Annotated in this window: 43 protein-coding genes (1 of these 43 running past the window's edge); 24 read left to right on the forward strand and 19 right to left on the reverse strand. The window is 72.0% G+C overall.

Annotated elements, in window-relative coordinates; genetic code table 11:
• Positions 1–372, forward strand: a 372-nt coding sequence (locus VM840_12620) for an endonuclease/exonuclease/phosphatase family protein (protein ID HVL82424.1), incomplete at its 5' end; no start/stop codon positions are given.
• 11 nt (positions 373–383) lie between these two features.
• Positions 384–668, forward strand: a complete 285-nt coding sequence (locus VM840_12625; GenBank protein HVL82425.1) for a hypothetical protein — start codon at positions 384–386, stop codon at positions 666–668.
• Positions 669–675: 7 nt separating this feature from the next.
• Here VM840_12625 and VM840_12630 read toward each other — a convergent pair whose 3' ends face one another.
• On the reverse strand, positions 676–2,217 hold the full coding sequence (locus VM840_12630; protein ID HVL82426.1) for a glycosyltransferase family 39 protein: 1,542 nt from the start codon (positions 2,215–2,217) through the stop codon (positions 676–678).
• Positions 2,218–2,322: 105 nt separating this feature from the next.
• Between VM840_12630 and VM840_12635 the strand changes: the two genes are divergently transcribed.
• Positions 2,323–3,780 carry an NAD(P)/FAD-dependent oxidoreductase gene (locus VM840_12635; GenBank protein HVL82427.1) on the forward strand — a complete coding sequence of 486 codons (1,458 nt, stop codon included), beginning with the start codon at positions 2,323–2,325 and terminating at the stop codon, positions 3,778–3,780.
• Between the two features lie 7 nt (positions 3,781–3,787).
• Here VM840_12635 and VM840_12640 read toward each other — a convergent pair whose 3' ends face one another.
• From VM840_12640 to VM840_12670, 7 genes are all read right to left on the reverse strand, one after another.
• On the reverse strand, positions 3,788–5,461 hold the full coding sequence (locus VM840_12640) for a CehA/McbA family metallohydrolase (protein ID HVL82428.1): 1,674 nt from the start codon (positions 5,459–5,461) through the stop codon (positions 3,788–3,790).
• A gap of 40 nt (positions 5,462–5,501) precedes the next feature.
• Positions 5,502–6,743, reverse strand: a complete 1,242-nt coding sequence (gene ccrA / locus VM840_12645) for a crotonyl-CoA carboxylase/reductase (protein ID HVL82429.1) — start codon at positions 6,741–6,743, stop codon at positions 5,502–5,504.
• Positions 6,744–6,797: 54 nt separating this feature from the next.
• The gene (locus VM840_12650; GenBank protein ID HVL82430.1) at positions 6,798–7,184 is read right to left on the reverse strand and encodes a hypothetical protein; all 387 of its coding nucleotides are present in this window, start codon (positions 7,182–7,184) and stop codon (positions 6,798–6,800) included.
• Entirely contained in the window at positions 7,181–8,047 is an 867-nt protein-coding gene (locus VM840_12655) for a DMT family transporter (protein HVL82431.1), read from the reverse strand. Before VM840_12655 ends, VM840_12650 begins: the two co-directional genes overlap by 4 nt.
• A gap of 44 nt (positions 8,048–8,091) precedes the next feature.
• Positions 8,092–9,885, reverse strand: coding sequence for a S8 family serine peptidase (locus VM840_12660; GenBank protein ID HVL82432.1), 1,794 nt, complete (start codon positions 9,883–9,885; stop codon positions 8,092–8,094).
• A gap of 86 nt (positions 9,886–9,971) precedes the next feature.
• Positions 9,972–11,495 carry a gamma-glutamyltransferase family protein gene (locus VM840_12665; protein ID HVL82433.1) on the reverse strand — a complete coding sequence of 508 codons (1,524 nt, stop codon included), beginning with the start codon at positions 11,493–11,495 and terminating at the stop codon, positions 9,972–9,974.
• Positions 11,492–11,734 (reverse strand): hypothetical protein, encoded by a 243-nt coding sequence (locus VM840_12670; GenBank protein HVL82434.1) that lies wholly within the window; start codon positions 11,732–11,734, stop codon positions 11,492–11,494. The genes VM840_12665 and VM840_12670 overlap by 4 nt, the downstream gene beginning before the upstream one ends.
• Positions 11,735–11,803: 69 nt before the next feature.
• Here VM840_12670 and VM840_12675 point away from each other — a divergent pair, with 69 nt between their 5' ends.
• Positions 11,804–15,013 carry an AAA family ATPase gene (locus VM840_12675; protein HVL82435.1) on the forward strand — a complete coding sequence of 1,070 codons (3,210 nt, stop codon included), beginning with the start codon at positions 11,804–11,806 and terminating at the stop codon, positions 15,011–15,013.
• Positions 15,014–15,017: 4 nt separating this feature from the next.
• Here VM840_12675 and glpX read toward each other — a convergent pair whose 3' ends face one another.
• The 6 genes from glpX to VM840_12705 all read right to left on the reverse strand — a co-directional run bounded on the left by glpX (position 15,018) and on the right by VM840_12705 (position 20,420).
• The gene (glpX, locus tag VM840_12680; protein ID HVL82436.1) at positions 15,018–16,022 is read right to left on the reverse strand and encodes a class II fructose-bisphosphatase; all 1,005 of its coding nucleotides are present in this window, start codon (positions 16,020–16,022) and stop codon (positions 15,018–15,020) included.
• A 68-nt stretch (positions 16,023–16,090) separates the two neighbouring features.
• Positions 16,091–16,357: a hypothetical protein gene (locus VM840_12685; protein ID HVL82437.1), complete on the reverse strand. Its 267-nt coding sequence runs from the start codon at positions 16,355–16,357 to the stop codon at positions 16,091–16,093.
• Positions 16,354–17,898, reverse strand: coding sequence for an acyl-CoA carboxylase subunit beta (locus VM840_12690; protein HVL82438.1), 1,545 nt, complete (start codon positions 17,896–17,898; stop codon positions 16,354–16,356). Before VM840_12690 ends, VM840_12685 begins: the two co-directional genes overlap by 4 nt.
• Before the next feature lie 62 nt (positions 17,899–17,960).
• The gene (locus VM840_12695; GenBank protein ID HVL82439.1) at positions 17,961–18,800 is read right to left on the reverse strand and encodes a class I SAM-dependent methyltransferase; all 840 of its coding nucleotides are present in this window, start codon (positions 18,798–18,800) and stop codon (positions 17,961–17,963) included.
• Complete coding sequence (gene mce / locus VM840_12700; GenBank protein ID HVL82440.1) at positions 18,787–19,194, reverse strand: methylmalonyl-CoA epimerase; 408 nt, start codon at positions 19,192–19,194, stop codon at positions 18,787–18,789. The genes VM840_12695 and mce overlap by 14 nt, the downstream gene beginning before the upstream one ends.
• Positions 19,195–19,496: 302 nt before the next feature.
• A complete protein-coding gene (locus VM840_12705) occupies positions 19,497–20,420 on the reverse strand; it encodes a type IV toxin-antitoxin system AbiEi family antitoxin domain-containing protein (GenBank protein HVL82441.1) in 924 nt (307 codons plus the stop codon).
• Positions 20,421–20,774: 354 nt separating this feature from the next.
• Between VM840_12705 and VM840_12710 the strand changes: the two genes are divergently transcribed.
• From VM840_12710 to VM840_12720, 3 genes are read left to right on the forward strand one after another with little or no spacing between them, the layout of a single operon-like run.
• A complete protein-coding gene (locus tag VM840_12710) occupies positions 20,775–21,953 on the forward strand; it encodes an acetyl-CoA C-acetyltransferase (GenBank protein ID HVL82442.1) in 1,179 nt (392 codons plus the stop codon).
• A 38-nt stretch (positions 21,954–21,991) separates the two neighbouring features.
• Entirely contained in the window at positions 21,992–22,363 is a 372-nt protein-coding gene (locus VM840_12715) for a hypothetical protein (GenBank protein HVL82443.1), read from the forward strand.
• Between the two features lie 19 nt (positions 22,364–22,382).
• Entirely contained in the window at positions 22,383–26,120 is a 3,738-nt protein-coding gene (locus VM840_12720; protein HVL82444.1) for an adenylate/guanylate cyclase domain-containing protein, read from the forward strand.
• On the opposite strand, the gene VM840_12725 is transcribed toward VM840_12720, so the two are convergent.
• Both VM840_12725 and VM840_12730 read right to left on the reverse strand, forming a co-directional pair.
• Positions 26,110–31,557 (reverse strand): PxKF domain-containing protein, encoded by a 5,448-nt coding sequence (locus VM840_12725; protein HVL82445.1) that lies wholly within the window; start codon positions 31,555–31,557, stop codon positions 26,110–26,112. The two genes, VM840_12720 and VM840_12725, sit on opposite strands and share 11 nt — an antisense overlap.
• Before the next feature lie 177 nt (positions 31,558–31,734).
• Positions 31,735–32,970: a hypothetical protein gene (locus tag VM840_12730; protein ID HVL82446.1), complete on the reverse strand. Its 1,236-nt coding sequence runs from the start codon at positions 32,968–32,970 to the stop codon at positions 31,735–31,737.
• A gap of 153 nt (positions 32,971–33,123) precedes the next feature.
• Here VM840_12730 and VM840_12735 point away from each other — a divergent pair, with 153 nt between their 5' ends.
• From VM840_12735 to VM840_12795, 13 genes are all read left to right on the forward strand, one after another.
• Positions 33,124–34,263, forward strand: a complete 1,140-nt coding sequence (locus VM840_12735; protein ID HVL82447.1) for an acyl-CoA dehydrogenase family protein — start codon at positions 33,124–33,126, stop codon at positions 34,261–34,263.
• A gap of 107 nt (positions 34,264–34,370) precedes the next feature.
• The gene (locus tag VM840_12740) at positions 34,371–35,147 is read left to right on the forward strand and encodes a class I SAM-dependent methyltransferase (protein HVL82448.1); all 777 of its coding nucleotides are present in this window, start codon (positions 34,371–34,373) and stop codon (positions 35,145–35,147) included.
• A 145-nt stretch (positions 35,148–35,292) separates the two neighbouring features.
• Positions 35,293–36,522, forward strand: a complete 1,230-nt coding sequence (locus VM840_12745) for an LCP family protein (GenBank protein HVL82449.1) — start codon at positions 35,293–35,295, stop codon at positions 36,520–36,522.
• A 5-nt stretch (positions 36,523–36,527) separates the two neighbouring features.
• Positions 36,528–37,592 (forward strand): glucose-1-phosphate thymidylyltransferase, encoded by a 1,065-nt coding sequence (locus VM840_12750; GenBank protein ID HVL82450.1) that lies wholly within the window; start codon positions 36,528–36,530, stop codon positions 37,590–37,592.
• Positions 37,585–38,226 carry an HAD-IA family hydrolase gene (locus tag VM840_12755; GenBank protein HVL82451.1) on the forward strand — a complete coding sequence of 214 codons (642 nt, stop codon included), beginning with the start codon at positions 37,585–37,587 and terminating at the stop codon, positions 38,224–38,226. Before VM840_12750 ends, VM840_12755 begins: the two co-directional genes overlap by 8 nt.
• Entirely contained in the window at positions 38,223–39,230 is a 1,008-nt protein-coding gene (rfbB, locus tag VM840_12760) for a dTDP-glucose 4,6-dehydratase (protein ID HVL82452.1), read from the forward strand. The genes VM840_12755 and rfbB overlap by 4 nt, the downstream gene beginning before the upstream one ends.
• Entirely contained in the window at positions 39,230–40,072 is an 843-nt protein-coding gene (gene rfbD / locus VM840_12765) for a dTDP-4-dehydrorhamnose reductase (GenBank protein ID HVL82453.1), read from the forward strand. The genes rfbB and rfbD overlap by 1 nt, the downstream gene beginning before the upstream one ends.
• A gap of 1 nt (position 40,073) precedes the next feature.
• Positions 40,074–41,201 (forward strand): glycosyltransferase family 1 protein, encoded by a 1,128-nt coding sequence (locus VM840_12770; GenBank protein HVL82454.1) that lies wholly within the window; start codon positions 40,074–40,076, stop codon positions 41,199–41,201.
• Positions 41,201–42,310 (forward strand): glycosyltransferase family 1 protein, encoded by a 1,110-nt coding sequence (locus VM840_12775; protein ID HVL82455.1) that lies wholly within the window; start codon positions 41,201–41,203, stop codon positions 42,308–42,310. Before VM840_12770 ends, VM840_12775 begins: the two co-directional genes overlap by 1 nt.
• On the forward strand, positions 42,307–43,407 hold the full coding sequence (locus VM840_12780) for a glycosyltransferase family 1 protein (protein ID HVL82456.1): 1,101 nt from the start codon (positions 42,307–42,309) through the stop codon (positions 43,405–43,407). Before VM840_12775 ends, VM840_12780 begins: the two co-directional genes overlap by 4 nt.
• Positions 43,404–44,324: a glycosyltransferase family 2 protein gene (locus VM840_12785; protein HVL82457.1), complete on the forward strand. Its 921-nt coding sequence runs from the start codon at positions 43,404–43,406 to the stop codon at positions 44,322–44,324. The genes VM840_12780 and VM840_12785 overlap by 4 nt, the downstream gene beginning before the upstream one ends.
• A gap of 5 nt (positions 44,325–44,329) precedes the next feature.
• A complete protein-coding gene (locus VM840_12790) occupies positions 44,330–45,430 on the forward strand; it encodes an NDP-sugar synthase (protein ID HVL82458.1) in 1,101 nt (366 codons plus the stop codon).
• Between the two features lies 1 nt (position 45,431).
• A complete protein-coding gene (locus VM840_12795) occupies positions 45,432–46,385 on the forward strand; it encodes a GDP-mannose 4,6-dehydratase (protein ID HVL82459.1) in 954 nt (317 codons plus the stop codon).
• Position 46,386: 1 nt separating this feature from the next.
• On the opposite strand, the gene cofE is transcribed toward VM840_12795, so the two are convergent.
• From cofE to VM840_12810, 3 genes are read right to left on the reverse strand one after another with little or no spacing between them, the layout of a single operon-like run.
• Positions 46,387–47,094 (reverse strand): coenzyme F420-0:L-glutamate ligase, encoded by a 708-nt coding sequence (gene cofE / locus VM840_12800; GenBank protein HVL82460.1) that lies wholly within the window; start codon positions 47,092–47,094, stop codon positions 46,387–46,389.
• Positions 47,081–48,019 carry a 2-phospho-L-lactate transferase gene (gene cofD / locus VM840_12805; GenBank protein HVL82461.1) on the reverse strand — a complete coding sequence of 313 codons (939 nt, stop codon included), beginning with the start codon at positions 48,017–48,019 and terminating at the stop codon, positions 47,081–47,083. Before cofD ends, cofE begins: the two co-directional genes overlap by 14 nt.
• 19 nt (positions 48,020–48,038) lie before the next feature.
• Positions 48,039–49,055 carry a hypothetical protein gene (locus tag VM840_12810; GenBank protein ID HVL82462.1) on the reverse strand — a complete coding sequence of 339 codons (1,017 nt, stop codon included), beginning with the start codon at positions 49,053–49,055 and terminating at the stop codon, positions 48,039–48,041.
• Between the two features lie 58 nt (positions 49,056–49,113).
• On the opposite strand from VM840_12810, the gene VM840_12815 reads away from it, so the two are divergent.
• The 4 genes from VM840_12815 to VM840_12830 all read left to right on the forward strand — a co-directional run.
• Entirely contained in the window at positions 49,114–51,702 is a 2,589-nt protein-coding gene (locus tag VM840_12815) for a bifunctional FO biosynthesis protein CofGH (GenBank protein ID HVL82463.1), read from the forward strand.
• A 118-nt stretch (positions 51,703–51,820) separates the two neighbouring features.
• On the forward strand, positions 51,821–53,206 hold the full coding sequence (locus VM840_12820) for a hypothetical protein (GenBank protein ID HVL82464.1): 1,386 nt from the start codon (positions 51,821–51,823) through the stop codon (positions 53,204–53,206).
• Positions 53,207–53,209: 3 nt separating this feature from the next.
• Positions 53,210–57,379, forward strand: coding sequence for a DUF5719 family protein (locus VM840_12825; GenBank protein HVL82465.1), 4,170 nt, complete (start codon positions 53,210–53,212; stop codon positions 57,377–57,379).
• Positions 57,380–57,459: 80 nt separating this feature from the next.
• Positions 57,460–57,671: part of a L,D-transpeptidase/peptidoglycan binding protein coding region (locus VM840_12830; GenBank protein HVL82466.1), annotated on the forward strand (this coding region is incomplete at its 3' end). The annotated region continues 794 nt past the right edge of the window; the window shows 212 of its 1,006 annotated nt.

Consider the following 57,671-nt stretch of genomic DNA (forward strand, 5'->3'; position numbering starts at 1 on the left):
CGCCTGGCTCTGGGGGTCGAACGACCGCGGACCCCGCCCGGGCGGGGTCCGCGGTCGTTCGACCCCCAGAGCCAGGCGGTCACGGTCGACGCACTCCTCACCCGGATCGAGGCGGTGGACGGACCGTTGATCGTGGCGGGCGACCTCAACATCTCCGACCGGCACCGCTTCTACAGGCACCTCCGAAGGCACCTGGGCGACGCCCACCGGGACGCCGGGGCCGGGTTCGGCTTCACCTGGCGCGCCCCGCGGCCGTTCGTCCGCATCGACTACGTCCTGCGGTCCGACCACTGGGGGACAGGACGCTCCGAGACGGGGACGATCCCGGGCTCGGACCATCGCTACGTCTACGCCGACCTCGTCCTGCTGTAGGGGGTGCGGGTATGCCTCGACGCAACCGTCCACGACGCGAGGACCCGGAGCCCGTCCGCCGCGCGTACTCCACCGTCGCGATCGCCGCCCCGCCGGGTTGGCAGGCCCTGCGCCATCTCGGCGGGGAGCCGGGCCGCACGTACACGTGTCCCATGTGCCGGCTCGTCTTCCCGGCGACGATCGACCACGTCGTCGCCTGGCCCGCCGATACGCAGGGGGAACGGCGCCGGCACTGGCACCGGGCCTGCTGGGAACGCGCTCAGCGGGAGGGGATCGAGCGGTACCGCTGGGAGTAGGGGTCCCTCACGTCCGCCGGTACAGGTACGCGTAGGCCGACGTGCCACGCCTCGGCCCGGCCACGGGGGGGACCGGGCCTACGCGCGGCGTCAGGGCCGGGGAGCGATCGAAGGCGTCGCGCAGCCGGTCGCACCAACCGTGCATGAGCTGGAACCAGCGCAGCTCGTCGGGGTCGGGGACCGGCCACGGGCAGACGAGGACGACGCTCCCTCCCCGGGGCACCGCCGCGACGAGGGGAAGCACGGTGCGACGCCAGTCCGCGCTCGAGAGACGGGCGGACGCGTCGGTCCAGTCGACGACCGTCGGGTCGCCCACGCGTCCTAGGGGGGTGGCGAACGTGAGGCCCGGCCGCAGGTACCGGTACAGCACCGGGACCTGCTCGATCTGGGTGGAGACGACGAGGTCGCGTTCGCGCAGTCCGGGCGCGAGCTCGCGCGCGACCCGCTTCACGTTGCTCTTGCGATCCGGTCGGAACGATGACCCCGTCCCGGTGATGCGAGCCACCGGGTCGATCCACAGGAGCAGCACGAGCACAAGGACCGCCGCCCCGCGCAGGCCCCCGCGCTCGATCACCACCGCGGCCAGGACGACGAGCGGCCCGACGATCACCGCCGCGTAGCGTCCTGCCCAGGCCGGCGCGATCTGGGAGAAGGACCACGCCGTGAGGAGGGTCAGGCCGACCAAGACGAGCAGGAACCGCATCTGGACCCCGTCGCGTTCCTGGACGGAGAAGGCGCGGACGAGGGGGCGCGAGATGGCCAGGAGCACCAGCGCGAGCGCCTCGAGGCCCCCGAGCACGAACCCGGCCACGGACACCATCGCGTGCGGCGGTGGACGCCGTGACCACGGGGCCCCCGTATGGGCGGCCTGGTGGAGCAGGGACGGCACCCAGGGGAGGTACAGGACCGCTACCGCCGCGAGGGCCAGCCCCACCGACGCGAGGCGCTTCGGCTCCCGGCGACGCCACCCCAGGTGATAGACGGCCGCCCCGGCCGCCCCGGCGAGCAGGAAGGCCCCCCAGTTGTGCGTGTAGAGGAGGAGCGTGCCGGAGAGCGCGAACCCGACGAGCGGCAGATACCCATCGGTGAGGCAGGCGCGGGCGAGCGTCGTCGCGGCGACGAGGGCCAGCAGAGCGACGAGCGTGTACATCCGCGCCTCGGTCGAGTAGTGCCCGAGGAACGGGTTGAAGGCGGCGAGCACGGCGGCCACCCAGGCGACACGTTCGGAGAACATCGCCCTCGCGCAGAGGAATGCCGCGGGGATCGTCATCAGTCCGAGGGCCAACGAGAGGCCGCGAACCGCTGCGTCGGTAGACCCGGCGACCCCCATCCAAGCGTGCAGCAACAGGTAGTACAGGGGCGGGCTGCCATCGACCCGCAGCACCGCGGGGATCTCGGCCGGCGCGCGGGCGGCTATCCCGACGGATATCGCCTCGTCGATCCAGAACCAGGTGCGGAGTCCCTCGATCCTGAGCGCGGCTGATGCGGCGGCGAGGAGGAGGAGGCCTATGCAGGTGAGGACGGCGCGCCGCCAGGTCGCTCGGGCCACGGATCAACAGGATACGGTTCTGAAGCAGGTGAGGGTTCGGTCGCTTGGCACCTGGGCATCTACCCTGCCTCGGACCGGGTGGGGGCGTCGATCGGAGGGCTGACGATGAGCGAACAGGGGACGGGCGTCCGTCCCGAGGTCGTGGTGATCGGGGCGGGCCCAGCCGGCCTCACCGCCGCCTACCAGCTGGGAAAGGCGGGCCATACCTGCACGGTCATGGAGGCAGACGACGTGGTCGGCGGGATCAGCCGGACGGAGCACCGCGACGGATGGCGTTTCGACATCGGAGGCCATCGGTTCTTCACGAAGGTGAAGGCCGTCGAGGATCTCTGGCACGAGATCCTCCCCGACGAGGACTTCCTCCTGCGTCCGCGCATGAGTCGCATCTACTACAAGGGACGGTTCTTCGACTACCCCCTGAAGGCTTCGAACGCTCTGATCAACCTCGGCCCGATCGAGGCCGTCCGATGCCTGGCCTCCTACGCGTGGGCCCGGCTGCGCCCGCCGGCCGACCAGTCCAACTTCGAGGGCTGGACGACGGCCCGCTTCGGCTACCGGCTCTACCGGATCTTCTTCAAGACGTACACGGAGAAGGTGTGGGGGGTGCCGGCCACCGAGATACAGGCCGACTGGGCGGCCCAGCGGATCAAGAACCTCTCGTTGATGAAGGCGATCGTCAACGCCCTCCTGCCGAAGCGGAACCAGAAGACGATCACCACCCTCATCGAAGAGTTCCAGTACCCCAAGTACGGTCCGGGGATGATGTGGGAGAGGGCCCGGGAGCTGGTCGAGGGCCAGGGCAGCAAGGTCCTGATGCAGACCCGCGTCGCCGGTCTGCGACACGAAGGGGGCCGCTGCGTGGCGGTGGTCGCCGAGTCGGGGGACGGGACCCGCACGGAGTACCCGTGCACCCATGTCGTCTCGTCGATGCCGATCACGTCACTGCTGCTGTCGATGGACCCTCCGGTCCCCGACGAGGTCCGCCGAGCCGCCGAGGGTCTGTCCTACCGCGACTTCCTCACCGTGGCCCTCGTCGTCCCGCAGGAGGCCGGTTTCCCCGACAACTGGATCTACGTGCACGCGCCCGAGGTCAAGCTCGGGCGGATCCAGAACTTCGGGTCGTGGTCGCCGTACCTCGTGAAGGAGGGGCGGACGTGTCTCGGTCTCGAGTACTTCGTCAACGAGGGCGACGATCTCTGGAGCATGCCGGACGAGGAGCTCGTGGAGCTCGGGAAGCGCGAGCTCGCGAGGTTGAAGCTGGTCGACCCCGCCCAGGTGGAGGCCGGGTACGTGGTGCGGATGCCGAAGGCGTACCCGATGTACGACGGGTCCTACAAGCGCCACATCGCGGTGCTCAGGAGCTGGCTGGAGGAGAACACGCCAAACGTCTTCCCGGTCGGCCGCAACGGGATGCACAAGTACAACAACCAGGATCACTCCATGTACACGGCCATGCTCTCGGTCGAGAACATCCTCGGCGCGAGCCACGACATCTGGAGCGTCAACGTCGAGGCCGAGTACCACGAGGAGAAGGCGGCGGAGCCCGAGACGGCCGACGCCTGAGCGGGCGTCAGGCTGGGGCGAGGGTGATCGGGTTCGTGATCGCCTCTATCGCGGTCCCGCGCTGCAGCTGGAGGCGGTAGTTCCCGGGGACGGCCGCGGTGAAGGGGAGCACGAAGTCGTCTGTGGGGACCGGCACCGACAGGATGGGCACGCCCTCCAACATCACGTGCAGGGTGCGGGGCTGCGGGTTCGGGGCCGCTCCCATCACCCGGGCGGTGAAGGTCGCCGTCGTGGCGGCCAGCCGGTCGCCCATGATCGCCCTGGACGTTTCGGCCTCGGCCGAGAACCGCAGATCCGGACCGGACGGCGTGAAGAACTTCACGTAGGCGTGTCCCTTCCGCACCGCGTCGGCGATCCCCCGCTCGGACAGCTCCTGCGCGTACACGACCGTCGTCGCCTCTCCGATCGGTGACTGCGTGATCCCGCCGGGTGTCCGCCCGGCGTGGTGCGAGTCGCTCGCACCGACCGCGGTGACGCGGTAGCCGCGCGCCCGCAGCTCGTCCCACCACCGGATGGCGAGCGGCGTGAACGGGTTAGGTCCGAGCTCGTTGCCCCGGGGGTCCGGGGTGCCCGCCGGGCCCGTCTGCACCTCCATCGCGTCCACGAGGGACCAGTCCGTCTCGGCGTCGGGGTACTCCCAGGAACAGCCCCGGCAGAGGCTTCCGAACCCCGGCACCTTGGCCGGGAAGGTCGTCGGGTGGTTCACCTGGGTCAACCCGCCGGCGGCGCGGATGTCCGACAGGATCCGGCTCGCGGGCTGCGCCGTCCGGACGAGCCGCAGGCCTCCGGCTCCCAGCTCGTACACGGGTCCCGTGCGGTGGTCGACGTAGGTGACGCTCCCGTGGTTGTTCACATGCCCTCGGTAGGTGATCACCTCGGCCGACCTGATCACTAGCTTGTCCGGGTACTGCGCCTGGTAGGCGCCGATGGACCCCCACTGGCGGGTGCCCACGTAGTCGGAGAGCGTTATGAAGTCGAGCCCGGCCTCGTCGAAGGCGTAACCGAAGGCCTCCATCATCGAGGCGTCCTGGGGAGCCGAGTGTCGGGCGTGGACGTGCAGGTCGCCCTTGTACCAGCCTGGCTCGCTCCTGGCCGGGGTGACGTCGTACGCCGTCGGCTCGTAGGGGTCCACGAGGTCAGCGGCGCGATGGTCCCAGTAGACCTCGAGCCGCCACGAGACCGACCCGTCCGGGTCCCCCTCCTCCGGACCGGCGACCGACGCGACCCCGATCTCGGCCGCCCACTCGCCCGCCGGGACCGGTCCTGGGTTGAACCCCACCGTGGTCACGTCCGGACCGCCGAGGTCGTTACCCCGGGGGTTGATCAGCACGTCCGGACGGCTCGACCCTCCCCACCCCCGGAACCCGTCCGGCCCGAAGGACCCGACGGGTGAGCGACGGTCGTAGAGGCCCATGTCCAGCGTGTGCTTCAGCTGAGAGCTCAACGGCGTCGGGGGCTGGTCGTGGCAGAGCCGGACCCGGAGACGGGTCTGTCCCTCGGGAACGACGAACGGCACCATGACGTACGCGCCCTCGAGCGTCGTGTCGAACGTCCCCGAGAACGTCGCGTCGGGCGCCCCCTGAGGGGAGCCGGGGCACGGATGTGGGGCGGCCGCGTCGGCGGCCGGCAACAGGACCGCCAGCAGCACGACGCCGAGGACCGCATGGAGGACGCGCTTCACGACCGACCTCTTCGCGGCCCGCCGACCGCATCCTCCCGCGTCAGACGTCGAGGTCGGTCAGGCCCTCCTCGGTCACGCCCACGAGCGCGGCCATGTTCCCCTCGTTGTGACGGTTCTCGTACATCAGCTGGTGCGGCTCCCAGATGTTCTCGAACGTGAAGACGTCGCCCAGGGACGGGTCGATCTTCCCGGCCACCACCATGTCGTTGAACGCGTAGGACTGCTCGTCGTTGGCGAAGTGCGACCCCTGCAGCCGCTTCTGGCGCATCCACAGGTAGCGGAGGTCGACATCGGCGTTGTAGCCGGTCGTCCCGGCGCAGATCACGACCATCCCCCCCGTGTCGCAGACGAACATCGACGTGGGGACGGTCCCCTGTCCGGGGTGCTCGAAGACGATCCGCGGGCTGCGGCGCTCGCCGAGCACGTCCCAGACGGCCTTGCCGAACGCCCGGCATCCCTTCGACCACTCCGCGTAGGCGGCCTCGTCCTCCCAGTTGGGCATCCGGCCCCAGTGGTCGAAGTCCTTGCGGTTCACGTACCCGACGGCACCCAGCTTCTTGCAGAACTCTCCCCGCTCATCGGAGGAGACGACCGCAACCGGGATCCCGCCGAGCTCCCGGACGATCTGGATCGCCATCGACCCGAGCCCCCCGGACCCTCCCCAGATGAGGACCACGTCGCCCTCCTGCACGGTGTGGGGAGGCCATCCCATGAGCATCCGGTAGGCGGTGGCCCCGACCAGCGTGTAGGCCGCGGCCGCCTCCCAGGTCAGATGGGCGGGCTTCGGCATGCACTGGTGCGCCTGCACCTTGGTGAACTGAGCGAACGAGCCCCAGTTCGTCTCGTAACCCCAGATGCGATAGCTCGGGTGGAACATCGGGTCGGTGCCCGCCGGGACCTCGTGGACGTCCCACTCCCCGCAGTGGATCACCACGCGGTCGCCCACCTTCACGTTCGTCACGTTCTCACCGACCTTCCACACGATGCCGGACGCGTCCGAACCGCCGATGTGGAAGTCGTCCGGCTCCCCGAACCGGGCGTGCACCTTGCAGACGTCCACCGGGATCCCCAGCGACGCCCAGACGTTGTTGTAGTTGATCCCGGCGGCCGCGACCCAGACCAGGGCGTCGTCCGGCCCGACCTCGGGCACGTCGATCTGCTCGACCTTGAACCCGTCCTTCGGCTCCCCGAACCTCTCGGGCCGGATCACCTGGGCCCACATCCTCCGGGGCACCTCGCCCAGCGGCGGGACCTCGCCGATGTCGTAGATCTCGCGGGTCATCGTGGCTCCTTCGTGCGTGGAACCACGACGCTACCCGTCGCGGGAGGGCCGGTGCTAGGCGAGCTCGGGCTCGTCGGTCTCGCGGACCGCTTCCTCCTCCGCGGAGAGTCCGGACGCGTCGCCGCTCAGGGAGCCGTACGCCTGGCCGTCGCCGGCCGGGGCGTCGACGAGCCGGTCGGTGGAGTCCCGGCTGGAGTCGGTAGCTCCCTCTTCGCGGCGCAGACGCTGGCCGTGCGGTTCGCCGTGCGCCTGCTCGAGGGCGGTCGTCCCCCAGGAGTTGGCCGCCTTCGGCTGCTCGCCCGGCGCGATGATCCCCTCTTCCTTCACGCCGATGCTCTCCTTCTGGGGCGGGTCGCCCTGCGCGAAGTCGGGGATCCCGGCGTCCTCGGAGCTCGCTGTCTGTTCACGGATGTGGTCCGTGTGCCTCGGGTCTGTGCTCATGGGGGCCGGGTACCCGCCCCCGGTGACGCCGAAACTCGCAGCTCGGCCGCGACCATGCCCGCGAGGATGAACGCCGCCCCGATCCATCCCCGCGCCGTCAGGCGGTCCCCCAGCACGGCGAAACCGAACAGCGCCGCGAAGACGGGCTCCATCGTGAGGATCACCGCGGTGCGGGTGGGCGAGATCCGCGACTGCGCCCAGGTCTGCGCCGCGAACGCGAACGCGGTCGCGCCGAGCCCGGTGAGCAGGAGCGCGAACCAGATCTGCCCTCCCGACACGCCCTCGACGCGGGCCGTCGGCAGCAGGACGACGAACAGCACCGTGCACACCGCGAGCTGGACGACGGTGAGCGCCCGGACATCCGCCCCCGGGGCGAACCGGCCCAGCGCGACGACGTGCAGCGCGAACATCACCGCGCACCCCAGCACGATGGCGTCGCCTCGCCGGAAGGCGGGGAGGCCGGGTGCCGTCTGGAGGCTGAGCAGGACGAGCCCCGTCGTGGCCAGCGCGACACCCACGAGCGCGGGAGCGGTAGGCGGACGCCGTAGGAACAGCGCCGCGAGCGCCGGCGTGAACACCACGAACAGACCGGTCACGAGCGCCGCGTTCGTCGCGGTCGTGTGCTGGAGCCCGACGGTCTGGAAGATGTAGCCGGCCCCCAGGGCCAGACCGGCCAGCGCTCCGGGGCGCACCGATCCCCGCACCCGTGGTCGCCAGAGCAGGGCGAGGACCCCCGTGCCGATCGCGAACCTGATGGCCAGGAACTGGACCGGCGGGATCTGCTCCACCGCCTGCTTCACGACCACGAAGGTGGAGCCCCACAGGGCGCAGGCCGCGACGAGGGCGGCGGTGGGGAGGAGCATGGCGGGGAGCGTAGCGCACGCGCGTCACGCTCCCCGCCGGGAGCTCAGGAGACCGTAGCCGTGATCGAGTAGGTCTTGGAGGTCGACCCGGAGTAGACGTAGACCCCCACGTACCACCAGTCGGCCGCCGGCCCCTGTAGGGTGCACGACTCGCTCGCGGAGCCGGTGTAGGGACGGCAGTCGAAGGCGGTTGGCGTCGGCTTGGCCGCGCGGCGGACGTACAGGTCGAGGTCGGGGTTGCAGCCCAGCAGCGCGCACGACGGACCCGCCAGGTCCACCTTCAACTGCTTGGCTCCCGCGGGCACCTGCACCTTGTAGAACCTCCACGTCCCCGAGGCGCCGTTCGTGTCCGACCTCGGGGCTCCGCTCGTCAGGGTGGGGGTCGAGGGGTCCGGGTCGCTCGAGACCGTGATCTGCCTGGACGTGCTCGCTCGGGCGCCGCCGTTGTCGGTCACCGTGAGCGAGACCGTGTACGTCCCCGCCGCCGCGTAGGCCTTCGAAGGAGCGGCCGACGTGGCGGTCGTCCCGTCCCCGAAGGTCCACGACCGCGAGGCGATGGTGCCGTCCGCGTCGGTGCTCGTATCGGTGAACGAGCAGGTGAGTCCCGTGCACGAGTTGGTGAAGGAGGCCGTGGGAGCCGAGTTCGCCGGCGGCGTCGACGAGATGAACGCCGAGTACAGGAGCCGGTTCGGCGATCCGGACCCGGCCGACGTCACCTTGCCCGTGGTGGCGGCGTCCCTGATGGCCGTGGCCACCGCGGACGGCGACGCGCCGCGGTTGACGCTCAGGTACTGGGCGGCCACCCCGGCCACGTGGGGCGCCGCCATCGACGTCCCGCTCATGGTGGCGGTAGCCGTGTCGTTGGAGTGGCCGGCGGACCTGACGCTCACACCGGGCGCGAACAGGTCGAGGCACGTCCCGAAGTTGGACCAGGAGGCCTTCCGGTCGCCCGAGTCGGTCGCCCCTACCGTCACCCCTTCGCCGACCCGGGCGGGTGAGGACGTGCAGGCGTCCTGCGGGCTGCCGAGGGAGTCGCCGTTGCCCGCGGCCAGGACGTACGTGATCCCGTCCGCGATCGAGTTGCGCACGGCCGTGTCGAGCGAGCTGGACGCACCGCCCCCCAGGCTCATGTTCGCGACCGCCGGCTCCCCGGACAGGTGGTCCTTCGTCACCCAGTCGATCCCGGCGATGACGCCGGAGGTGCTCCCGCTCCCGCTGCAGTCGAGCACCTTCACCGCCACGAGCGTCACCTGCTTGGCCACTCCGTGGGTGGTGCCCCCGACTGTCCCGGCCACGTGGGTGCCGTGCCCGTGGCAGTCGCTCGCGTCGTTGTTGCCGTTGACGGCGTTGCGGCCGTGCACGGCCCTCGGGGCGAGGTCGGTGTGGGTGATGCGGATCCCGGTGTCGAGCACGTAGGCCTTCACCGCCGTCCCGGTCGCCGTGTAGCTGTAGGCGGAGTTGAGGGGCAGGTCACGCTGGTCGATCCGGTCCAGGCCCCAGGGCGGCGAGCCCTGCGTCACGCGCAGCCGGACCACCGCGTCCTCCTCCACCCGGGAGACGAGGGGGTCGGCCGCCAGCGCCCGGGCCACGCGATCGGATGCCGCGACCGTGAAGCCGGACAGGGCGTGCGTGTACACGACCCTCACCGCGCCGCCGTGGCGGTCGGTGAGACGACGGGCCGCGGCCGCGACGTCGCCGGCGCCCGCCCGCAGGGTGACGATGTACCGCCCGCCCACCGGTTCGGCCGCTCGGACCACCCCGTCCCGAGCCGCTGCGGGCGTCGGGACGACGGTCAGGACGGCGGATGCGGCTAGCACGGCGATCAGGATCCGGCGCATGGGTCCCCCTGGGCAGCGTTCGACGTGGGCCCGGCTCCCGGGCTCACCTCTAGAACGCGCGGGTTCACGCGACCCGTCGCCCGGAACTAGAGGCCGAGCGCCGCGCCCTCCGCCCGTGGGTCGCTCGCCGCGACGTACCCGTGGGGGGTGACCTCGATGGCGTGGGCGTGCCCCATCCATCGGGAGTACGGCGGGTCGGTATGCACGCGGTGTCCGAGCGCGGCGAGCCCCTCCTTGACCTCATCGGGGAAGCGGTCCTCGATCCGGATCGACCAGTCCGCCGGGGAGACGACCCAGCGGGGCGCGTTAACGGCCTGCTGCGGGTCGAGCCCGTCGATCACGACGCGGACCAACAGCTGCAGGTGGGTCTGCGCCTGGCCGTCACCGCCCATCGTCCCGAAGACGAGCCAGGGCCGGCCGTCCCGGAAGGCCATGGCCGGGATGAGCGTGTGCATCGTGCGCTTCCGGGGACCGATGGCGTTGGGGTGGCCGAGGTCGAGCGAGAAGAAGGACCCGCGGTTGTGCAGGTTCAGCCCCCAGTCCCGGACGTGGACCCCGGACCCGAACCCCATGTAGTTCGACTGGATCAGGCTGACGAGCATCCCGTTCGCGTCGGCCGCGCACATGTAGGCCGTCCCGCCCGTCGCCGCCCGCCCCGGGGCCGGGGTGCCGGCGCGGGTCGGGTCGATCTCGTCTCGGCGTCGGGAGATCCACCCGTCCGAGAGGAGCTCCCCCGCGCCGATGGTCATGTGCTCGGGGTCCGTCACGTGGGCGTCACGGTCGGACAGGGCCAGCTTGACCGCCTCGATCAGCACGTGCTCCCGGCCAGTCGAACCCGCCGGCGGCAGGTCGACCCCGTCGGCGATGCGCAGCGCCTCGAGGGCCGTCACCCCCTGCGTGTTCGGAGGCATCTCGCACACCTCGAGGTCGCGGAAGGGCCCCCGGAGCGGCTCGACCCAGTCGCCGGTGTGGGAGGCCAGGTCCTCGATCGACATCAGGCCGCCGAGCGTGTCCGAGATGGCGGCGGCGATCTCCCCCTCGTAGAAGGGGTCCGGCCCGTGCTGGGAGAGGGTCTCTATCGTGCGGGCGAGCGCGGGCTGGCGCAGGACGGCTCCCGGCTCGGCGTAGACCTCGCGCCAGGCGGACGCGTACGGATCGGTGAACGCGTGCGCAGCGTCCTCGATGGCCCGGACGGCTCCCGGGGTGAGCGGGAACCCGTCGTGGGCGTACCGGGTCGCCTCGCCCGCGAGCTCGGCGAACGACATGGACCCGAACCTGCTGAGCAGGTCGAACCACCCCCGGACCGCCCCCGGGACGGTCACGGTGTGCGACCCGAAGGTGGGCATCCGCTCGGCTCCCACCCTCTGCGGCGTTGCCGATGCCGGGGCGCGTCCGGACCCGTTGTACGCGTGGAGCTCGCCGTCCCAGACCATCGCGAACAGGTCCCCCCCGTAGCCGCACAGGTATGGGGCCACCACCCCCAGGGCCAGGTTGACGGCGACGGCGGCGTCCATCGCGTTGCCGCCGCGGGCGAGCACGGAGAGCCCGGCTCCCGAGGCCAGGTAATGAGGCGAAGCGACGCAGCCGGTCGGGAACCGGCGCGCGCTCACGCGTCCGGCTCCGCGTCGTAAGCGGCCTTGACGCCCTCGGCTATCTCCCTCGCCTGTTCGATCTTCGCATCGTCGACGTAGAGTCGCGTCCCCCATTCGCCGATGAAGAGCGCCTTGCCTATGGCGCCGGCCTGCTTGTACGTCCAGGCGATGCCGGCGTCGTGCAGCGCCCCGGCGATCTCGTTGGCCAGCTCGTCGGTGAACTGGCCGAGGTAGACGGTGCGTAGGGGGCCGGGCATGAGCGGATGGTACCGAGGGTGCCGTGGACATGCCCGACCCGTGCCTTCACACTTGGGCAGGAGGTGCGGATGGCCGGCGTGGTCACGATCGTCTTCACCGACGTCGTCGGGTCCACGGAGCTGCTCCAGCGGCTGGGCGACGACGCGATGGAGCCCGTCCGCCGCGACCACTTCGCGGTGTTGAGGGAGTGCGTCCGGACGCATGGGGGCGAGGAGGTCAAGAGCGTCGGGGACGGCCTGATGGCCGTCTTCCCCTCGACGGTCGAGGCCGTTTCGTGCGCGATCAGGGTTCAGCAGGAGACGCATAAGCGGCGTCGGGCGCCGTCACCGCTCGAGGTGCGTATCGGGCTCCACGTGGGCGAGCCCATCATCGACGGCGACGACTACTACGGGACGGCCGTCGTAGTCGCGAGACGGCTGTGCGATGCGGCCGCGCCCGGACAGATCCTAGCCTCCCACCTCGTGCACGGGCTCGTCGGCACCCGGGCCGGCTTCAGGTTCAACGACCTCGGCCCCCTGGAGCTCAAGGGCCTGGGCCAGCCCGTGCCGGCCTGCGAGGTGCGGTGGGAGGCGGAACGCGACGCGATCCCCCTGCCCGGCCCGCTGGCCCTGCGCGATCCGACGCCCTTCGTCGGCCGAGAGGCCGAACTGGACTCGCTGCGCTTGGCCGCGAAGCGAACGGAGGAGGGACGTCCGCACCTGGTCACGCTCGGGGGGGAGCCCGGGATCGGCAAGACGAGGCTCGCCGCGGAGTTCGTGGCCGAGCAGCACGCGGCGGGATGGAACGTCCTCTTCGGGCGCAGTGACGAGCAGGCGCTCACGCCGTACCAGCCGTTCGTGGAGGCTCTGAACGCGTGGGCGATGGCGGTGGGTCCGGAGGCGGCGATGTCGGCGGCCGGAGCGCAGGCGCCGGAGCTGGCGCGGTTGGTCCCGGCGCTGGGCGAGCCGGCGCGCGGGCTCGAGTCCGACCGGTACCGGCTGTTCGAGGCGGTGGCGACCCTCATCTCCAAGGCAGCCGCGGACGCGCCGATGGTGGTCGTCCTCGACGACCTGCACTGGGCGGATCATCCCAGCCTCCTCCTGCTGCGTCATCTCCTGCGGACGACGCGGCCGACCCCGAGCCTCTTCATCGCGACGTACCGGGAGACCGAGCTCGCCCGCACCCATCCCCTCGCGCAGACGCTCGCGGCGCTGCGCCGCGAGTCGCACGTCGAGAGGATCTCGCTCCGCGGGCTCACGGCCGACCAGGTGACCGAGCTCCTGGCTGCCGCGGCGGGGCACGACGTCGGGGCCCGCGGACGCAAGCTCGCGCACGAGATCTGGCACGCGACGGAGGGCAACCCGTTCTTCATCGAGTCGATACTCCGCCACCTCGTCGACAGCGGACGCATCTTCATGCGCGACGGGCTGTGGACGTACGACGAGGAGGTGTCCCACCTCGGGATCCCGGAGGGGGTCAAGGAGGTCATCGGGCAGCGCCTGTCTGGGCTCGGAGCGGATGCGAATGACGTGCTGCGGGCGGCGGCCGTCCTCGGCCGGGAGTTCGGGTACGACGTCCTGGTGCGCGTCGCCGCACGAAGCGCCGACGAGACCCTGGAAGCGCTGGATGAGGCGCTCGCCGCGCAGCTGGTGGCCGAGGTCCCGGGGGAGAGCGAGGCGACGTACTCGTTCACGCACGCGCTCATCCGGCAGACCCTGTACGAGGAGCTGCACCTCGCGCGGAAGCAGCGGATGCACCTGAAGGCCGCGGAGGCGATCGAGGGCATCCACGCCCGTGACCTCGACACGCACCTGCCGGCGCTCGCGATCCACTACAGGGTGGCCGGGACGGCCGCGGCCGGCAAGGCGATCTCCTACTCCGTGGAAGCGGGCCTCCAGGCCCTCTCGCTCTTCGCGTACGAGGAGGCGGCGGCACACTGGGAGGCCGCGCTCGAGCTGATGGAGGACGCCGGGAGCCCCGATGAGGAGGTGACACGGCTCCGAGAGCGCCTGGCGGATCTCCTCTTCCTAGCCGGGATCGACTACGACCGCAGCGAGGCTCACATGACGGAGGCGCTGCGCTCGTACGAGCGGCTCGGAGATCGTTACCGCGCCGCTCAGGTCCACTCGAAGCTCGGACGCAGCCTCACCACCTTCCCCGACCGCATGGATATCCGCCGCGGGATCGAGCACTTCGAGGCTGCGCGACCGGGACTCGGTGGAGCTGGAGGCGCGTCGCTCATCCACCTGAACCTCGGGCTCGCGAATGCCCACCTGTGGTCGGCCCGTTACCCGGAAGGGGCGGACGCCGCGTCCGCGGCGCTCGAGTCGGCCTCGACCACCGGCAACGTCCCAGCCATGGCCCTGGCGCGCGCCCTCCTAGGCTGGTTCCGCTTCAACATGGGGGCGGTCTCTGAAGGCCTGAGGCTGCTCGAGGTCGCGTGGGAGGAGGCGGACGCCGTCAACCACACCTTCTCGGCGTTCTCCGCAGCCTGGATGCGAGGCGTGGCCGCCCAGTGGCTCAACGACCCACTTGACGAGGTGGCGTGGACGGAGCGGGAGCTGGCGAAGCCTCGTATGGCCGAGGCGGGGGTCCTGCGGCGGATGCTGGAGATCTCCCTGGGCTACGCCGGCTTCATCAGAGGGGACATCGCCGCGGTTCGGGCCGTCCCTCAGCCCGACCCGATGCTGCGCGGCCTCGACCTCGTCCTGGAGGGCGACGTCGACACGTGGATCCGTAGGCACTCCGGCCTCGGTGCGGAGCTCGAAGCCGACGGCAACAGGCTGATGCTCGGGGGCTGGAACTTCTGGATGGGTTACATCTCCCGATGGTCCGGCGACGCCGCGTCCGCGATCGACTTCCTCCGGCGAGGGTTGGCGATCCAGCAGGAGGGCGGGCTCCGCGTTCTCACGATATCGACGTCATCCCTCCTCGTCGTCCAGCTCTCGCTGGCCGGCGCCTTGGACGAGGCCAGGGCGACGCTCGCTGCCCACGCGCCGGAAGGGGATGCCCTCCGGGGACTCGCGGGATGGACCCGGTTAGCCCAGGCGATGGTCGCATCGGGGTCCGAGGACCGAGGGGCCGCGGATGCGGCCTTCGCCGCGGCGGCCGACGTCTTCTCCCGGTACGGCCTCCGCCCCCCCCACGCGGAGACGCTGTACCGGTGGGGGTCGGACCTCTTGCGAGCGGGCGACGAGAGAGCAGGCACCGAGAAGCTCGACCTCGCCGCGGACGTCTACCGTTCGTACGGCGCCGGTGACTTCTGGCTCTCACTCGTGGACCGGGCTCGGCCGCGCTGAGGGATCAGCCGGCGTAGCGGGTGCCCGAGAGCGCCTTCAGCTTGTCCAGCGGGTGCTCCGCCTCGATCCACCGGGTCGTCCCCGACTGGGACCTCATCACCATCGAGTGCGTGTAGGCGCGGCCCCCGCGGTACCGGACGCCGCGCAGCAGCCGACCGTCGGTGATGCCGGTCGCGGCGAAGAACACGTTGTCGGACCGGACCAGGTCGTCGGTGTCGAGGACCCGGTCCAGGTCGTAGCCCGCCTCGACGGCCTCCGACCGCTCCCGGTCGTTGCGCGGGTAGAGCTTGCCGAGCAGCCTGCCGCCCAGGCACTTGACCGCGCAGGCCGCGATCACGCCCTCCGGCGTCCCACCGATCCCGAGGAGCATGTGGACACCGGTGGCGGGGTTGGCCGCGTTGATCGCCCCGGCGACGTCCCCGTCCGTGATCAGCAGGACCCGGGCTCCCATGCGTCGCACGGACGCGATCAGGTCCTCGTGGCGGGGGCGGTCCAGGATGGTGACGACCACGTCCTCGGGCTTGATGCCCAGCTCACGGGCGACGCGCATCACGTTCTCCTCGGCCGGGGCGTCCAGGTCGACCGCGTCGGCGGCCTCGGCTCCCACGGCGAGCTTGTCCATGTAGACGCAGGGACCCGGGTCGAACATCGTTCCGCGTTCGGACACGGCGACGACCGCGAGCGCGTTCCCCTGTCCGCGGGAGGTGAGCCCGGTGCCGTCGATCGGGTCCACGGCCACGTCCACGTCGGGAGCCTGGCCGTCCCCGACCTCCTCGCCGTTGTAGAGCATGGGGGCTTCGTCCTTCTCGCCCTCCCCGATCACGACGACCCCGTTCATCGGGACGGTGGAGAGCATGAGACGCATCGCGTCGACGGCGGCCTGGTCGGCCGCCTCCTTGTCCCCGCGGCCAACCCAGCGTCCTGCTCCGAGGGCAGCGGCCTCCGTGACGCGGACGAGCTCGAGCGCGAGGTTGCGGTCCGGGGCTCGGGAGTCGGTGTCGAGTTCCACGTGATCCTCCTGGTATAGGTCTCGCGCGTCAGCGTATGCCTGCGCCCGAGGGTCGGTCCACGACGCGGCTACCTGGCGTCGCCACGCCCGATGAGCCCTCCGAACTCGCGGCCGCCCCACGGGAGCCGGGCGGACAGGACCCAGGCGCGTCCGGGAGGGAGCTGGCCGCGCAGGTCGGACACCCCCACGCGCCGGGAGGTCCACGACCCGCCCGACCAAGGAGCGGGCCGCCGCAGCGACTCCTCGCGCCTGAGGACCTCCCTCACCGCCGCCAGCACGGCCTCCCGATCCTCGGGGGACGGCTCCGGCGAGATCCGGAAGTCGAGCTCGCTCACAGCGGGATGTTCCCGTGCTTGCGCTGCGGGAGCGACTCCCGCTTCGTACGCAGCATCTCGAGGGAGCGGGCGAGCTTGAACCTCGTCTCGTGTGGCTCTATCACCTCGTCCACGTACCCGCGCTCCGCGGCCACCCACGGGTTCACGAACCGCTCCGTGTACTCCGACACGAGTTCGCGACGCTTCTCGTCAGGATCCTCGGCGGCGGCGATGTCGCGCCGGTAGATCAGGTTCACGGCGGGCTCTGCTCCCATGACCGCGAACTCCGCGGTGGGCCAGGCGAACGAGACGTCGGCGCGTATGTGCTTGGAGTTCATGACCACGTACGCGCCCCCGTAGGCCTTGCGGGTGATGACGGTGAGCCGGGGGACGGTCGCCTCCGTGAACGCGTACAGGAGCTTGGCCCCGTGCCGGATGATCCCGCCCCACTCCTGGTTCGTGCCGGGGAGGAACCCGGGTACGTCAACGAACGTCACGAGGGGCACGTTGAACGCGTCGCAGGTGCGGATGAACCTGGCCGCCTTCTCCGACGAGTCGATGTCGAGGACGCCGCCCATGATCTTCGGCTGGTTCCCGACCACCCCGACCGAGTGGCCGCCGAGCCTGGCGAACCCACACACGATGTTCTGCGCGAAGAAGGGCGAGTACTCGTAGAAGGTGTCGCGGTCCATGACGCGCGAGATCACGTCGTGCATGTCGTAGGGCTGGTTCGACGACTCCGGCAGCAGGTCCACGAGGTCCTCGTCGGCGCGGGTGACGGGGTCGCCCGTCTCCGCGAACGGGGGCTCCTCCAGGTTGTTGGCCGGCAGGTAGGAGAGCAGGTGGCGGACCTGCCGGAAGCAGTCCTGCTCGTCGGCGGCCACGAAGTTGGCCACGCCGGACTTCGTGGCGTGGGTCATCGCGCCACCCAGCTCCTCGATCGTGACGTCCTCGCCCGTGACCGCCTTCACGACGTCCGGACCGGTGATCCCCATGTTGGAGGTCCCGCGCACCATGTAGATGAAGTCGGTCATCGCGGGGGAGTACACGGCTCCGCCCGCGCACGGACCCGCGATCACCGAGATCTGGGGGATGACGCCCGACGAGCGCACGTTGCGGTCGAAGATGTAGGCGTACCCGGCGAGCGAGACGACCCCCTCCTGGATCCGGGCGCCTCCCGAGTCGTTGATCCCGACGACGGGAGCCCCGGTGGCGAGCGCGAGGTCCATGATCTTGCAGATCTTCTCGGCGAACACCTCGCCTAGGGTGCCGCCGATGAACGTGAAGTCCTGACTGAACACGAAGACCTTGCGCCCGTCGATCGTCCCCCACCCGGTGACGACGCCGTCTCCCGGGACCCGGCGGTCCTCCATGCCGAACCCCTGGACCCGGTGCCGGGCCAGCATGTCGAACTCGTTGAAGGACCCCTCGTCGACGAGCAGGTCGATCCGCTCGCGCGCCGTGAGACGTCCGCGCTCGTGCTGGCGGTCGATGGCCTCCTGTCCGGAGGGTGCCAGCGCCTGCTCCCTGCGCGCGCGGAGCTCCTCGATGCGTTCGCGCATCGTGTGCTGTCCGGGGGGCGTCTGGGTCGTGTCGGTCACCTCGGTCCTTTCGTGGTCGGGAGCTATCTCCGGGCGGTCACGAGCCACGTCGCGGAGGGCGTGGCGACCGTGCCCGAGGTCTCGAACGAACGGAGCACCTCGAGCGCGGCCTCCCTCACCCGAGCCTTCGTCTCGTCGTCCGCCTCGGCCGTCATCGACCCCAGCGGGCCGATCTCCATCATCAGGTCGAGCAGCTCTTCGGCGCTCGTCTGGAACCGGAACTCGATATCGAGCGGCTCGACCTCGACGTCGGACCAGCCGGCGCTCCTCAGCACGTCCCGGACGCGGTCGCGGTCGGCGAACGAGAACGGCCCGGGAGCGTGCGGGTCGGCGGGCATCTCGGGAGGGCCGCAGATCGGTATCGCCGCCATCACGGGGGCCGACATGCAGGGGTTCAGCAGCGCGTCTCGCCAGCAGACGAACGCGAGTCGCCCGTCGGGCTTCGTCGCCTCCCGGATGTTGCCGAAGGCCGCGACCGGGTCGTCGAAGAACATGACGCCGAAGCGGGAGAAGACGCCGTCGTAGACCCCGCGCCCGAGATCGGCCGTCTGGGCGTCGCCCTCGACGAACCGGACGTCCTGCCGCCCCGCCGCCAGCTCCCGTGCCGCCTTCAGCATCGGCCTGGACACGTCGACCCCGGTCACGCTCCCGCCCGGGGAGACCCGGTCGGCGAGCTCGCGCGTGGTGCCTCCGGTGCCGCACCCCACATCGAGGACGGTCATCCCAGGCTCGAGGGCCAGCGCGTCCATCGCTTCATGTCCGAGTGGGGCGGCGGGTGCGTCCAGTTGCTCGCGCCGACGGACCCAGGCCTCCGCGAGCTCCTCGTTCCAAGCCTTGATCATCTCTTCGTTAGTGGCTCCCATGAGCCCCCTCCACGAGCTCGACGAGCACCCCGGCGTTCGAGCGCGGGTGGACGAAGGCGACGCGGTGTCCTCCGCCCCCCGGTCTGGGCTCGTCGTCGAGGAGCTGTCCCCCGGCGTCGCGGATCCGGGCCATCGTCCCCTCCAGGTCGTCCACCCGGACGGCTATGTGGTGCAGCCCGCCGCCCCGCTTCTCGATGAAGCGGGCGACCGTCGAGGACGGGTCCGTGGCTTCCAGGAGCTGGAGGTGGGTGTTGCCGACCGGGAGCATCGCCTCGGTGATCTTCTCGGTCTCCACGGTCTCGATCCTGTCGGGCTCGAGCCCGTACAGCTCCTTGAACGCGGCGAGGGCCGCCTCCATGTCAGGCACGGCGATCGCGATGTGGTCGAGCTCCATCGGTCCTCCTCCTCGGGGGCACCATCATGGCGGTTCGCGCCTCCGTGCCGCCGCCGCTGTGCCCACCGCTCCCGGAGCCCGCTCGTCCGGGAGCCCTCGTCCGGGGAACCCCCTCGTCGATGACACCGGACGCGCACACGTGGGCTGGGGATAGCCCGGCTCCCGGACGTGTGCGCCTACCGTGCCGCAAGCGCCATCGGACGCGCACACGTGGGGGATCGAAGCCCCGCAGCCGGGACGTGTGCGCGTCCGGTGCCATCTGCCGCTGGTGCGCCCGTCCTGGACCGGTGAGCCTGGCTCCCTCACCGCCAGGACGCAGGCGAGAGCCCGAGGGCGCGGGCGACGGTCCAGGCCGTCTCGGCCGGGTCCGCCGCCAGCATCGTCCACGTGATGTGCCGCCGCTCCCAGCCGAGGTCCGCGAGCTCGTTGTCGCGCGCCCGGTCGTCGTCGAACCGGGAGCGGTCGCGGCCCTCGTAGCCGTCCACCTCCAGCGCGACCCTCCTCTCGACGTACGCGAAGTCGATGCGCCGCCTCCCGTTGCGCGTCTGCACCCAGTGCTGCGGCTGCGGCAGCGGGAGCCGGAAACGCCTGAGCACCGCGAAGAGCGTCGTCTCGAGCGCGCTCTCCATCGGGCTCGATGGGTCGCGCAGCCTCGCGAGGTCCAGGACGCGACGCGCCCCCTGCACCCTGCGACCGCCCGCGCGCTCCAGGTAGCCGCAGAAGCGGACGATGTCCAGCACGCGGCGACGGTGGGCCAGGTCGATCATCCGCTCGAGATCCAGCTCGTCCACCAGCGGAGCCAGGTCCAGGAGGGTCCTGTGGACATGGGTCACGTGCACCGAACCCCGCGCCACGACCTCCAGCCGGCCCCACCGGCGGGTCCGGACGACCGCGACCTCGTCCAGCCTCGGGGAGCGCCTCACCGGCACGGTGATGGACGGCTGCGGTCCGGGATCGGGAGCCAGTCCGAGCAGCGCCGCCGCCGAGAGGTGCGAGATCGCGCACGGACGCCCGGCAGCGAGGTACGCCGCCACCAGCGGCTGCTCCCATGTCCGGACGGCGGCGCGGACCCGGCAGGCGTCCCCGACGATCGTCTCCCAGACCCCCGTCCGGACCCGCCGCGCGACCGTGCTCCTGGAGAACCCCGCGGCGACCGCCTGCCCCCTGGTGAAGACCCCGTGCTGGCGTCCGGACACCGCAGCGAGCCGCGCCTCCCTCGCGTCCATCGCCACCTCCCGTCCGGGGGGAAGGGACGGGGGGAAGAGCACCATCGGAGCACGGACCGCCGACACCGGGCGCGCACGGATCCGGGACTAGAGCCGGGCCTCGGGGATGTGTGAGCGCCGGGTGCCAGGGATGGCACAGGACGCGCACGCACCGGCCGGGCGTCGCTCCCGGGACGGACCCGTGCGCCTCCCGTGCCAGGGGCCCCCGCGGGACCGGGTACGGGCCTCGCGTGCCGGGGGCCCCCGGGAGACCGGGTACGCGCCTCGCGTGCCGGGGGCCCCCCGAGACGGGGGCTCCCGCCGGACCCTCCGTATACTTGGGCTCCCAGGCCGCTCACGCACGGAGGTCGTCCCATGTCCGAGTCCGTCATCGTCTCCGGCTCCCGCACGCCGATCGGCAGGTTCGCCGGCGGTTTCGCCGACCTGGCCGCGACGGACCTGGGCGGGGCGGCGATCGGGGCAGCCTTGGAGGGGGCGAGGCTTGACCCCTCTGAGGTCGACTACGTGATCATGGGACAGGTCCTGCAGGCGGGCCAGGGACAGATAACGGCGCGGCAGGCGGCTGCGAAGGCGGGGGTCCCGATGTCGGTGCCCGCGCTGACCGTGAACAAGGTCTGCCTGTCCGGGCTGAACGCGATCGCGCTCGCCGACCAGCTGATCAGGGCCGGCGAGGTGACCCGGGTGGTGGCGGGCGGCATGGAGTCGATGACGAACGCGCCGTACGTGGCTCCCAAGGCGCGCTTCGGCGCGCGGATGGGCAACACCGAGCTGATCGACTCGATGATGCACGACGGCCTCTTCTGCGCCTTCGACCGGACCTCGATGGGCGAGGCGACCGAGCGCTACAACGAGCGGTTCGGGCTATCGCGGGCTGACCAGGACGAGTGGGCGGCCCGGTCCCACCAGCTCGCGTCGAAGGCGATCGAGACCGGCAAGTTCGACGACGAGATCACGCCGGTGGACGTCCCTCAGCGCAAGGGGGACCCGGTGCAGGTGGCCAAGGACGAGGGGGTCCGTCCGGACACGACCGTCGACTCGCTCGGCAAGCTGCGTCCCGCGTTCACGAAGGAGGGGACGATCACCGCGGGGAACGCCTCGCAGATCTCGGACGGCGGATGCGCCGTGGTGGTCATGTCGCGCGAGGAGGCCGAGTCGCGGGGGCTCGAGCCGCTGGCCACGGTGGTCTCCCACGGGATGGTGGCCGGTCCGGACGCCTCCCTGCACGAGCAGCCGGCGAACGCGATCAAGGCCGCCCTCGCCAAGGCCGGGCTGAAGGAGTCCGACCTCGCGGTGGCCGAGATAAACGAGGCCTTCGCGGCCGTCTCCCTGGTGTCCGGACGCGCGCTCAACGTCGACCTCGAGGCGATCAACCCCAACGGGGGCGCCATCGCCCTGGGTCACCCGATAGGGATGTCCGGCGCGCGCCTCGTGCTCACGCTCGCACACGAGCTCCGCCGCCGCGGCGGGGGACTGGGAGCCGCGTCGCTCTGCGGCGGCGGGGGCCAGGGCGACGCGCTGATCATCCGGGTCTAGCGACAGGACCCGCGGCGCGACCGCAGAACCATGCGGTCATGAGGATCCTGGTCGTTCCCGCGCTCGCGCTCATCTGGCTCACCGGCACCGCCGCCGTCCCGGTCGCTCCGCCCGCCGCCGTCGTCTCGGTCGTCCTGGCGGGGTTCGTGCCGGGCCCGGACGACCACGGGCCGGTGAGGGTGGCGCAGGGTGGACGGCTGCTCCTGCTGAACGCCGACTACCCGGGCGAGCAGCAGGAGCACGACATCGTCCACGCCGCCGAGGTGCCCCTGTTCTGGTCTCCCACGGTTCGCAGCGGCCAGTGGGCGGAGGTGGAGGGGGTCGAGCGGCTCCCGTCGGGCACCTACACGTTCCGGTGCTCGGTCCACCCGGCGACCATGCTCGGGACGCTCGAGGTGACGGGGGCCTAGCGCCCTAGACTGGGGCGACATGCCTGCACCCCCGACGCCGGGCCCCCTGCACGCCTACGTTCCGCGCCTCGCCCTCGAGTGGCTGAAGGAGCGTCCCGACGTCAAGCGCCGCAAGCTCGACGCGAGCGTCCTGATGATCGACGTCTCGGGATTCACGGCGCTCTCGGAGCGGCTCGCCCGGCGCGGGAAGGTCGGGGCGGAGGAGCTCACCGAGGTCATCAGCGACACGTTCAGCGAGCTGCTCGACCGGGCGTACCGGGTCGGAGGCGGGTTGCTCAAGTTCGGCGGGGACGCGCTCCTGCTCTCGTTCGACGGTCCGGGGCATGCGTCGCGCGCGTGCCACGCGGCGGCGTCCATGAGGACCGCCCTGCGCGAGGTCGGCCGCGTGCGGACGAGCGGGGGGGAGGTCCGGCTCCGGATGTCCGCGGGTGTGCACAGCGGCCCCCTTCACCTGTTCCTCGTCGGCCGGATGCATCGTGAGCTGATCGTCACCGGCCCGACGATCACGAGGACGCTGCAGATGGAGGCGGCCGCCGGTCCGGGTCAGATCCTGGTCAGCCCCGAGACGGCCGCGATGCTGGACGGTAGGTGCCTGGGGGCCGCGGTCGAGCCCGGCGTGCTGCTGGTCCGCGCCCCCGGCGAGGCCGACGCCGCGCCCACCCCCATGCCGCCGGCCGACGTCGACGCGGCGCCGCTGATCCCCACCGCCCTCCGGGAGATCCTGCGGGCCGGTTCGGACGACGCCGAGCACCGTCAGGTGACGATGGGGTTCCTCAGGTTCTCGGGGCTCGACGCGGCGCTCGCGGCCGGGCGGGCGGCCACGGTGCAGGACAGGCTCGAACGACTGGTGGACACGGTCCAGGAGGCGGCGTCCCAGCAGGACGTCTGCATCCTCGGGACCGACGTCCTGCACGACGGTGGGAAGATCCTGCTCACGGCGGGTGCGCCGCGGACGACCCCGGACGACGACGAGCGGATGCTGCTCACGCTGCGGACGATCCTGGACCGCACCCGCAACCTCGCCCTGACCGCCGGCGTGGACCGCGGCTACGTGTTCGCGGGATCGGTCGGGCCGACCTACCGCCGCACCTACACGGTGATGGGGGACACGGTGAACACGGCTGCCCGGATCATGGGGCGCGGGGCCCCCGGGTGCCTGCTCGCCTCGACCAGGGTGCTGGAGCGGTCCTCGACGGTCTTCGAGACGAAGGAGCTCGAACCGTTCTACGTCAAGGGGAAGACGGAGCCTCAGCACGCCGCGTGGGTGGGACCCCCGGTCGGCGTCCGGTCGCGTGTCCAGGCGGACCTCCCGATCATCGGGCGGGAGCTCGAGATGCAGGCCCTCGCGGAGGCTTGGGCCGGTGCGCTCGCCGGGCACGGCTCGGTCGTGCAGGTCGTCGGGGAGCCCGGCGTGGGCAAGTCGAAGATCGTCGAGGAGCTCGTAGCCCTGGTGGGAGGGGAGGCGCTCGAGGCGACGGCTCACCCGCGGGTGGGGCTCGAGCCGTACCACGCGCTCGCCCAGCTGCTCGCGGCCGCGCTGGGAGAGCGTCCGACGAGGTCGACGCTCGTCCGGGCCATCCGCCGGCTCGACCCGGCGCTGGAAGGACGGGCGCCGCTCATCGCCGCGGTCCTGGGGTTGGACCTCCCGGACACCGAAGAGACGAGACACGTCGAGCCGGCGTTCCGCCGCCCGTTGATCGAGCAGGCCGTGCTCCGTCTCCTCGAGGCGGCTCGGCCAGGTCCGACCCTGTGGGTCGTTGAGGGGGCCGACTGGCTCGACGCGGCGTCCGCGGACGCCCTGCGCTCGATCTCGAAAGAGGTCGGCCGGCTCCCGTGGCTGATGGTGATGACGCTGCGGGACGAGGCGACCCAACCCGTCGGGGACGCGACGACCGTGCGCCTGGACCCCCTGCCGTCGGAGGACGCGGCCGCCCTGGCCGTCGCCGCATCGGGAGGCGCCCTCCTCCCCGAGTCCGCCGCCCGGCTCGCGGACCGGTCCGCCGGGAACCCGCTCTTCCTGCTCGAGCTTGTGTCCCGTCCCGCCGGGGACGTCCCGCCCTCGTCGGTCGAGTCGATCGTGGCGGAGCGGATCGACGAGCTCCCGCCCACCGACCGGACCCTCCTGCGCAGGCTGTCCGTGCTCGGACGGGAGTTCGAGGAGGCTCTGGTCGACGAGCTGGCGGACGGGGAAGAGGGCACGGAGGCCGTCCGGCGGCTCCACGACTTCGTCGAGCACACCGACGGCACGATCAGGTTCAAGCGGCCGCTCTATCAGGAGGTGGCGTACGAGGGTCTCCCGTTCAAGGTGCGCGTGCGCACGCACCAACGGATCGGCCTGGTGCTCGAGGGCCGGGCGGACCCGGCGCTCCTGTCCTTCCACTTCCACAACGCCCGGGACCACGAGCGAGCGTGGACGTACGCGCTGACGGCTGCCCGGCAGGCCAGGGAGAGGTCGGCCTTCTCCACCGCGGTGGAGCTCTACCGCCGCGCGCTCGGGTCCGTCTCGGCGCTCGACCTGGAGATCGACGACGTCGTCCAGGCCTGGTTCGAGCTCGGGGAGTCGCTGCAGTGGACGGGGCGCCTGGCGGAGGCCGGGGAGGCGTACCGCACCGCGCGCCGCCTCACCGACGACCCGGGCCGCTCGGCGCTGCTCTACCAGAGGCAGGGAGCGGTCCTGGCGCGCCTGGGAGAGCTGAGGCGCGCCCTCTCCCTCTACTCGAGAGGGCTCAAGCTGCTCGACACGGCCGGCTCCCGGGACGGGAGGTGGCGCCTGCCGATGGCGTACGCCTCGGTGCTCAGGGAGCGCGGTCGGCTCAAGGAGGCGGAGGAGCGGGCCCTCGAGGGTCTGCGCGACGCGGAGGCGACCGGGGACCGTCCCGGGATGGGACACGCCTACACGATGCTGCAGATGATCACCGCCGACCGCGGAGACGAAGGCGCCGACGACCTCGGGCGGAAGGCCCTGGCCATCTTCGAGAGCGAGGGGCTCCCGGCCTTCGCGGCGCTGGTCCTGAACAACCTCGGGACGTCGGCTCACTCCCGCGGGAGGCTCTCCGAGGCGGCCGAGCTGTTCGAGCGGGCCTCCCGCTCGTCGCATAGCGCCGGGAACGTGCTGGCGGCGGCGGTGGCGCGAGGCAACGCGGCGGCGATCCTCGCCGACCAGGGCCACCACGCCCGGGCCCGGGAGATCTTCACCTCCATCCTCCCCACGATGCGGGGGGCGGGGTTCTCCTACGGGATCCAGTGGGCCATGCGATCGCTGGCGCAGTGCGAGGCGCGGTCCGGACGGTTCGACGAGGCGGACAGGTGGTTCGAACAGGTCCTCCCCATGTCGGACGGCTCACCCGCGGGCGCGACCGCGCAGGCGTTCGCGGCCGAGAGGTACGCGCTCGAGGGACGGTGGGACGAGGCAGGCGAGCACGCGCAGGCCGCCCTGGGCGCCGCGGGCGCCTCGGTGAAAGCGATCGCCTACAGGGTCCTCGGCTACGCGTGGCTGGGACGGGGCGACCACCGGGAGGCGCGCCGGGCCCTCGAGGAGAGCCGGGACGCGGCCGACGAATCCGGGTCGCTCTACGAAGCCGCCCTGACCCAGCTCGCGCTCGCCGATCTGTCCGAGGCGGAGGGGCTCCCGTCGGCGGAGCTGCGGGAGGCGGCAGGCTCGATCCTGGACCGGCTCGGGGTGGTAGCCGTCCCGCGGGTGCCGGTTCCCGCGGGCCCGGCGGCCGTGGCCGCCGGGCCCCCTCGGGTCACCCCTTGAAGCGGAACAGGACCGGATGGACGGACCCGTCGTCGAGCGATATCGCGAGCACGGTGCATCCGCCCGCGTGCTGAGCCCTCGTCTGCCAGTTGTAGTGGTACGTCTGGTCCCTGCCCACCGATAGCCCCGCCATGTCCTCCGCCACCGACGTGGCGCCGGCCGCCGGGGCCGCCGTCGCACAGTCGACCCGGTAGGAGGAGATGCCCGAGACCGCCGAGAGGCGGACGACCGGGACCCCGTTCTCCGAGATGCCGAACTTGACCGGGACCGTCGATCCCGCCTGGACGGTCTTGCCCAGGTAGGGCGAGTACGGTCCGTCGACCGCGTACCTCGGCCCGCCGAACGACGGGAGGTCCAGGCCGGCGAAGTCGCCGCCCTTGTTGCTGAGGATCCGCGAGTTGCCGGCCCGGTCGAGCACCTGGCCCATCACCTCGAGTCCCGGACCCTGGTAGGACACCTGCGCCGCGAACCTGCGCGGGTCGCCGGCGTCACGGGCCAGGACGACGTGCCTCCACAGTCCGCTCGCGTCGAGGACGAGCGCCGAGACCCGCGCCACGTTGGCCGGTCCCCCGTTGTCGTCGACCACCGCCGCGATCTGGGCCTGGCTACCTGCCGTCGTGACCTTGAAGCTCGTCCAGGACGGCGGGGTCACGTCGGAGCTGTTGGAGTACCAGACCCTCCACGTCCCGCTCGTCACCCTGCGGTGTCGCCCGACCACCTGTCCCGAGGAGTCGTGGCCGCGCCCGGAGAAGGCCCCCGTGATGGCCACGAGGGTGTCCTGTCCGGCCCGGTGGTCGACCCTGGCCGGAACCCCCGGGAACTCGATCCCGGAGAACTCCGACCCCGGCTGCTGCACCCCGTTGCCTGCCGCCGTGAGCGGCTTGGCGATCACCGGGTTCCACGGGCCCTGGTCCACGCTCGCGTACGACTCGATGGTCACGCCGCGCGCGCTGACGCCCGGAGCGGTGACCCGCCGGCTGAAGCGCGGAAGGACGGGCCGGTGGTGGGTGACCTGCGGCGCGTGGCCGGCCACCCGCAGGTACTGGCCCTCCGCCGTCGCGACCGTCTCGTGCGTCGGCGTGACCGACACGTCGGTGAAGGTCAGCCCGGTCGCCGGGTCCGTACCGAGGGTCGGCGCGGGGTCGCCGGTGGCGCCGAAGCCGGCCCCCACCGATGCGGCGGGGACCGAACCGGTCCCGACCTGGTACATCGGGAGCCCGAAGAGCGTCGCCTGCTGTGATGCCTTCGCGTGGTAGACCCCCGGAACCCCGTTGGCCGCCATCTCGCGCAGCTTCGACACGGCGAGCGCCTGGCCCGCCGTCATCGCCGTCGTGCCGTCCGTCCTCTTGGTGAGGAGCAGGTCGGCGAACCCGCCGACGATCGGCTCGGACAGGTCGTAGGTGTGGCGTCCGCCGAGTCCGTACCCGGTCTGGCCGACGAAGACCGACGCGCGCCGGGCGAGCGTCTGCGCCCAGTCGCGACCCGCCGCCCCCGGGCTGAGGTGGTCCGGACGCAGCTCCCCGGTGTGGCAGCCCATCGAGAACCAGATCCGCCCGACGTTGCCCCCCGTAGCGTCGATATCCGCGGTGGAGAGCGGCCTCGGCGGGTTAGCGGGAGGCAGCATGCGGTGGCCGTCCGAGTGCACCTGCATCCCGACCACGTCCTTGCGGCTGCTGCCGAGCAGCGCAGAGCGCAGGTCGTCGTAGGACCAGCCGTCTCCGATGAGGGATGCGGTCTTCCTCGCGCCGAAGGCGCGCTCGGTCGTCCGTCGCACCTCTTCTCCGAGGTCCTTCATGAAGTCGGTCGCGGTGGACAGAGCCGTGCCCGGCGACAGCACTCCGTTGGACGCGATGAAGGCGTCGACGGCCGCTATGACGCTGGACGTGTTCTCCACCAGCCGCCCACCGGCCAGGTCGGGCGTGTACAACCAGCTGCCCGGGACCTGGGTCGGAGACAGGTCCAGCCATGGGTCGTCGGACAGGACGTGGCCCGTCGCCGCCGCTCCGTTCATGGCGTTCGCGGTGGAGTAGGGCATGGAGGCGGCGTACGTGCTCTCGTTGCCCCACTCCGTCAGGTCGGGAAGCGCCCCCATGGGCGTCATCAGGTGGTCGCCCACGAGGACCACGTTCTGGACCGTCCGGCCGCCGGGCGAGGCGAAGAGGACGTCGAGGTGGTCGTTGGACGCCCTCAGGACCGAGTTGCCCTCCTCGACCGCACACGGGTTGGCGTCCCACCTCTGGTACGCGGTGAGGACCCCGGGTGCCGCGTCGATCGGGACGACGACCCCCGAGACCTTCGGGTGGGCGGCCAGCTCGTTCAGCTTCGAGAGCACGCTGTTGGCAGCCGCCGCGCCGTACCTCGCCGACCACCTCTCGTGGGGGTAGACGATCAGCGTCCGCGTCCCGGTGGGGAGGCTGGACGGCAGCGGAGCGTTCGTGAGCCCAGCCCGCGGGTCGCTGTTGGCGAACACAGTGGGTGCGCACGAGCCGGCGTCCCGGGTGCGGGTCAGGCGGACCCTCAGCGTGTACGGCTCCTCGCTGGACGCACCGTTGTAGGGCGCGACCTGGACGAGGTACGGGCTCGACCCGCCTCTGGACATGACGCTCACTCGCTCGCTCGAGTCCTCACGGTTCTGGGACAGACCCACGAGGCGCATCCCTTCGAGCGCGGGCAGCTCCACAGAATCGGTCTGCTGCAGGCGCGACGCGTTGTCGAACGAGACACCGTCGTCGCCCGCCAGGTGCATCGTCTGCGGTGTCGCCCCGGGCTGACGGAGCGGAGGGATGGGGTCCTCTGCGCTCCAGACCGCGAGGTCCCGGTCGGCGCCGTGGCCCCCGAGGAGGAACGTCACGAGCGTCCCCTTCGGCTGGGGGGGAAGCGTGAAGAAGTCGTGGTCGCCGTCGAGGGTGAACGAGGTGTAGAGGACGTTCGGCTCGATCGGGGTCGGCGTGTCTGCCCCGTTGGGCTCGAACGTGTCGGTGACGGTGACGACCGGCGTCCGCCTGCGGACCTCGTTCACCGCGCCGTCGGCCGTCGACACCTTGACGATGGGACGGGCCGAGCCGAGCCGGCCGCCCGGACGCATCACCGGTGAGAGCGTCACGCTCGACCCCGTTGCGACGTCCGGGAGCTGGAACGTGAGGACGGTCTCCGTCTGCGTCTGCTGTATCTCCGGTTCTAGGGCGACGGGTGCGCCGGCGGGAGCCGTCCCCACCCTCACCGCGTAGGTGGCCGAGTCGAAGAAGAACGAGGCCGGGAAGCGGAGCTCGACGCGGGGGCTGTTCGCGCGCGGGATGCCGACCGGTGCGTAACGGACCCCGTACGTGATCGAGCTCGAGACGTCTCCCCGCCATCCCCTGATCCCGAGGCTGCTCCAGGGAACCGACTCGAAGGGGAACAGCCTTGACAGACCGAGCAGCAGCTCGTTCGCCGTCACGTCCGAGGCCGCGCTCCCGAGATGCGCCACCGTCGCGGTGCCGCGGACCGCGCTGGGGATGAGCGACGCCGCGTCGTGCAGCGTCACGCCGCCGCCGGAGCAGGACACCCGCGCACAGTCGACGACCGCGCCGGGATCGGACAGCTGGGTGGTCCGGACCAAGCCGAGGCTCGTGATCCCGAGGTCGAGCGCGGACACCGACAGGTGGCGGACGGGAGCGTCCGGGGCCAGGACCATGTCGCCGAGCTCGACGGTGTGCAGCGGGACCGGCTTCGCCGGGTCGTCGAAGGTGAGGCCGGCGACCTGGGCCCGCAGGGGGGTCCCGTCCAACCCTCCGAAGGCCTCGCCGCAGTTGGGGAAACCGAGCGCCTCGAACCGGGGGCACCAGCCACCACTCAGAGGGGAGGTGATGTTGCGCCACCTGGTGCGGCCGAGCAGGAACGCGTCCGCGCGGAAGCCCTTGAAGGGCGGCTGGGTCAGGTCGAAGCGGGCCAGCGGGATCTGGTGAACCGTCGGTGCCACCTTGTCCTCGGCGACGACCAGCTCACCGAGTGAGACCGCGTGCTCCGGGCGACCCTCGAACGGCGTCCCCACGAGCACCTCGGTCCAGGTGGGGGAGCCGGAGAGCGAGATCGAGGAGAGGGGGACGGTCTTCAGTCCGTCGAGCCAGGCCAGCCCGATGCCCTCGAGGCGGATGCTGTCCCCGCCGAGCCCGATCGCCTCGAGGCGGATGCTGTCGCCGCCTAGCCCGATCGCCTCGAGCGGGATGCTGTCGCCGCCTAGCCCGATCGCCTCGAGTCGGATGCTGTCCCCCCCGAGACCGATGCCCTCGAGTCGGATGCTGTCCCCGCCCAGCCCGATGCCCTCGAGCCGGATGCTGTCCCCTGCCGTCCCCGTCGTGTTGGGGGAGGTCCGGACGAGGGGGACGCGGGCGGCCGGTATCGAAGCCGGGCTCGCCGGCACGCTCGTGGCGCTGGCCGTGACCGCCACGTCCTCCACCCACGTCGGGGCCGTATCGGTGGCGGGGTTGTCGGTGATGCGCGTCTGGCCGCTGCCGTCTGCGTTCATCACGTAGATCTCGTCGTTGCCGTCCCTGTTGCTCGAGAAGGCTATGGCCGCCCCGTCCGGCGCGAACGCGGGGTGACGGTCGGCGCCGCTGCTCGAGGTGAGTCGGGTCTGTCCCGTGCCGTCGGCGTTCATGACGTAGATGTCGCCGTTGCCGGTCCGGTCGCTCACGAACGCGATCTCGGTGCCGTCGGGAGACCAGGTGGGCTGTCCGTCAGAGGCGGCGTTCGTGGTCAGGCGCACCGGGTTGGTCCCGTCCGCGTTCATGACGTAGATGTCGCCGTTGCCGGTCCGCTCGCTGACGAAGGCGATGCGGGTGGCGTCCGGCGACCAGGAGGGGGAGTGGTCGCGGGCGGCGTTGGTGGTGAGCCTGCGCTCGTTCCCGCCCTCCGCGTCGATCAGGTAGACGTCGGTGTTGAGGTTGCGGATCGAGGTGAAGGCGATCCGGCGCCCGTCGGGGGACGGGTCGGGGATCCCGTCGTGGGCGAGGTTGGAGGTCACCTGACGCTGCTCGGACCCGTCCGGGCGCATCGTGAAGATGTCGGCGTTGCCCACCGCCTTCGAGATGTCGCCCAGCACGCAGGGGATGGGCTGCACGTCGTTGCGGCAGCTGGCGAAGACGATCCTCGTGCCGTCCTCGGAGAAGCGGGGCTGGCCGTCCTCCTTGTCCACCCGGGCCGGGTCGGCGTTGAGCTTGCGCTGTCCGCTGCCGTCGCCGTTCATGATCCACACGTCGTGGTTCCCGGCGGCGTCGCTCTGGAAGGCGATCTTCCCGACGCGCTGGGGCTCGACGACCGCGGGGCCCTCGGCTCCCGCGCCCACGGTGGGCATGAGCCCGACCGCGAGCAGGACGGCGATCAGCGCAGCCGATCTCCTACGACCCTCGGAAGCCCTCCGCGCGCGGCGAAGGCGCCCGTGTGGAGCCCAGACGTCCATATGACCCTCCTGACGATGCCCCGGAAGACGTCCCCATCCTGGTCGGGCCAGGCCGCCCCGTCTGCGTCCTTATACGCACAAGCCCCTCAGACCTGCCTCCCGAGCGGGAGGAGGCATCCCCCGTTCGGGGGAGGGATCAAGGCAGGTTACAGGTCGCGGGTGACTTCCGGTCGGCTCTCAGCGTATGACGGCCCGGCCAGCCCCGCGATCCTCCCGCAGCCACAGGGAGATGTGTCCGGGCTGCATCGTCGTCTCGGTGACCCGGACCAGTTCGGCTCCCAGCGCCTCCAGGTCCAGCTCGTCGCGCAGCCGGGCGGCGAACTCCTCGACGGTCCGGGCGGCGTCGTACGGCCGGCGGTTGAAGCGATGATCCACGATGGACCGCACGCGCCGGAGGACGGGGCCGAAGGCAGCGGCCACGGCGAGGGTGGACACGGCCACCCCCAGGTCGGACGAGCCCACGAACGGGCGCAGGAGCGGGCCCGCCGCCGCGATCGTCCCCCAGTAGAGGAGACCGAGGACGGTGACGACGACCGCATAGGAGAAGGTCCGGCTCACCACCCGGTCGATGTCGTACAGGCGGTACCGCATCACGGCTATGGCGATCCCGGCGGCCATGCCGTTGAGGCTGAGGACCCAGGCCGAGGTGGCGAAGACCGCCCCGGCCAGGCTGTGGCCCGTGACCAGGGCACCCATCATGAGCACCGGGAAGAGAGCCGCCGCGGAGACGAACCACTTCAGCTGCTGTCGTTCGCTCCCACGCGCCCGCACGAACCTCCAGACCGAGTGCCCTATCACCGCCACGGTGATCGCGATCGCCCCTATGAACAGGATCGGGATGACCACCTCGAGCGGGCCGGCGAGCGGCGCGACGGCCAGCGGGTTGGGGATGCGCACGCCCCCTCCCGCCTCGATGAAGCCCCGGGTCGCGTAGGCGACGAACAGGAGACCGAACCACGCGTACGCGCACGCGGCAGGGGTGCGCCACCCCGGCGAGGGGAGCCTGCCCGAGGGGAACAGGAGGACGAGGGTGGGTATGAGGGCCAACCCGATGATGAAGGTGAGCTGACCGAGGAGGGCCGGTGGGGCCGCGTCTCCCCCCGATCGCTGGACACGGTCGGCCAGGCTCAACAGCTGGAGCGCGAGGGGGACCGCGGACCCGATGCCGAGCAGGGTCCAGCCGACCGGGTGGCGGGGCCGCCGGGAAGCCACGATGGCCCCTGAGATGGGGAACCCTACCCAGGCGAGCGTCCACAGCGCGTCCTCGGTCAGGACCGGTCCGTCCCCGAGGAGAGCGGCCACGAGGGGTCCGAGAAGGAGTCCCAGCGACGTGACCGCGACCGCCCACGCGACGGGGGCCGCCAGCCGGGAGACGAGGCTGCGGTGGTGGTCGCGTTCTCCGGTTACCCGCACGCGGTCAAGTTACGCCACCCCGCAGCTCGTCGTGGCCACGTCGCCACGCCCGGGGAGCCGGAGGCCACGACGGTTACGGTCGCCCAGCGCGGACCCCCTGCTCCCGTTGGGAGTCGTCTGTACCCTTGTCTCCCACGAGGCCGAGGAGGAACGATGCTGTTCGCGCTGACCGAGGAGCAGGAGCTGCTCCGCAAGACCGTCCGATCGATCGCCGAGGAGAGGATCGCTCCGCGGGCGGGCGAGATCGACCGCACGGGGGAGTTCCCCTGGGACGTCTTCGAGGTCCTCAAGCGCAACGACCTGCTCGGTCTGCACGTCCCGGAGACGTACGGGGGCTCGGGGGCGGACTCCATCTCCTACTCGATCTACATCGAGGAGATCGCTCGCGTCTGCGCCTCCTCTTCGCTGATCCCGGGTGTGAACAAGCTCGGCTCGATGCCGATCCTCATAGCCGGCTCGGAGGAGCAGAGGACGCGTTACCTCGGCGAGGTGGCCCGCGGAGAAGCGATGGTCTCCTACTGCCTGACCGAGCCGGAGTCCGGTTCCGACGCGGGGGCGATGAAGACGACCGCCCGTCGCACGGGAGACGGGTGGGTCCTGAACGGCACGAAGCGGTTCATCACGAACGCGGGGATCTCGCGGTACTACATCGTCTACGCGAAGACCAACCCCGACGCGGGCACGCGGGGCATCTCGGCGTTCGTGGTCCATGCCGACGACCCCGGGTTCGAGGTGGGCAAGCACGAGGAGAAGATGGGGATCCGAGGCTCCACCACGGCCGAGGTCATCTTCACCGAGTGCGCCATCCCGGCCGACCGGCTGATCGGGGAAGAGGGCCAGGGGTTCAAGATCGCCATGCAGGCGCTCGACCAGACGCGCCTCACCATCGGCGCACAGGCCGTCGGGATCGCGCAGGGGGCGTACGACTTCGCCCGCGGGTACGCGAAGGAGAGGCAGCAGTTCGGACAGCCCATAGCCGGCTTCCAGGCCGTGCAGTTCATGCTCGCGGACATGGCCATGCGGATCGAGGCCGCGCGGCTGCTCACCTACCAGGCCTCGGCGATGGCGGACGCCCGGCACCCCGACCTGGGGCTGCACTCCGCGTACGCGAAGTGCTTCGCCTCCGACACGGCGATGAGCGTCACCACCGATGCCGTGCAGGTCCTCGGAGGGTACGGGTACATCGGCGAGTACCCGGTGGAGCGGATGATGCGGGACGCCAAGATCACCCAGATCTACGAGGGGACCAACCAGATCCAGCGGGTGGTGATCGCCCGCAAGATCCTCTCCTGAACACCCGACGGGAGGGGCGGTCACGTCCGTTTCCCATGGTGTCGGAAGGGCACTGGGGAGAGCCCACACCAGCGAGGCAGGGGAGCGCTCGCGAGGAGGGCAAACCGATGACCGAGATCTTCCGCAACACCGTGATCGCCGAGCACTACGCCCGGCACCGTGACAATCACGACGACGACTTCATCGACCAGCTCGCCGACCAGCTCGGGAGACGAGGCAGCCTGATCGACATCGGCGCCGGTGCGGGAGCCCCGGCCGCCGCCCTGGCCCGCCGCGGGATCGAGGTCACGGCCGTCGAGCCGAGCGCGGCGATGATCGTCCAGGGCCGGAGGCGACACCCTCAGCTCGGCTTCGTCCGGGCCTGCGGGGAGGAGCTCCCCCTCGCGACGGACAGCGCCGACGCGGCGCTCCTGATGTACGTCCTGCACCACGCGGACGACCCGATCGCCGTGCTGGCCGAAGCCGGCCGGGTCGTGCGCCCCGGGGGGAGGATCATCGTCGTGAGCGGCTCGCCGGACTCCGAGCGGCAAGGACTCTTCCGGCGGTACTTCCCGACCCTGCTCCCCGACCCGCCCGCCGCCGACGAGATCTGGTGGTGGGGCCTCGAGGCCGACCTCGAGCTGGGTGGGTGCCGGACCGCCGTCCACCACGTCTACCCGAACCGCGTCCTGGACGAGGACTACCTGCGGATGGTCGAGTGCGAGATGTTCGCCCCCCTCCGGCTGCTCGACCCGGACGCCTTCGACGACGGACTTCAGATGATGAGGGCGGAGCTCGGCCGGCCGCTGCCGCCCCCCGAGGTGAACGTCCTCGAGCTCCACCCAACCGGCGAACGCCCGTTCGGACTGGAACCGGGCTCCTCCCGGTCCGCGTTGCTAATCTGAGGCGGGCCGCTCGGCCCCCACCCGGCAACGCACCAGGAGCACCACCCTGGCTCGTACCAAGCGATACGTCTCCGAAGAAGAAGAGCTGCAGCGCTGGCGCACGGGGCTCGACCAGGCCCTGACCTCGCCCCGGCGCGGCCACCGCGTGCTGCGCGCCCTCGCCACGTCCCTCGTGGTCGTCGGGCTGCTCGGCGCCGGGGGGATCGCCTGGTTCTACAACGACCTCTCCGAGATGATGACCCGCGTCGACGTGAAGCTGGACGCGGCCGCCGGCGGGGCCATGAACGTCCTCGTGATCGGGAGCGACTCCCGGGCCGGCGTCACCGGAGAGGACATCCAGAGGTTCGGCCGGGGCGGACAGAAGCTGGCCGACACCATCATCATCGCCCAGATCGTCCCCGCCGAGACGAGAGGCACGCTCCTTCACTTCCCGCGCGACCTCTGGGTCGATGTGGCGGGCGGCGGCAAGGCCAAGATCAACTCGTCGTACGCGCGCGGCCCACAGGCCGTGATCGACACCGTCCAGGACCTGACCGGCATCCCGATCAACCACTACATCGAGGTGGACTTCCACGGTTTCCGGAGGATGGTCGATGCCATCGGGGGCATCGACGTCTGCCTCGACGAGAGGATGTACGACCCGAAGCTGAACTTCCGGCTCCCAGCCGGTCACAACCACCTGGAGGGCAACGCGGCGCTCACGTTCGTGAGGTCGCGACACTCCTCGGGGGACGGGGACTTCGGACGCATACGCCGCCAGCAGCAGTTCATGCGGGCGGTGGTCCAGAAGGTCGGACGCCCCACCGTGATGGGCAACCCCCTGCGGGTGAAGAGGCTCGGCGAGGCCTTCGCCCAGAACGCGACGGTGGACCCGAACTTCAACCTCGACGACATGCTGCGGCTGGCCCTCAGCGTGAAGCGGGTTGGGGTCGACCAGATAGCGACCCTGTCCGTGCCGGGCCGGCTGTCCAACATGAACCGTCAGTCGGTGGTGATCATGGACGAGCGCAAGGCGCAGCGGATCTTCGAGGCGATGCGCGATGTCCGTGACCCGGCCCGAGCCCTCGCTCCCCACGTCGCCGTCGAGGACGCATCCGGCCGCGGGCTGCTCGAGGAGGTCTCGCAGCAGCTCGAGGCGCGAGGATTCGTCGTCGACCGCAAAGAGACCGTCACCCCCCAGCAGCGGACCGTCGTCTCCTACCCGAAGGAGCTCGCGGAAGAGGGACATCAGGTCGCGGACCACCTCCCCGACGCGAGACGACTGAACCGCGGGACCGACATCGTGGTCCTGATCGGGTCCGACTTCGAGGGGCTCGCAGAGCAGGCCGCGCCCCAACCGGGTGGGGCGCCCGCTCCGGCGGGTGCCTGCGGGTGACGCGGATGCGCGGGCTCGTGCTGGCGGGGGGGACCGGGTCGCGGCTCCGTCCGCTCACCTACACCTCGGCCAAGCAGCTGATCCCGGTGGCGAACAAGCCGATCATCTCCTACGTCCTGGAGGACCTGGCCCGCGCGGGGATCGAGGAGGTGGGGGTGATCATCGCCCCCCAGACGGGCGACGAGATCCGCACGGCCGTGGGCGACGGTTCGGCGTTCGGGCTGCGGATCACCTACATCCTGCAGGACGAGCCGAAGGGGCTGGCCCACGCGGTGCTCACGGCGGAGGGGTACCTGGCGGGCGCCCCGTTCGTGATGTACCTCGGCGACAACCTCCTCGAGGACGGCGTGTCGGGGCTCGTCTCCGAGTTCGAGAGGTCGGGGGCGAACGCGTCCATCGTCCTCACCCGGGTCCCCAACCCGCAGCAGTTCGGCGTCGCCGTCCTCGATGGCGAACGCATCGTCAGGCTCGTCGAGAAACCTGCCGACCCACCGTCCGACCTCGCCCTCGTGGGGGTCTACCTGTTCGACGGGAGCATCTTCGAGTCGGCCCGGCAGATAGAACCCTCCTGGCGCAACGAGCTCGAGATCACGGACGCGATCCAGCACATGGTCGACCTCGGGCTGCGGGTCGTGCCGCACGTCCTGAAGGGCTGGTGGCTGGACACCGGGAAGAAGGACGACATGCTCGACGCCAACCGGACCGTCCTCGAGACGATCGAGCCGCTGATCGAGGGCGAGGTCGACGCCGACTCCAGGCTCGAAGGGCGGGTGATCGTGGGCCCCGGCGCCAAGATCGTCCGGTCACATGTGCGGGGTCCGGTGGCGATAGCGGCCGGCGCCCAGATCGTCGACTCCTACATCGGGCCGTTCACCGCGATCGGCGCGGAGTGCGTGGTGGAGTCCAGCGAGCTCGAGCACTCGATACTGCTCGCGTCCTCGCGGCTGGTCGGCGTGCGACGTGTCACCGACTCCATCCTCGGACGGCGGGCCGAGGTCGTGCGTGACGGAGCCACGCCGGTCGCCTACCGGTTCATGATCGGCGACGAGTCCTCCGTCGGCGTTGTCTGAGCGAACCCCCGCCAGGCCGCCCGCGGTCCTCCTTCGCGACGCGGCCCGCTGGTGCGTCTGGGGGACCCGCGTGGTCGTCCGGGGGGCTGCGGACCTCGGCCGCCTCGTGGCCGGAGGCGGGCTGCACGAGGCGATGCAGCCCTGGATGTCGTTCGAGACGGCCGACCAGGTGCCGTACGCCCAGCTCGCCCGCGACGGCGTGCGCGCGGTCCTGTTCGACCTCGAGAACACGCTGATCCCGCCGGGCGGCCCGTTCACGCCCGACGGACGCGCCATCGTCTCCGCCGTGCGCGACGCGGGGATGGGGATCGGGGTCGTGTCGAACTGCTCGGCCTCCTGGGTGAGGCCCGTCCTCGACGCGGAGGGCATCCCCTTCGTGGCGCCGGCCGGAAAGCCCTCGCCCCGCGCGTTCCTCGAGGGGTGCCGGATGCTCCAGGTCGACCCGGCCGACGCCGTGTACGTGGGGGACCAGGTGATCACGGATATCCTGGGAGCCCAGCGCGCGGGGATGAGAGGGATCCTGCTCCAGCCCCGCTACACGTCCGAGGCGCTGTCCTCGAAGGCCCAGCGCGCGCTGGTCCGGCTGATCGAACGGGTCTGGCCGGGCGACGGAGAGAAGGAGGGACAACCGTGAGGATCCTCGTCACGGGCGCCGCCGGTTTCATCGGCTCGAACTTCGTCCACCACTGGGTGGACGAGCACCCCGACGACCACGTGGTCGCGCTGGACCTGCTCACGTACGCCGGCAACCGGGACAACCTCGCGGGCGTCTCCGACCGGGTGGTCTTCCTCGAGGGAGACATCTGCGACGGCGAGCTGATGAGGCGGATCCTGGAAGAGCATCGGGTCGAGGTCGTCGTCAACTTCGCGGCCGAGTCCCACAACAGCTACTCGGTGGTGAACCCGGGCGTGTTCTTCCGGACGAACGTGATGGGCACCCAGGCCCTCCTCGAGGCCGCTCGCCAGGTGGGAGTGGAGAGGTTCCATCACGTCTCGACGGACGAGGTGTACGGGCAGCTGGAGCTTGACGACCCGCGGGGCTTCGACGAGGAGTGGCCGTACCAGCCGCGATCGCCCTACAGCGCCTCGAAGGCCGGGGGGGACCACGCCGTGCGTGCCTACCACGAGACCTACGGCCTCCCGGTCACGATCACCAACTGCTCGAACAACTACGGCCCCTACCAGTTCCCCGAGAAGCTGATCCCGCTGTTCACCACGAACGCGCTGGACGACAAGCCGCTCCCGATGTACCGCTCGACGAGGAACAGCCGGGAGTGGCTCCATGTGCTCGACCACTGCCGAGCCATCGATCTCGTCCTGCGGGAGGGCCGGGTCGGTGAGACCTACAACGTGGGCAGCGGGGTCGAGCGCAACATCGAGGAGATAACCGACGCGATACTCGAGCTGACCGGGAAGCCCGCGTCGTTGAAGACTCTCGTCGACGACCGGCCCGGCCACGACCGCCGCTACCTCCTCGACTCGACGAAGATCCGCCGCGAGCTCGGGTGGGAGCCTCGGATCGGGTTCGACGAAGGGCTCGCCTCCACCGTCGCCTGGTACCGGGACAATCGGGACTGGTGGGAACCGCTGCGCGGACGGGCTCCCGTGGTCGAGGAGACGGCCTGGAGCCGCACCTAGTGAAGGTCCTGGTGACCGGGGCCGGCGGGCTCCTCGGCCGGGAGACGGTCGCCGCGTTCGGCCGTGCGGGGCACGATGCGACCGGCGTCGGCCGTGACGAGATGGACGTGTCCGATCGCGAGCAGGTGCTTCGTGTCGTGTCCGAGCACGCGCCCGCGTTGGTCGTCCATCCGGCGGCCCTCACCGAGGTCGACGTCTGCGAGCGGGAGCCCGACCGGGCGTTCGCGGTGAACGCCGAGGGGTCGCGCCACGTCGCGGAGGCCGCCCGGGAGGTGGGAGCCGACCTCGTGCTGGTCTCCACCGACTACGTCTTCGACGGGTCGAAGGGAGCGCCGTACGTCGAGGGGGACACCCCGAACCCGCTCCAGGTCTACGGACGGTCGAAGCTGGCGGGCGAGGAGGCGGTCCGGACGGTGTGGGACCGCCACTGGGTGGTCCGCTCGGCGTGGATATACGGACCGGGCGGCAAGAACTTCATCTCGAAGCTCCCCGCCCTGGCCGCCGCGGGAGCCGAGCTCTCCGCCGTCGCCGACCAGACGGGTTCGCCCACCTACGCCCAGGACCTGGCCGAGGCGCTCGTCGTGATGTGTCGCATCCGGCCGCCGTACGGCACCTACCACCTGACCAACTCGGGCGTCTGCACCTTCGCCGAGCTGGTCAACCACGCCGTGCGGTCGACGGGCCTGGCCGTGGCGGTGAAGGAGGTGTCCTGGCGCGACCTGGGCCGGCCGGCCGTCCGTCCGGGGTTCACGGCGCTCGAGAACGAGGCCTGGGCCCGGGCCGGGCTCGAGCCCCTGCGCGACTGGCGGCAGGCCGTGGAAGCCTTCGTCCGGGGATCGTGAGGTGAGGGTCGGCATCGAAGCGACGAGCATGCTCGGCCCCCTCACGGGGGTGGGGCACACGACGGCCGCCCTGGTCCGAGCGCTGGTGGAGACGGACCCCGAGGTGGAGCTCGTGCTGGTGCCGCTGTCCGGACGCCGCGGCCACCGGCTCGGCCTGTCCGTGCCGGAGCATCCGCGCATCACGCCGCTGCGGGTCCGGGTGCCGAGCCGGCCGCTCGCCGCGGTCTGGGCGAAGGGGAGCTGGCCCCCCATCGAGCTCTTCAGCGGGCAGGTCGACGTCTTCCACGGCCCCAACTTCATGCTCCCCCCGCTGCTGAAGGCGGCCGGGGTCATGACCGTGCACGACATCGCGTTCGTGCGCCTCCCCGGCAGCGCCAGCGCGGCGATCCGCGCCTACGCGGACAGCCTCCCGATGTGGACGGCCAGGGCGCACCGGATACTCGTCCCGTCGGGGTTCACCGCCGACGAGCTGTCCGCGTTCCTGCCCGCCACGGCCGGCCGCATCCGCGTGGTGCCCCCCGGCGTGCGCGCCTCGTTCGCCGAGCCGGGCGGGGAGCTGGCGCCGCCGCGACGGGAGGCGCTGGGCATCCGGTCTCCCTACGTCGCCTACCTGGGGACGCTCGAGTCGCGCAAGAACATCGACAAGCTCCTCGAGGCGTTCGCGCTCGTGGCGGTGAAGCGTCCGGACGCGCAGCTCGTCCTGGTCGGTGGGCCGGGGACCGGGTGGGACGACATCCAGCGCGACCACGCGGATCTGCTCGGGTCCGGGTCGGTGCTCGTCGCGGGCTACCTACCCGACGAGGAGGCGGCCGCCGTCGTGCGCGGCGCCTCCCTGTTCGTCTACCCCTCGCTCTACGAGGGGTTCGGGATGCCTCCGGTGGAGGCGATGGCGGCCGGCACACCGGTCGTGGCCTCGGACATCCCGGTGCTGCGGGAGGTGCTCGGCTCCCACGCGACGCTGGTGCCGCCCCATGACGCCGACGCCTGGGCGGAGGCGATCGTCGCCGCCCTGGACGGACCGCCCCCGGCCGAGGCGCTCGACCGGGCCCGGACGCACGCCTCCGGGTTCACCTGGACGGCGACCGCCTCGGGCGTACTCGCCGCCTACCGCGAGGCGGTGAGCGGCTGATGCGGGTGACGATGTTCGTGGAGCAGCTGATGCAGCCGATCCCGGGCGGGATCGGCACGTACGTGCGCGCGATGCTCCGCCACCTGCCGCCGCAGGAGGTGGAGGTGGAGCCCGTCGTCGCCTTCCACCGGGAGCGCGACCTGTTCGAGGCCGGGCTCCCGCATGCGCGGCGGCTGCGGTCCGGACGCCGGGTCCTGTACGGGCGCTGGGAGCGTGGGCGCGGAGGCGGGGTCGGGGGAACCGGCCGCGTCGTGCACGCGCCGAGCCTCGCCATCCCGCGCCGGGACCGCCGGCCGCTCGTGGTCACCGTCCACGACGTTCTCTTCCGCGAGTTCCCCGAGGCGTTCCCGCCGCGCGGGGTCCGGTTCCACGAGGCGATGCTCGGACGGCTCCACGACGCCGATGTGGTGATCGCGCCGTCCCGAGCGACCGCCGTCGCGCTGGCCGGCCTCGACGAGCCACACCCCGACGTCCGGGTCATCCCGATGGGGACCGCGTACACCGCGCCCCCTCCGGAGGTGGTCGAGGAGGTCCTCGCCCGGTTGGAGGTGCAGAGGCCGTACGTCCTGTGGTCGGGGACCGTGGAACCGCGCAAGAACCCCGAGGGTGTGGTGAGGGGGTTCGTGGCCGCGCTCGACTCGGGCGTGCCGGCCGCGGACGACCTGAACCTGTACCTGGTCGGGCCCCCCGGGTGGTGGAGCGGCGATATCGCGGAGATGCTGTCCGACCGCAAGCTGGCCGAGAGGGTCCGGCGGCTGGGCGACCAACCTCCCCTCGTCCGCCAGGCTCTCCTGGCCGGGGCGGAGGCCTTCGTCTTCCCATCGCTCGCCGAGGGGTTCGGGCTCCCGGTGGTGGAGGCCATGGCGTGCGGGTGCCCGGTGGTCACCTCGAACCGGTCCTCGCTCCCCGAGGTCGCGGGGTCGGCGGCGCTGCTGTGCGACCCCGACGACCCGAACTCGATCGGGGAGGCGCTGGCGACCCTGCTGCGAGACCCCGACCTCGCGGCGGACCTCCGCCGCCTGGGCCTGCGCCGCGCGGCCAACTTCACCTGGGAGCGGACGGCACGCCTGACCGCGGCCGTCTACCGCGACCTCGCGGGACGTCGGTGAGGGTGCTCCTCGACGCGACGTCCCTGCCCGGTCATCGGCTGGGCGCGGGACAGTACGTGCTCAACCTGGCCCGCGCCGTCGCCGGGCTGGACGTCGACCTGCATGTGATGGCGAAGGAGATCGACGCCGCGGACCTGGCGGGGAACGGCACCGTCCACACGACCGGGGTCCGGACGCGACCCGCCCGGCTGCTCTGGGAGCAGACGGTGCTCCCGCGGCGCGCCCGGCGCCTGCGTCCGGACGTCTTCCACGGCCCCCACTACACGCTCCCCCGGGCGCTCGGGTCCCCAGGCGTCGTGACGTTCCACGACCCGACCTTCTTCACGATGCCCGAGGTGCACGAGCCGGCGAAGGTGGCCTTCTTCACCCGGGCCGCCCGGGCCGGCGTCGCCCGGGCGCGGCGGGTCGTCGCGGTCTCGGGGTACGCGGCTCGCGGCGCGATAGAGCACGCCGGCGCCGATCCGGACCGGGTGGATGTCGTCCCCCTCGGCGTGGACCATTCCCGCTTCACCCCCGAGGGCGACGACGCGGACGCCGAGCTCCGCTCGCGCGCGGGGGTTCACGGGTCGTACCTCATGTGGGTCGGGGCGCTCGAACCGCGCAAGGACGTCCCGACGCTGGTGCGCGCCTACGCCGCTCTCGCGGCACAGGGGCTGGACCATTCCCTCGTGCTCGTGGGCCCCGACGCGTGGGGGACCGCGGATATCGAGAGGGCCATCCAGCGGTCGGGCGTGCGGGACCGGATACTGCGCACCGGGTACGTCTCGGAGGACACGAAGGCGGCCCTGTACCGGGGTGCGTCGGTGGTCGCCGTCCCGTCTCTCGCGGAGGGGTTCGGGATCCCGGTCCTGGAGGCGATGGCGTGCGGCTGTCCCGTCGTGACGACGACCGGGTCCGCCTGCGAGGAGGTGGGCGGCGAGGCCGTCCTGCTCGTCGAGCCTCGCGACGCCGGCGCCCTGGCCGATGCGATCGGCTCCGTCCTCACCGACCCCGGCGTCGAGAGCAGGCTGCGCCGCGCGGGCCCGACGCGGGCCGCCGGGTACACCTGGGAGCGCACGGCGCAGCTGACCGTCGAGACGTACCGGCGGGCGGCATGAGCGCCGAGACGCGCGTGGCCGCCGTCGTGGTCGACCACGACTCGGCTCCCGAGATCTACGGCTGCCTGCGCGCACTCGCCTCGTCCGACGAGCCGGTGCGGGTCGTCGTCGTCGACAACGCGTCCACGGACGGGAGCCCGGACCGGATAGCCGCCGAGCACCCCGGCGTCGCCCTCGTGCGCAGCCCACGCAACCTCGGTTTCGGCGGAGGCGTGAACCTGGGCGCCCGCGAGGCCGACGAGCCCTACCTGCTCCTCATGAACCCGGACGCGACGCCCGAACCAGCCGCGATCGGACGGCTCGTCGACCTGCTCGAGAGGACGCCGCGGGCGGCGGCCGCCGGGCCCCTGGTCCTCAACCCGGACGGCAGCATCCAGCCCTCGAAGCGCGCCTTCCCGTCGCTCTGGCATTCGGCCCTGCACGGGCTGGTCGGTCCGTTCTGGACATCGAACCCCGGCACCCGCGCCTACATCCTGGCCGACGCGCCGATGGACGAGCCCGTCCGGGTCGGGTGGCTGTCGGCGTCGGCCGTGCTGCTGCGGCGCTCCGCGTTCGACGAGGTCGGCGGCTTCGACGAGGACTTCTTCTTCTTCGTGGAGGACGTCGACCTGTGCCGTCGGCTGGTCGACGCGGGCTGGGAGATGTGGTTCGAGCCCCGCGCGCGCGTCGTGCACACGTGGGGGGGCTCGTGGACGAAGCGCCCCCTCCGCCACCTGTGGATGCACCACCGCAACCTGTTCCGGTACGTGACGAAGCACCGCCGTGGAGCGTGGGTCTTGGCGTACCCTGCCATCGTGGCCGGGCTGGCACTGCGGTTCGTGATGCTGGTCCTGAGGTGGGTGGTGGCCCGCAACGCGGTCCCGTCGCACAGGTCGGGCGTCGGGCGAGGTCAGGGGGACAGGGAGGACTCGGGTTGAGAGCGGTGATCCTCGTGGGAGGAGAGGGGACGCGCCTGCGTCCGCTGACCTTCGACACCCCCAAGCCGCTGATCCCGGTGGCGAACCGGCCTTTCCTGGAGCACGTCCTCGCGCGGCTGTCGCGCCACGGCGTGACCGAGGCGATCCTCACCACGGGGTACCTGGCCGAGGCGTTCGAGGCCTTCCCGGACGCGCTCACCCACGGTGTGAAGCTCACGATCGTGAGGGAGGAGCGTCCGCTGGGGACGTGCGGTGCGGTCCGCAACGTGGCCGAGCTGCTCGACGACACCTTCTTCGTCCTCAACGGCGACATCCTCACCGACGTCGACCTGTCCGAGATGCTGCGCGTCCACCGCGAGCGCAACGCCGTCGGGACGCTCGCTCTGTCGCGGGTGCGGGACCCGAGCGCGTACGGGCTCGTGCCCATCGACGGCGAGGGCCGGATAGAGCAGTTCATAGAGAAGCCCCGCGCGGACGAGTCGCTGAAGACCGACCTCATCAACGCCGGCACCTACATCCTCGAGCCGGACGCGCTGGCCGGTGTCCCGGCGGGCGAGACCTGGTCGTTCGAGCGGCAGCTGTTCCCGGGTCTGCTCTCCGACGGCGCCCCCCTGTTCGGGTTCCCCTCCCAGGCGTACTGGCTCGACCTGGGCACCCCGCAGAAGTACCTGCGGGCCAACGTCGACGTGCTCGAGGGGAAGGTGGGGGAGCCGCCTCCGGGCGAGCGCTCCGCCGCCGGCGTCTGGACCGACACGGGAGCCGATATCGACCCGACCGTGCGACTGCGCGGCCCGGCCGCGATCGGACCCGATTGCCGCGTGGCGGAGGGGGCCGTGATCTACCCTCTCACCTGCATCGGTCCCGACTGCGAGATCGGGGCGGGCGCGGTCATCGAGGAGTCGGTCCTGCACGAGGGCGTGGTCGTCGACCCCAAGGCGGTCGTGGAGAGATCGGTGCTCGCGGGGGGCGTCTACATCGGGGCCGGCTCCCGGGTGGCCGACGCGATCATCGGTCCCGGCGTCCGGGTCGGGGCGGAGAACGAGCTGCGCTCGGGCATCCGGCTCTGGCCGGGTCTCGAGATCCCGGACGGCTCGATCAGGTTCTGAGGTGAAGACGCTCGTCTGCGGGGGAGCCGGGTTCGTCGGGTCCACCGTCGTCGACAGGCTGATCGCGCACGGACACGAGGTCACCGTCCTCGACGACCTGTCCTCGGGAAGGCTCGTGAACCTCGAGCAGGCCCGGCGCGAGCAGCGCATCGGGTTCCACCGGTTCGACGTGCGGTCCGACGCGGTGAGGGACGTGATCTCGCACGCCCGTCCGGACGTCGTGCTGCACCTGGCCGCCCAGGTCTCGGTCCCGGTCTCGGTGGGCCGGCCGCTGCTCGACGCGAACACCAACGTCGTCGGACTCCTGAACGTGCTGGACGCGTGCGCGGCGGCCGGCGTCGGGAAGGTGGTGTACGCGGCCACCGCGGCGATGTACGGACCACAGCGCAAGCTCCCCATCCCCGAGTCGGCGCGCGCGCGGCCGGCCTCCCCGCACGGGATCGCGTCGCGCGCCGCCTGCGACTACCTCCGCTTCTACGCCGAGCACCACGACCTCGACTTCACGGCCCTCGTGCTGTCGAACGTCTACGGACCGAGGCAGCGGTTCGACGCCGAGACCGGGGTCGTGGCCGCCATGGCGGCGGCGCTCTCGGCGGGGCGCGCGCCCAGCATCCACGGGACGGGGCTCGCCACCCGCGACTTCGTGTACGTGGACGACGTCGCCCACGCGTTCGTGCTCGCGTGCGAGCGCGGGTCGGGAGAGGTGGTCAACATCTCGACCGGGATCGAGACGACGGTCAACCGCCTCCACCGGATGGTGGCCGAGGTGACGGGAGCGAGCGTGGAGCCGGTCCACGGCCCGGCCCGGCCGGGCGACCTGCTCGCCCTCTCCCTCGACCCGAGCCGCGCGGCCACCGTCCTCGGATGGGAGCCGTGGACGCCGCTCGGTGACGGGCTCCGCTCCACCGTGGCCTGGGTGCGGACCGAGCTGAAGGCGTCCGGCGAGATCGGCTGACTCAGCGGAACAGGTCGGAGGACGCCGGGCGGACGAGGTCGACCGCTCCGCCCGCCCCCGGCTCCCAGGGATAGCCGCGCACGATGGCGGCCGGCACCCGGTCGATCTTCCCCATGACGAGCTCGGCGGCCGCCGCGAGCTCGTCGATCTGGGCTATCTCGGTGACGGTCAGGACCCGTCCCGCCGGGTCGGTCTCTCCCCGGTGGTCGCGCAGCGGCGCGATCGCGGCCGACCCGATGGCCACGTTGGTCTGCCCGACGCGCCAGGGGCGCCCGAACGTGTCGGACACGATGACCGCCACCTCGCCTCCCGCCCGCTCGGACAGCGTCCGCGCGATCCTGCGGGCCGACGCATCGGGGTCGCGCGGGAGGAGAGCCACCCAGCCCTCGGCGACGTTGGAGGAGTCCACCCCCGCGTTCGCGCAGACGAAGCCGTGCGTGGTCTCGACTATCAGGTGCGAGGGCGTCTCCCGGACGACCCGGCGCGCCTGGGTGCGCACCACCGCCCTCACCTCGTCGCGGCCTGCGGCCGCGACGAGGCGTCCCTCCGCCTTCGACACGATCTTCTGCGCGATCACGACCACGTCGCCCGGCTCGACCCGGTCCCCCTGGGCCTCGGCTGCCTCCGACACGATCGCGCCGACGTCGGCGCCCGCCTCCACCTCGGCGATCCCGCCAACGGCGATCACCCGGAGCTCAGGACGAGGCATCGGCGACCACCGTCTTCGCCAGCCGCGCGGCGTCCTCCGGTGATCTCATCACCGTGTCGCACACGACCGGCCTCATGCCCAACGCGGCGACGGCCGGGGCGGTCTGCGCGTCGCGCTCGTCGAGCACGAACACGTCGACGAGCCCGGCATAGATGCGCGCCACCCCTACCGGCGACACCTCGTGTCCGAGCGAGGCCATCAGGCGGTCGGCTGGCCCCTTCAACGCCCGTCCGCCCACGATCGGGGAGACCGCGACCCGGACCCCGCGAGCCCCCTCGAGCGCGGACCTGAGGGGGCCCATCGCGAGCATCGGACCGAGGGAGAGGATGGGGTTGGACGGGGGGAGGAGCACGAGGTCGGCGGCCTCCACCGCTTCGACGACCCCCGGGGCGGGCGAGGCCTGCGCGGCCCCCTCGTAGCGGACCTCCCCCACCGGAGGCTCCTGCCGCAGGCGAACGAACCACTCCTGGAAGGCGTACCCGCCCACCACCGTGCGCACCCGGTCGTCGGACATCGGAATGACGGTCGTGTCCAGGCCCATGGACCGGCGCAGCGCGTCGGTGGCCTCGGACAGGGACATGCCCGTGTCCAAGAGCCTCGTCCGCAGCATCTTCGTGGCCAGGTCGCGGTCCCCGAGCGCGAGCCACTCCTGAGCGTCCACGCCTTGAAGCCGCGACGCAAGGCCCGCGTAGCGCTCCTGCCCCGAGAACGTGTCCCCCCCGATCCCCCACCCTCGCTCCCAATCCTGGATCGCGGCCAGGTGGTACAGGACGGTGTCGATATCGGGGCTGAGGTGCAGGCCGCGCACGGACTCGTCGTCGCCGGTGTTCACGACCACCGCCAGGTCCGACGGCGCCACGACCCGGACCAGGCCGCTCAGCAGCCTGGCTGACCCGACCCCGCCCGCGAGCGCGACGATCCGCATCAGGCGCCGATCGTAGCCGTCAGCAGGATCGGTCCGCGCCCTCTCCGCAGGCCGCCACCACGCGGCCCTGCGAGCGCGCCACGAGCGCGGCCATGTAGTGGGTGGCGTCGTAGACGCCGATCCACAGACCGTTGCGGACGGGGTAGGTCTGGCGCCGCTGGTCGGTGAAGACGGCCTCCACCTCGTCCGCCCCGGCCGCCTGTCCGACCGCCCAGGCGTACCCGGCGTCGACCGCGATCGCCTCGGCCACCTTGCGGATGGCGGTCGGTTCCGTGGGAGCCGGGACGCAGGTGCGGTGCCCGGTCGCCGGAGCGTCCTCCGGGACGGCCGTGACCGGCTCGGTCCGGACGGCCAGGCAGTGGGACGGACCGGCCACCTCCAACGCGTCGAGTGCCCAGGCCGCCTGGTCGATCCGACCCTCGTGGACCGTCCGCAGGTCGGGGGTCGGCTGGACGACATCCACCGGGTCGACGTACTGGATCGGGACCCTCAGCTCCTCCAGCGCCCGGATCCGCGGCGCGGACGGGTACACCCCGACCGCGCCCGGACCGAGGATCGCCCCGTGGAGGCTGCTCGGGAAGATGCGCTGGACGTCCTCGGCGTAGGTCTCTCCCGGGCGCGGCACCTCGTGGGAGACCACCTCGTACACCCCGTCGGACCCTCGCGTGTGCAGCAGCGCGGGGAGGATGAGCGTCTCTCCCCGCAGCGCGGAACCCGAGCGAGGCATGTACTCCTCGCAGTACGCCCAGATGTACGCGTCGACGCCGTCGGCCACGTCGGCGTGTCCGAGCAGGTCCCACGTGCAGAAGACGGCCCCGCCCCCCGGCGCGCGTCCGATCCTCGTCTGCAGGTACTCGCGGAAGCCCTCCTGGAGGGCGATGACGTTCGCCGAGCTGCGCGGTGCCGCGACCGGCGTGGGGGTGGGGGAGGGCGTGTCGCGCGGAGCGAAGACGGAGGCGAGGACGGCCACGACGGCGCCGACGAGGAAGATGGCCAGAGCGCCGAGCACGAACCGGTTCATGCGGTCGAAGGGCATGAGAACACCCTACGCAGCGCGCCGGTAGTATCGCCCCACGACTAGGAGGGGTGCCGAGCTGGATCGAACCGTACGCAAGGCGTTGAGCCGCAGCGCCGCCGGGGAGCCCCTGCTCGTCTCCCACGTCGCCGCGCTCTTGTCCTGCTCCGACGACGACCTGGCCTCCGTGCTGGACCGCGCCCGAGCCGTCCGCGACGACGCGCTGGCGCTGCGTGGCCTGCCCCGCGTCGTGACCTACTCGCGGAAGGTGTTCATCCCTCTCACCCGCCTGTGCCGGTACCGGTGCTCCTACTGCACGTTCGTGGAGACGAGGGTGCGTCCGGGAGCCGAGTACCTGTCCGACGAAGAGATACTCGCGATCGCCCGTGAGGGACGCCGGTGGGGCTGCACGGAGGCCCTCTTCACGCTCGGCGAGGCGCCGGAGCTCCGGCACCCGGAGGCGCGTGAGCACCTCCTCGACAGAGGGTTCGGGTCCACGGTCGACCTGCTCGTGCACGCGGCGGACCTCGTCCTGACGCAGACCGGTCTGCTCCCGCACGTCAACCCGGGCGCCGTCACCCGCGAGGAGATGGCCCGGCTCCGCGACGTCGCCCCGAGCCAGGGGCTGATGATGGAGCAGCTCTCGGATCGGCTCCTGCTCCCCGGACAGGCGCACGCCGGAGCCGCGGGCAAGGCTCGCGCCGTCCGGCTCGAGCAGCTGGAGCACGCCGCCCGTACGGACACCCCCTTCACGACGGGGCTCCTCATCGGGATAGGGGAGTCGCTGGCGGAACGAGCCCAGACGATCGTGGACATCCGCGACGCCGATCGGGGACAGGTCCAGGAGGTCATCGTCCAGAACTTCCGGGCGAAGGCGGACACCCCGATGCGGGGGGCCCCGGACGCCCTCGAGGCGGACATGGTCCGGACGATCGCCGCCTGCCGCCTCGTCTTCCCGCCGCGCGTCGCGGTCCAGGCGCCGCCGAACCTGACGCCCCGCACGTACGGCCGGTACCTCGCCGCCGGCATCGACGACTGGGGCGGTGTGTCGCCGGTCACCCCCGACCACGTGAACCCCGAGATGCCCTGGCCGCGTCTGGACGAGCTCGCCCGGACCTGCGCCGAGCACGGGTTCACGCTCCGGCAGCGGCTCCCGATCCACCCTCGGTACCTGGCCGACGACGCCCTCGAGCGCTGGGTCTCCCCCCGCGTACGGCGGCACGTGCTGGCGGTGGCCGACGCGTCCGGACTCGCGCGCGAGGAGCGCTGGTACGCGGGCGAGGGCTGGACCCCGGTCCGGCGAGCCGCGCAGCCGGTCCCGAGACGGAGAGCTCTCGCGATCGCGTCCAACCGTCCAGCCGCGACCGCCGAGCAGGTCTCGGACGGGGCCGTCTCAGGCGGTTGCGGGGACGCCTCGGGCGCGCCGCCCACGGGGTTCGACGAGATGCTGCCGGACCTCGACGGCCGCACGGTCTTCGACGCGGAGCGGGCCGACCTCGCCGGCGGATGGCTCGCGCCCTACCTCTCGCTGTCCGGGGAGCCGGCGCGGGACGTGGGGGAGCTGATCCGCGCTGCCCGGGCCGGTGACCGGCTGACGCTCGAGGGGGCGGAACGGCTCCTGCGAGCGGAGGGTCCGGACCTGCGTGCGGTGGTGGAGGCCGCCGATGCGCTGCGCAGCGAGGTCTGCGGCGACGAGGTGTCCTACGTCGTGAACCGCAACATCACGTACACCAACACGTGCCACACCGGGTGCGGGTTCTGCGGGTTCGCCCGCCCGGTCGGACACGCCGACGGCTACTACTTCGACCCCGGGCAGGTGGCCCAGAAGGCCAAGGAGGCGTGGGAGCTCGGCGCGACCGAGGTCTGCGTCCAGGGCGGCATCCACCCGGCCAACGACGGCCGCATCTACCTCGAGATCGCCCGAGCCGTGAAGGAGGCCGCCCCCGGCATACACCTGCACGGCTTCTCGCCGCTCGAGGTGGTGGTCGGCGCCCGGACGCTCGGCCTGTCGCTCGACCGCTACGTCCCGATGCTCGCCGAGGCGGGGGTCGACTCGATGCCGGGCACGGCGGCCGAGATCCTGGACGATCGCGTCCGCCCGAAGATCACCCCCGAGAAGCTCACCGCGTCGGACTGGTTCGAGGTGATGCGGGCGGCTCACCGGTCCGGGATACGGTCCACCTCCACCATCATGTTCGGCCACGTCGACGACCCCCGGTCCTGGGCCGTGCACCTGCTCGGCCTGCGCGACCTCCAGGCGGAGACGGGCGGGTTCACCGAGCTCGTCCCGCTCCCGTTCGTCCATCACCGCTCGCCCATCTTCATGCGGGGGGCGTCGCGCGCCGGGCCTACGTGGCGGGAGTGCGTCCGGATGCACGCGGTCTCCCGCCTCCTGCTTCACCCGCTGATCACGAACATCCAGGCGTCCTGGGTGAAGATGGGCGTCGAGGGGGTGGTCGCGATGCTCCACGCCGGCTGCAACGACTTCGGCGGCACCCTGATGGAGGAGCACATCTCACGGATGGCCGGGGCGAGCCACGGGCTCGGCGTCGCCGTGGAGACCATCGAGGAGGCCATATGTTCGGCCGGACGGACGCCGCGCCAGCGCACGACCACGTACGGCCGACCCGAGGTCGGCTACCGGGCCCGGGTCGCGGCCGGAGCCTGACCGCTCGACGCCGAGGTATGTGGCCACGACCTGCGCGAAGCGTCCTATACTTCTGGCTCCAGGCCGCGGCCGGCATCCCGCCCACCCATAACCCGATCCGAGCGAGGCGCGAGCACCCATGAACGGATTCGAGGACGTGATCACGGCTGCCGTCGACCGGCAGCTCTCCGAGCAGCGGGCCCTGCAGGACGTGCTGGTGCGGGTCCAGGAGTCACTCGAGGCGCTCGCCCGGACCGTCGACGAGCAGGCCGACAGACAGGGTCCGGACCTCGGCGGCATCCCCGACGCCGTCCGCGCGCTCAGCGAGGTGATCCGGGAGCGGCTGGAGAGGATCGAGGGCCGGCTGGGCGATCAGCCTGTACCGGACGTCGGGGGAGCGGTGAGGGAGGAGCTGGCCTCGGCCCTCGACCCGCTCGTGGCCGACGTCAGGCAGGCGGCCGAGGCTCACGGGGGGCGACTGGCCGAGATCGAGGAGGCCGTCCGGGCCCTCCGGGAGGATGCGGCGAGCGAGCCCGCCCTGGACGCCCTGCACGTGTCGATCCGGGCCGCCTCCGACGACGTCCAGGCGCTCGCTCAGGCCGTGCTGGACCTCAACGCCGGCCTGCGCGACTGGTCCGGACGGATCGAGGAGCGGGTGGACGACCTGTCGCGGTCGGTGAGCGACACCCTCCGCGACCAGGCGGACGAACAGAGGCGCTGGCAGGACCAGGTCGCCGACACGGTGGTCGCGGCGGTCACCGAGATGGGCGGGATGGTGAAGGAGTCCACCCGCGCCCTCGGGGACCGGCTGGACGGCGTGGAACAGCAGTTGGTCGAGGCGGAGTCGCTCTCCAGCTACCTGCGGGACCAGACGGAGGACCTGGACAAGGTCCTGACCGGGCTGGGCGACGTACCGCAGCGCCTGGAGGGGGCCGTCGCGCAGGCTCTCCGCCGGGCCCTAACCGTGAGGGCGGGGCTCATCGGCGAGGCTGAGAAGGCGCTGGACAAGGTCTTCTCCCCCCTGTCGAGCCGTCTGGACCGGATGATCGCGTCGATGGACGAGGTCGGGTCGGCCATGTCGGACGAGAAGCTCACCGAGGAGGTGAGACGGGTGGCCCAGCGCCAGTCCGAGCTCGACTCCCGTCTGGACGAGATGCAGGACACCGTGCTGACCCAGCTCGAGGAGCTGGCCGAGTCCGTCCAGGCGGCGGTGGAGACGGCGGCCGAGGCGCGGGACGCCGCCGTGGAGGCGAGCGAGACCGCCGCCGCCATCCCGGCCATCCCGAGCGACGGACCGGGGGCCAGCGGCGGGGCCTCCCGAAAGAAGGCGGCTCCGAGGAAGACGGCGAGGACCAAGACGACCGCGAGATCGTCGTCCACGCGGAAGCCGAAGGCCGCCGCGAAGGCCAAGACCAAGACCGCCGCCAAGGCGAAGGCGAAGACGTCGAAGCGGGGGGCGTCGGGCGCGCGCCGCACCCGCAAGGCGGCGGGGAAGACCCGGACCCGCGACTACATCCCCGTCTGATCCATGGATCGACGGGGCGTGCTGGCCGTACTCGTCGCGCACGCGTCGGGGTCGTGGCTGCAGGAGGCCCTCGAGTCGCTCTCGGCCCAGAGCCACGGTGATCTCGAGATCGTCGTCGCCCGCGTCGGGGATCTGGCGGTCCCGAAGCGCTCCGGGGTGCGGGTCCGGGCGCTCCCACCCGGCACCGGCTTCGCGGCCGCGGTGAACGACGCCGTCCGGGCGGCGGGCGGCGACCACCCGTACCTGCTCGTCCTGCACGACGACGTGGTGCTCGAGCCGGACACTGTCTCCCGCCTCGTAGAGGAGGCCGAGCGGTCCCCCGACGCGGTCGCCGTGGGCGCCAAGCTGCTCGAGATGGACCGTCCCCACGTCCTTCAGGAGGTGGGCGGCTCCATCGACCGCTTCGCCGTACGCCACACCGGCATCGACCCGGACGAGGTCGACCACGGTCAGTACGACGACACGAGCGACGTGCTCTACGCGTCCTCGGCCTGCCTGCTCGTCCGTCGCTCCTCCTACGACGAGGTGGGGGGGTTCGACGCGGGCTCGTGGCCGCTCTACGACGACGTCGACCTGTGCTGGAGGCTGCGCCGGGCGGGAGGACGCGTGGTCGTGGCTCCCGCGGCGCGCGCCCGGCACGCGGCCGCCCTCTCGCGGGGGCGGCGCCGGGCGGCCGGGCGAGGGTTCGGTTCGGTCGGGCTCCTGGTCCAGGCCGAACGGGGCCGTCTCAGGTTCATGCTCAAGAACTACGCGGCCGTCTCCCTCGCGGTGATCCTGCCGCAGTACCTGCTCATCTCGCTCTGGCGGCTCGGGGTGGCCGTCGTGAGACGGGAGTTCTGGCGCGTTCGCACCTCCTTCGCCGCCTGGGCCCGTATCGCCGGCGAGCTGGGCCGCATCCGGGAAGCGCGCAGGTCCCCAGGCCCTCACCGGGTCGACGATCAGGAGCTGCTGCAGCTCGCCTCCCGGCGGGCCGTGCTCGCCCGGCGCGCGGAGAGGGTCGGGACGGTGAGCCGGTTCGCCGAAGGATGGGCGGCCGTCGAGCAGCGCGTGACATCCCGACTGAGGGACCCGGCCACATGGGCGGCGGTCGCCGCATCGGCCGTCGTGCTGCTCGTGATGGGGGATGTCCTGTGGGGAGGGACCTTCACGCTGGGCGAGGTGCGGCCGTTCCCGCGCCTGGCCGAGGCGCTGCGGTCCTACGCCGCGAGCTGGCACCCCGGACGGCTCGACCCTGCGGCACCGGCCGCCCCCGGCATCCTGATCCTCGGCGCGCTCAGATCCGTGGTCAGGTCGCGCGCTCTCGCCGAGAAGGTCCTCCTGATGGCGCCGCTGATCGTCGCGGCCGGCGGGGGAGCGAGGCTGAGCCGCGTCATGGGGGTGGAGGAGAGCGGACGTCGGTGGTTGGCCGTCCTCACGGCGGTGAACCCGGTCACGCTGCTGCTCCTGCGCGACGGGCTCGTCGGTCCCCTGGTGCTCTGGGCGGCCACGCCCTGGTTCGTCGCGGCGTTCCTCAACCCCCCCCACGCCGAGGCCGGCGGACGCATGGACGAGATCAGGTGGCGGTCCCGGTGGGCGCTCGGCGCGGCCGCGGTCACCGCTCTTCACCCTCCGACGCTCCCCTGGCTCCTGCTCGTGTTCGGCGCGATCGTGCTCGCCCGGTCGGAGGACGGGCTCAACCCGCGCCGCCTCCAGCTCCTGGCCACCGCGGTGGCGGGCGCCTTCCTCCTCTGCCTCCCGTGGTCTCTGCAATGGTTCACGCAGCACACCCCGCTGCTGGGCTGGCCCTCCGACGTCCTCGGCGCCGGCCGGGTCGGCCTGGCCGAGGCGACGTTCGGTATCGGGTGGCCCCTCCTGGCCTGGCTGGCCGTGGCCCTGGTCATGTCGGTGCTCGTCGGGCCGACCCGGACCACGGTCTCGCTGATCCTGCTGCTCGCGGTGGTCTGGCTGGGGGGCTCGATCCGGGTCATCCCGCGCCCGAGCGCGGCCGCCGCGGTGGGGTGGTGCGTCGTGCTCCTGCTCGCCTTCGTGGCGAGGCGCGTCCGCGACGAGATCGGCCGATACGAGCTCGGGTGGCGTCAAGGGGTGGTGGTGCTCAGCATCCTGCTCGTCGGGAGCGCGTGGGCGGGGGCCGCCGTGGGCGCGGTCTCCGATGGCGCGGATGCGCAGCACGTCCGGATCCTCCCCCCGGGCGACCGGGAGGGACGGGTCCTGTGGCTGTGGCCGGCATCGGAGACCACCGTGGCCTGGGTCACCGACGGCTTCCGGACCGAGATGACGTCGTACCCGGCCGAGTCCGGACCGGAGCTGAGGCTGCTCCGGGCGGCGGTGGACGCGGCCGAGCGCGGACGGACCCACCGGGCCGGGTCGGTCCTGGCGCTGGGAGACGTGTCCCACGTCGTCGTGCTCGGCGGCCCGGCTCCCCTCTCGAAGCTCGGACAGCAGGCGGACCTCGTGCTGACCGAGAGCCAGCAGGGCGGCCGCGTGTACGACAACGAGGCCTGGATGGGTCCAGCCATGCGGCTCGTTCGGCCCCCGCGTCAGGCGCTCTCGGCGGAAGGACTCGCCGCTCTCGTCGAGGCTCCGGCCAGGGTGCCGGCGACCCCACGCGGGCGCGGCCTGAACCTGCGCGTGGAGGAGCCGGGGGACGGCGTCCTCTACCTCGCCGGCGGGCTCAGACGAGGCTGGACGATCGACGGCGAGCGGGCCCGTCCCGTCGCCGCCGGCGTGTGGGTGGAGGCCGAAGGGGTGTCGGGACCGGTCCGGGCGACGCCCCCGATGGGGTGGACCCGGATCGTCCTCGCGGTCCAGGCCCTCGCGTTCGCCGTGGTGGCGGGGGCGTGGGTCCTGTCGCTGTACCTGGCCGGCCCCGGGACCGGACCGGTCCCCATACGTCGGCTGGAGCTGAGGCTGCTGTCCCTGCGCAGCGGTCTCGCCCTCGTGCCCGTCCTCGCCGCCGCCGGGGCCGGCGTCGTCGCATGGTCCGGGCTCGCCGCCGCCGTGCCCGACCAGTTCCTCTCGACCGCGTGGTTCTGTCCGCCGGCCGCACGCGGCGCGACCCAGCAGCTGGCCATCGTGAACCCAGGGTCGGGACCGGCTCGTTTCCTCGTCCGTCCGGCCCTCGCCGCTCCTGCGACGGAGAGCGCCGTCCTGCCCGCGGGGGCGAGGCGGACGATCGACCTCGACCCGCCCCAGGGGGCCGTCGTCGAGGCGTACGGCCGCGATCTCGCCGTCGCGACCGTGGCCGTCGACGGAGCGCGCAGCGCGACGACCGTCTGCGCGAGCGACGTGGAGCGCACGGTGGTCTTCGCGGAGGGCGGACGGGGAGCCACCCGGGCCCGGGAGAGGCTGACCGAGACGTACGTCCTCTACAACCCGTTCCCCGAGCCGGCTCGCGCGGCGGTCCGGTTCTACACCCCAGACGAGACGATCTCGCCGCCGGCGCTGCAGGACGTGACCGTCGAGCCCGGAGGGACGGCCACCGTGGACCCCGAGACCCAGCTCGAGCCCCAGAACGACCTGAGCGTGGAGGTCACGGTCTGGCAGGGGAGGGCTCTCGTCTCCCGGCGCCTCTCTACGCCCATCGAGGTGAACTGGTCGCTGGGCACGATCCCCAGCCCGTCCGGCGCCTTTCCGCGCGTATCGACCCTCGAGGCGTCATCGCAGATCGTCGTGGTCAACCCGCGCGACCGAGCAGGCGAGGTGGTGCTCACGCTCGTCGGGGAGCAGGGGTCCCTGCCGCGCGCGACCTTCGAGGTCGAACCCAGGAGCCGGACGACCTACGACCTGGCCGGCCCAGCTCCCGACCACGAGCAGCTGCTCGTCCAGGTGAGGGCCGCCCCGCCCATGGCCATGGAAGCGGTCGTGGTGCCGCAGCAGAGGACCGACCGGTCCATCCTCGCGCTCCAGCAGCCCCGCGCGGGATGGGTCGTCCCCGCTGCGGAGGGGCGCACCCTGCTGCTCGGCAACCCGGGGACGCGTCCCGTCCGCGTCGCGTTGCGCCGGCTCGGCCCCGGACCCGCTCTCCGCCCCGTCACCGTGCCCCCCGCCCGGATCGTCGCGGTCGACCTCAGGGCCGACCCCGGCCCGTTCGGGGTGGCCCTCGGGGCCTCGGGCGGGCCCGTCACCGCCGCGGTCGTCGGCGGACAGGGGGCCGCCCCGGCCCTTCCCCGCTGACCCGCCGCGCGGCGTTCGACTTGCGCCCCTCTGTACGCTAGGGTTTTCACAAGTTCACTCACGTTCCCGGCCCCGGTTCGATGCGCCTGCTCACACGCCTGATCCACTTCCCGTCGCGACGCTCCGCCCAGATCGCGATCCTCGTCTCCGTGGCGATCGTCGTCGCTGGGGCGACCGCGGCCGTGGGTCTCGACCGACGCCGGTCGGACCAGCTCCTGCCCGACACGCGGATCGGGGGTATCGACGTCGGCGGGCTCAGCGTCACCGACGCGACCGCCGTCCTCACGCGCGC

This window comes from Actinomycetota bacterium, from assembly GCA_035540895.1.
Lineage (GTDB): Bacteria > Actinomycetota > JAICYB01 > JAICYB01 > JAICYB01 > DATLFR01.

What these genes read in the sequence shown, in the direction of transcription:
- VM840_12625 (HVL82425.1), top strand. Translation starts at nt 384, where the DNA reads ATGCCTCGACGCAACCGTCCACGACGCGAGGACCCGGAGCCCGTCCGC.
- VM840_12635 (HVL82427.1), top strand. Translation starts at nt 2,323, where the DNA reads ATGAGCGAACAGGGGACGGGCGTCCGTCCCGAGGTCGTGGTGATCGGG.
- ccrA (HVL82429.1), bottom strand. Translation starts at nt 6,743, where the DNA reads ATGACCCGCGAGATCTACGACATCGGCGAGGTCCCGCCGCTGGGCGAG.
- VM840_12650 (HVL82430.1), bottom strand. Translation starts at nt 7,184, where the DNA reads ATGAGCACAGACCCGAGGCACACGGACCACATCCGTGAACAGACAGCG.
- VM840_12655 (HVL82431.1), bottom strand. Translation starts at nt 8,047, where the DNA reads ATGCTCCTCCCCACCGCCGCCCTCGTCGCGGCCTGCGCCCTGTGGGGC.
- VM840_12660 (HVL82432.1), bottom strand. Translation starts at nt 9,885, where the DNA reads ATGCGCCGGATCCTGATCGCCGTGCTAGCCGCATCCGCCGTCCTGACC.
- VM840_12670 (HVL82434.1), bottom strand. Translation starts at nt 11,734, where the DNA reads ATGCCCGGCCCCCTACGCACCGTCTACCTCGGCCAGTTCACCGACGAG.
- VM840_12675 (HVL82435.1), top strand. Translation starts at nt 11,804, where the DNA reads ATGGCCGGCGTGGTCACGATCGTCTTCACCGACGTCGTCGGGTCCACG.
- VM840_12690 (HVL82438.1), bottom strand. Translation starts at nt 17,898, where the DNA reads ATGCGCGAACGCATCGAGGAGCTCCGCGCGCGCAGGGAGCAGGCGCTG.
- VM840_12695 (HVL82439.1), bottom strand. Translation starts at nt 18,800, where the DNA reads ATGGGAGCCACTAACGAAGAGATGATCAAGGCTTGGAACGAGGAGCTC.
- mce (HVL82440.1), bottom strand. Translation starts at nt 19,194, where the DNA reads ATGGAGCTCGACCACATCGCGATCGCCGTGCCTGACATGGAGGCGGCC.
- VM840_12705 (HVL82441.1), bottom strand. Translation starts at nt 20,420, where the DNA reads ATGGACGCGAGGGAGGCGCGGCTCGCTGCGGTGTCCGGACGCCAGCAC.
- VM840_12710 (HVL82442.1), top strand. Translation starts at nt 20,775, where the DNA reads ATGTCCGAGTCCGTCATCGTCTCCGGCTCCCGCACGCCGATCGGCAGG.
- VM840_12715 (HVL82443.1), top strand. Translation starts at nt 21,992, where the DNA reads ATGAGGATCCTGGTCGTTCCCGCGCTCGCGCTCATCTGGCTCACCGGC.
- VM840_12720 (HVL82444.1), top strand. Translation starts at nt 22,383, where the DNA reads ATGCCTGCACCCCCGACGCCGGGCCCCCTGCACGCCTACGTTCCGCGC.
- VM840_12725 (HVL82445.1), bottom strand. Translation starts at nt 31,557, where the DNA reads ATGGACGTCTGGGCTCCACACGGGCGCCTTCGCCGCGCGCGGAGGGCT.
- VM840_12735 (HVL82447.1), top strand. Translation starts at nt 33,124, where the DNA reads ATGCTGTTCGCGCTGACCGAGGAGCAGGAGCTGCTCCGCAAGACCGTC.
- VM840_12740 (HVL82448.1), top strand. Translation starts at nt 34,371, where the DNA reads ATGACCGAGATCTTCCGCAACACCGTGATCGCCGAGCACTACGCCCGG.
- VM840_12750 (HVL82450.1), top strand. Translation starts at nt 36,528, where the DNA reads ATGCGCGGGCTCGTGCTGGCGGGGGGGACCGGGTCGCGGCTCCGTCCG.
- VM840_12775 (HVL82455.1), top strand. Translation starts at nt 41,201, where the DNA reads ATGCGGGTGACGATGTTCGTGGAGCAGCTGATGCAGCCGATCCCGGGC.
- VM840_12785 (HVL82457.1), top strand. Translation starts at nt 43,404, where the DNA reads ATGAGCGCCGAGACGCGCGTGGCCGCCGTCGTGGTCGACCACGACTCG.
- cofE (HVL82460.1), bottom strand. Translation starts at nt 47,094, where the DNA reads ATGCCTCGTCCTGAGCTCCGGGTGATCGCCGTTGGCGGGATCGCCGAG.
- cofD (HVL82461.1), bottom strand. Translation starts at nt 48,019, where the DNA reads ATGCGGATCGTCGCGCTCGCGGGCGGGGTCGGGTCAGCCAGGCTGCTG.
- VM840_12810 (HVL82462.1), bottom strand. Translation starts at nt 49,055, where the DNA reads ATGCCCTTCGACCGCATGAACCGGTTCGTGCTCGGCGCTCTGGCCATC.
- VM840_12820 (HVL82464.1), top strand. Translation starts at nt 51,821, where the DNA reads ATGAACGGATTCGAGGACGTGATCACGGCTGCCGTCGACCGGCAGCTC.
- VM840_12825 (HVL82465.1), top strand. Translation starts at nt 53,210, where the DNA reads ATGGATCGACGGGGCGTGCTGGCCGTACTCGTCGCGCACGCGTCGGGG.